This window comes from Eubacterium ramulus (genome assembly GCF_045002895.1).
Lineage (GTDB): Bacteria > Bacillota > Clostridia > Lachnospirales > Lachnospiraceae > Eubacterium_I > Eubacterium_I ramulus.
Genome location: NZ_CP173382.1, coordinates 1 through 57,671, shown reverse-complemented (window position 1 = coordinate 57,671; position 57,671 = coordinate 1). Strand labels below are relative to the sequence as shown.

General features: G+C 45.2%; 60 protein-coding genes and 2 pseudogenes (1 of these 62 running past the window's edge). 5 read left to right on the top strand and 57 right to left on the bottom strand.

The annotated features are described in order from the left end of the window. From secY to rpsJ, 22 genes are all read right to left on the bottom strand, one after another. A protein-coding gene (gene secY, locus ACIRUQ_RS00310) for a preprotein translocase subunit SecY (RefSeq protein ID WP_021739339.1) crosses the window boundary here: on the bottom strand, positions 1-508 show its start. 809 nt of this gene lie to the left of the window's left edge; the window shows 508 of its 1,317 coding nt (coding positions 1-508); the start codon lies at positions 506-508; the stop codon falls past the left edge of the window. Continuing rightward, positions 508-948 (bottom strand): 50S ribosomal protein L15, encoded by a 441-nt coding sequence (gene rplO / locus ACIRUQ_RS00305; RefSeq protein ID WP_021739340.1) that lies wholly within the window; start codon positions 946-948, stop codon positions 508-510. The genes secY and rplO overlap by 1 nt, the downstream gene beginning before the upstream one ends. Positions 949-966: 18 nt before the next feature. Further along, positions 967-1,149: a 50S ribosomal protein L30 gene (gene rpmD / locus ACIRUQ_RS00300; RefSeq protein WP_021739341.1), complete on the bottom strand. Its 183-nt coding sequence runs from the start codon at positions 1,147-1,149 to the stop codon at positions 967-969. A gap of 13 nt (positions 1,150-1,162) precedes the next feature. Beyond that, a complete protein-coding gene (rpsE, locus tag ACIRUQ_RS00295; protein WP_021739342.1) occupies positions 1,163-1,672 on the bottom strand; it encodes a 30S ribosomal protein S5 in 510 nt (169 codons plus the stop codon). A gap of 17 nt (positions 1,673-1,689) precedes the next feature. Next, positions 1,690-2,058 carry a 50S ribosomal protein L18 gene (rplR, locus tag ACIRUQ_RS00290; RefSeq protein WP_021739343.1) on the bottom strand — a complete coding sequence of 123 codons (369 nt, stop codon included), beginning with the start codon at positions 2,056-2,058 and terminating at the stop codon, positions 1,690-1,692. Between the two features lie 18 nt (positions 2,059-2,076). Next, positions 2,077-2,616 carry a 50S ribosomal protein L6 gene (gene rplF, locus ACIRUQ_RS00285; protein ID WP_022035231.1) on the bottom strand — a complete coding sequence of 180 codons (540 nt, stop codon included), beginning with the start codon at positions 2,614-2,616 and terminating at the stop codon, positions 2,077-2,079. A 330-nt stretch (positions 2,617-2,946) separates the two neighbouring features. Continuing rightward, on the bottom strand, positions 2,947-3,348 hold the full coding sequence (gene rpsH / locus ACIRUQ_RS00280) for a 30S ribosomal protein S8 (RefSeq protein WP_021739345.1): 402 nt from the start codon (positions 3,346-3,348) through the stop codon (positions 2,947-2,949). Positions 3,349-3,389: 41 nt separating this feature from the next. Continuing rightward, positions 3,390-3,575 (bottom strand): type Z 30S ribosomal protein S14, encoded by a 186-nt coding sequence (locus ACIRUQ_RS00275; RefSeq protein ID WP_021739346.1) that lies wholly within the window; start codon positions 3,573-3,575, stop codon positions 3,390-3,392. Between the two features lie 15 nt (positions 3,576-3,590). Next, positions 3,591-4,130 carry a 50S ribosomal protein L5 gene (rplE, locus tag ACIRUQ_RS00270; protein ID WP_021739347.1) on the bottom strand — a complete coding sequence of 180 codons (540 nt, stop codon included), beginning with the start codon at positions 4,128-4,130 and terminating at the stop codon, positions 3,591-3,593. A 23-nt stretch (positions 4,131-4,153) separates the two neighbouring features. Then, positions 4,154-4,459: a 50S ribosomal protein L24 gene (rplX, locus tag ACIRUQ_RS00265; protein WP_021739348.1), complete on the bottom strand. Its 306-nt coding sequence runs from the start codon at positions 4,457-4,459 to the stop codon at positions 4,154-4,156. A 13-nt stretch (positions 4,460-4,472) separates the two neighbouring features. After that, positions 4,473-4,841 carry a 50S ribosomal protein L14 gene (gene rplN / locus ACIRUQ_RS00260; RefSeq protein WP_021739349.1) on the bottom strand — a complete coding sequence of 123 codons (369 nt, stop codon included), beginning with the start codon at positions 4,839-4,841 and terminating at the stop codon, positions 4,473-4,475. A 16-nt stretch (positions 4,842-4,857) separates the two neighbouring features. Then, a complete protein-coding gene (gene rpsQ / locus ACIRUQ_RS00255) occupies positions 4,858-5,115 on the bottom strand; it encodes a 30S ribosomal protein S17 (RefSeq protein WP_081695246.1) in 258 nt (85 codons plus the stop codon). Between the two features lie 37 nt (positions 5,116-5,152). Further along, positions 5,153-5,353 (bottom strand): 50S ribosomal protein L29, encoded by a 201-nt coding sequence (gene rpmC, locus ACIRUQ_RS00250; protein WP_021739351.1) that lies wholly within the window; start codon positions 5,351-5,353, stop codon positions 5,153-5,155. Positions 5,354-5,355: 2 nt separating this feature from the next. Next, entirely contained in the window at positions 5,356-5,781 is a 426-nt protein-coding gene (gene rplP, locus ACIRUQ_RS00245) for a 50S ribosomal protein L16 (RefSeq protein WP_021739352.1), read from the bottom strand. Further along, positions 5,781-6,434: a 30S ribosomal protein S3 gene (gene rpsC, locus ACIRUQ_RS00240; RefSeq protein ID WP_021739353.1), complete on the bottom strand. Its 654-nt coding sequence runs from the start codon at positions 6,432-6,434 to the stop codon at positions 5,781-5,783. The genes rplP and rpsC overlap by 1 nt, the downstream gene beginning before the upstream one ends. Positions 6,435-6,444: 10 nt before the next feature. Then, positions 6,445-6,831, bottom strand: coding sequence for a 50S ribosomal protein L22 (gene rplV / locus ACIRUQ_RS00235; RefSeq protein ID WP_021739354.1), 387 nt, complete (start codon positions 6,829-6,831; stop codon positions 6,445-6,447). Positions 6,832-6,852: 21 nt separating this feature from the next. Further along, positions 6,853-7,134 (bottom strand): 30S ribosomal protein S19, encoded by a 282-nt coding sequence (gene rpsS, locus ACIRUQ_RS00230; RefSeq protein ID WP_021739355.1) that lies wholly within the window; start codon positions 7,132-7,134, stop codon positions 6,853-6,855. Between the two features lie 10 nt (positions 7,135-7,144). Next, positions 7,145-7,987 (bottom strand): 50S ribosomal protein L2, encoded by an 843-nt coding sequence (gene rplB / locus ACIRUQ_RS00225; protein WP_022035230.1) that lies wholly within the window; start codon positions 7,985-7,987, stop codon positions 7,145-7,147. Positions 7,988-8,062: 75 nt separating this feature from the next. After that, on the bottom strand, positions 8,063-8,362 hold the full coding sequence (gene rplW, locus ACIRUQ_RS00220) for a 50S ribosomal protein L23 (protein WP_021739357.1): 300 nt from the start codon (positions 8,360-8,362) through the stop codon (positions 8,063-8,065). Beyond that, positions 8,362-8,982 (bottom strand): 50S ribosomal protein L4, encoded by a 621-nt coding sequence (rplD, locus tag ACIRUQ_RS00215; RefSeq protein WP_021739358.1) that lies wholly within the window; start codon positions 8,980-8,982, stop codon positions 8,362-8,364. Before rplD ends, rplW begins: the two co-directional genes overlap by 1 nt. Before the next feature lie 32 nt (positions 8,983-9,014). Beyond that, complete coding sequence (gene rplC / locus ACIRUQ_RS00210) at positions 9,015-9,692, bottom strand: 50S ribosomal protein L3 (RefSeq protein ID WP_021739359.1); 678 nt, start codon at positions 9,690-9,692, stop codon at positions 9,015-9,017. A gap of 208 nt (positions 9,693-9,900) precedes the next feature. Next, positions 9,901-10,218 (bottom strand): 30S ribosomal protein S10, encoded by a 318-nt coding sequence (gene rpsJ / locus ACIRUQ_RS00205; RefSeq protein ID WP_022035229.1) that lies wholly within the window; start codon positions 10,216-10,218, stop codon positions 9,901-9,903. A gap of 953 nt (positions 10,219-11,171) precedes the next feature. Between rpsJ and ACIRUQ_RS00200 the strand changes: the two genes are divergently transcribed. After that, complete coding sequence (locus ACIRUQ_RS00200; protein WP_055290186.1) at positions 11,172-12,062, top strand: class I SAM-dependent methyltransferase; 891 nt, start codon at positions 11,172-11,174, stop codon at positions 12,060-12,062. Between the two features lie 296 nt (positions 12,063-12,358). Here the strand turns inward: ACIRUQ_RS00200 and ACIRUQ_RS00195 are convergent, their stop codons facing one another. From ACIRUQ_RS00195 to ACIRUQ_RS00080, 24 genes and pseudogenes are all read right to left on the bottom strand, one after another. Further along, on the bottom strand, positions 12,359-12,670 hold the full coding sequence (locus ACIRUQ_RS00195; protein ID WP_055290187.1) for an AraC family transcriptional regulator: 312 nt from the start codon (positions 12,668-12,670) through the stop codon (positions 12,359-12,361). A 48-nt stretch (positions 12,671-12,718) separates the two neighbouring features. Then, positions 12,719-13,933: a response regulator gene (locus ACIRUQ_RS00190; RefSeq protein WP_055290188.1), complete on the bottom strand. Its 1,215-nt coding sequence runs from the start codon at positions 13,931-13,933 to the stop codon at positions 12,719-12,721. Continuing rightward, positions 13,908-15,740, bottom strand: a complete 1,833-nt coding sequence (locus ACIRUQ_RS00185; RefSeq protein ID WP_055290189.1) for a sensor histidine kinase — start codon at positions 15,738-15,740, stop codon at positions 13,908-13,910. The genes ACIRUQ_RS00190 and ACIRUQ_RS00185 overlap by 26 nt, the downstream gene beginning before the upstream one ends. Next, positions 15,737-17,059, bottom strand: a complete 1,323-nt coding sequence (locus ACIRUQ_RS00180; RefSeq protein ID WP_055290190.1) for an ABC transporter substrate-binding protein — start codon at positions 17,057-17,059, stop codon at positions 15,737-15,739. The genes ACIRUQ_RS00185 and ACIRUQ_RS00180 overlap by 4 nt, the downstream gene beginning before the upstream one ends. Positions 17,060-17,219: 160 nt before the next feature. Then, positions 17,220-17,630, bottom strand: a complete 411-nt coding sequence (locus ACIRUQ_RS00175) for a VOC family protein (protein ID WP_022035224.1) — start codon at positions 17,628-17,630, stop codon at positions 17,220-17,222. Between the two features lie 172 nt (positions 17,631-17,802). Beyond that, the gene (locus tag ACIRUQ_RS00170; protein ID WP_055290191.1) at positions 17,803-19,209 is read right to left on the bottom strand and encodes a hypothetical protein; all 1,407 of its coding nucleotides are present in this window, start codon (positions 19,207-19,209) and stop codon (positions 17,803-17,805) included. 254 nt (positions 19,210-19,463) lie between these two features. Next, positions 19,464-20,750: an MFS transporter gene (locus ACIRUQ_RS00165; RefSeq protein WP_055290192.1), complete on the bottom strand. Its 1,287-nt coding sequence runs from the start codon at positions 20,748-20,750 to the stop codon at positions 19,464-19,466. Positions 20,751-20,904: 154 nt separating this feature from the next. Next, complete coding sequence (locus ACIRUQ_RS00160; RefSeq protein ID WP_022035221.1) at positions 20,905-21,957, bottom strand: zinc-binding alcohol dehydrogenase; 1,053 nt, start codon at positions 21,955-21,957, stop codon at positions 20,905-20,907. 216 nt (positions 21,958-22,173) lie between these two features. After that, on the bottom strand, positions 22,174-23,181 hold the full coding sequence (locus tag ACIRUQ_RS00155) for a magnesium transporter CorA family protein (RefSeq protein ID WP_022035220.1): 1,008 nt from the start codon (positions 23,179-23,181) through the stop codon (positions 22,174-22,176). Between the two features lie 201 nt (positions 23,182-23,382). Then, complete coding sequence (locus ACIRUQ_RS00150; RefSeq protein ID WP_022036448.1) at positions 23,383-25,659, bottom strand: xanthine dehydrogenase family protein molybdopterin-binding subunit; 2,277 nt, start codon at positions 25,657-25,659, stop codon at positions 23,383-23,385. After that, positions 25,656-26,123 carry a (2Fe-2S)-binding protein gene (locus ACIRUQ_RS00145; RefSeq protein ID WP_021738909.1) on the bottom strand — a complete coding sequence of 156 codons (468 nt, stop codon included), beginning with the start codon at positions 26,121-26,123 and terminating at the stop codon, positions 25,656-25,658. The genes ACIRUQ_RS00150 and ACIRUQ_RS00145 overlap by 4 nt, the downstream gene beginning before the upstream one ends. A gap of 1 nt (position 26,124) precedes the next feature. Next, complete coding sequence (locus tag ACIRUQ_RS00140; protein ID WP_055290193.1) at positions 26,125-26,925, bottom strand: xanthine dehydrogenase family protein subunit M; 801 nt, start codon at positions 26,923-26,925, stop codon at positions 26,125-26,127. Positions 26,926-27,242: 317 nt separating this feature from the next. After that, complete coding sequence (nth, locus tag ACIRUQ_RS00135) at positions 27,243-27,875, bottom strand: endonuclease III (protein ID WP_021738911.1); 633 nt, start codon at positions 27,873-27,875, stop codon at positions 27,243-27,245. A gap of 246 nt (positions 27,876-28,121) precedes the next feature. Further along, positions 28,122-29,207, bottom strand: a complete 1,086-nt coding sequence (locus ACIRUQ_RS00130; protein ID WP_022036449.1) for a phosphoribosyltransferase — start codon at positions 29,205-29,207, stop codon at positions 28,122-28,124. Positions 29,208-29,492: 285 nt separating this feature from the next. Then, positions 29,493-29,804: a heavy-metal-associated domain-containing protein gene (locus ACIRUQ_RS00125; protein WP_021738914.1), complete on the bottom strand. Its 312-nt coding sequence runs from the start codon at positions 29,802-29,804 to the stop codon at positions 29,493-29,495. Between the two features lie 147 nt (positions 29,805-29,951). After that, on the bottom strand, positions 29,952-31,505 hold the full coding sequence (locus ACIRUQ_RS00120; protein ID WP_055290194.1) for an ABC-F family ATP-binding cassette domain-containing protein: 1,554 nt from the start codon (positions 31,503-31,505) through the stop codon (positions 29,952-29,954). Positions 31,506-31,612: 107 nt separating this feature from the next. After that, positions 31,613-31,756, bottom strand: coding sequence for a hypothetical protein (locus ACIRUQ_RS00115; RefSeq protein ID WP_154301464.1), 144 nt, complete (start codon positions 31,754-31,756; stop codon positions 31,613-31,615). Between the two features lie 261 nt (positions 31,757-32,017). Then, entirely contained in the window at positions 32,018-32,314 is a 297-nt protein-coding gene (locus ACIRUQ_RS00110) for a helix-turn-helix transcriptional regulator (protein WP_055290196.1), read from the bottom strand. A 186-nt stretch (positions 32,315-32,500) separates the two neighbouring features. Continuing rightward, positions 32,501-33,097, bottom strand: a pseudogene (locus ACIRUQ_RS00105) (ABC transporter ATP-binding protein); the annotation flags it as partial. Between the two features lie 43 nt (positions 33,098-33,140). Then, a complete protein-coding gene (locus ACIRUQ_RS00100; RefSeq protein ID WP_055290197.1) occupies positions 33,141-34,040 on the bottom strand; it encodes a TPR end-of-group domain-containing protein in 900 nt (299 codons plus the stop codon). Positions 34,041-34,408: 368 nt separating this feature from the next. Further along, a complete protein-coding gene (locus ACIRUQ_RS00095; RefSeq protein ID WP_055290199.1) occupies positions 34,409-35,650 on the bottom strand; it encodes a site-specific integrase in 1,242 nt (413 codons plus the stop codon). Between the two features lie 149 nt (positions 35,651-35,799). Then, positions 35,800-37,020, bottom strand: a complete 1,221-nt coding sequence (locus tag ACIRUQ_RS00090; RefSeq protein WP_055290200.1) for a site-specific integrase — start codon at positions 37,018-37,020, stop codon at positions 35,800-35,802. Between the two features lie 84 nt (positions 37,021-37,104). Next, positions 37,105-37,335 (bottom strand): helix-turn-helix domain-containing protein, encoded by a 231-nt coding sequence (locus ACIRUQ_RS00085; protein WP_054330194.1) that lies wholly within the window; start codon positions 37,333-37,335, stop codon positions 37,105-37,107. 537 nt (positions 37,336-37,872) lie between these two features. Further along, a complete protein-coding gene (locus tag ACIRUQ_RS00080; RefSeq protein ID WP_055290201.1) occupies positions 37,873-38,286 on the bottom strand; it encodes a sigma-70 family RNA polymerase sigma factor in 414 nt (137 codons plus the stop codon). A gap of 218 nt (positions 38,287-38,504) precedes the next feature. On the opposite strand from ACIRUQ_RS00080, the gene ACIRUQ_RS00075 reads away from it, so the two are divergent. Continuing rightward, complete coding sequence (locus ACIRUQ_RS00075) at positions 38,505-38,660, top strand: hypothetical protein (protein ID WP_404856509.1); 156 nt, start codon at positions 38,505-38,507, stop codon at positions 38,658-38,660. A gap of 113 nt (positions 38,661-38,773) precedes the next feature. Here the strand turns inward: ACIRUQ_RS00075 and ACIRUQ_RS00070 are convergent, their stop codons facing one another. Genes ACIRUQ_RS00070 through ACIRUQ_RS00050 form a run of 5 tightly spaced genes read right to left on the bottom strand, consistent with a single transcriptional unit; the run spans position 38,774 to position 45,045 of the window. Continuing rightward, positions 38,774-40,483 carry an ABC transporter ATP-binding protein gene (locus tag ACIRUQ_RS00070; protein WP_055290202.1) on the bottom strand — a complete coding sequence of 570 codons (1,710 nt, stop codon included), beginning with the start codon at positions 40,481-40,483 and terminating at the stop codon, positions 38,774-38,776. Continuing rightward, positions 40,476-42,239, bottom strand: a complete 1,764-nt coding sequence (locus tag ACIRUQ_RS00065) for an ABC transporter ATP-binding protein (protein ID WP_055290203.1) — start codon at positions 42,237-42,239, stop codon at positions 40,476-40,478. Before ACIRUQ_RS00065 ends, ACIRUQ_RS00070 begins: the two co-directional genes overlap by 8 nt. Positions 42,240-42,242: 3 nt before the next feature. Continuing rightward, positions 42,243-43,715 carry an ABC transporter ATP-binding protein gene (locus tag ACIRUQ_RS00060; RefSeq protein ID WP_055290204.1) on the bottom strand — a complete coding sequence of 491 codons (1,473 nt, stop codon included), beginning with the start codon at positions 43,713-43,715 and terminating at the stop codon, positions 42,243-42,245. Next, a complete protein-coding gene (locus tag ACIRUQ_RS00055; protein ID WP_055290205.1) occupies positions 43,712-44,437 on the bottom strand; it encodes an energy-coupling factor transporter transmembrane component T in 726 nt (241 codons plus the stop codon). The genes ACIRUQ_RS00060 and ACIRUQ_RS00055 overlap by 4 nt, the downstream gene beginning before the upstream one ends. Beyond that, the gene (locus tag ACIRUQ_RS00050; protein ID WP_040410810.1) at positions 44,434-45,045 is read right to left on the bottom strand and encodes an MptD family putative ECF transporter S component; all 612 of its coding nucleotides are present in this window, start codon (positions 45,043-45,045) and stop codon (positions 44,434-44,436) included. Before ACIRUQ_RS00050 ends, ACIRUQ_RS00055 begins: the two co-directional genes overlap by 4 nt. A gap of 186 nt (positions 45,046-45,231) precedes the next feature. On the opposite strand from ACIRUQ_RS00050, the gene ACIRUQ_RS00045 reads away from it, so the two are divergent. Beyond that, positions 45,232-46,200 (top strand): AraC family transcriptional regulator, encoded by a 969-nt coding sequence (locus ACIRUQ_RS00045; protein WP_009272641.1) that lies wholly within the window; start codon positions 45,232-45,234, stop codon positions 46,198-46,200. A gap of 246 nt (positions 46,201-46,446) precedes the next feature. After that, positions 46,447-46,896 (top strand): annotated as a pseudogene (locus ACIRUQ_RS00040) (ATP-binding protein); the annotation flags it as partial. A 74-nt stretch (positions 46,897-46,970) separates the two neighbouring features. Here the strand turns inward: ACIRUQ_RS00040 and ACIRUQ_RS00035 are convergent. The 6 genes from ACIRUQ_RS00035 to ACIRUQ_RS00010 all read right to left on the bottom strand — a co-directional run bounded on the left by ACIRUQ_RS00035 (position 46,971) and on the right by ACIRUQ_RS00010 (position 56,899). Further along, on the bottom strand, positions 46,971-47,270 hold the full coding sequence (locus tag ACIRUQ_RS00035) for a CD1845 family protein (protein WP_015529856.1): 300 nt from the start codon (positions 47,268-47,270) through the stop codon (positions 46,971-46,973). Beyond that, positions 47,267-47,569: a hypothetical protein gene (locus ACIRUQ_RS00030; RefSeq protein ID WP_404856508.1), complete on the bottom strand. Its 303-nt coding sequence runs from the start codon at positions 47,567-47,569 to the stop codon at positions 47,267-47,269. The genes ACIRUQ_RS00035 and ACIRUQ_RS00030 overlap by 4 nt, the downstream gene beginning before the upstream one ends. A gap of 151 nt (positions 47,570-47,720) precedes the next feature. Next, positions 47,721-48,059 carry a plasmid mobilization protein gene (locus ACIRUQ_RS00025; protein ID WP_015529854.1) on the bottom strand — a complete coding sequence of 113 codons (339 nt, stop codon included), beginning with the start codon at positions 48,057-48,059 and terminating at the stop codon, positions 47,721-47,723. A 2-nt stretch (positions 48,060-48,061) separates the two neighbouring features. After that, positions 48,062-48,880: a DUF3849 domain-containing protein gene (locus ACIRUQ_RS00020; protein ID WP_055290207.1), complete on the bottom strand. Its 819-nt coding sequence runs from the start codon at positions 48,878-48,880 to the stop codon at positions 48,062-48,064. A 1-nt stretch (position 48,881) separates the two neighbouring features. Then, entirely contained in the window at positions 48,882-55,046 is a 6,165-nt protein-coding gene (locus ACIRUQ_RS00015) for an SNF2-related protein (RefSeq protein WP_341437820.1), read from the bottom strand. Positions 55,047-56,542: 1,496 nt separating this feature from the next. Next, positions 56,543-56,899, bottom strand: a complete 357-nt coding sequence (locus tag ACIRUQ_RS00010) for a TnpV protein (RefSeq protein ID WP_242853600.1) — start codon at positions 56,897-56,899, stop codon at positions 56,543-56,545. Between ACIRUQ_RS00010 and ACIRUQ_RS00005 the strand changes: the two genes are divergently transcribed. Then, positions 56,892-57,653, top strand: a complete 762-nt coding sequence (locus ACIRUQ_RS00005; protein WP_242853601.1) for a hypothetical protein — start codon at positions 56,892-56,894, stop codon at positions 57,651-57,653. The two genes, ACIRUQ_RS00010 and ACIRUQ_RS00005, sit on opposite strands and share 8 nt — an antisense overlap. Positions 57,654-57,671: the final 18 nt, after the last annotated feature.

Sequence of the window (57,671 nt, the reverse complement as noted above, 5' to 3'; positions counted from 1 at the left end):
TAATTCTCTCACCGATCCACATGATTACTGTGGAACCGGCTGTCAACGTTACGACTGCAGTAATAATATTTAATGCATTATACTCCAGAAGCAGTCCGCTTTTACCAAATCCGATAGCCATAGCCAGGGACTCCATTAAAGCAAGTGCAACTGTAAGATAACGTGTGATCGCAGTCATCTTTTTACGTCCTTCTTCACCATCTTTCTGGAGTTCTTCCAGTTTCGGAATTGCAATCGTCAGAAGCTGGATAATAATAGAAGACGTAATATATGGAGTGATATTTAATGCAAATACCGACATCTTCTCGAAAGAACCGCCGGTAATTGCATCAAAAAATCCGAAAGCGCTGCCTGAATTGCCTGAAAACCATTCCGAAAAATAGCTTCCATTTACTCCCGGAATCGGAAGCTGTGTACCGATTCGTACCACTACTAACATGAGCAGGGTATAAATAATACGGCTTCTGATTTCCTTGAGCTTAAATGCGTTACGGACTGTTTCGAACATTAGATCACCTCTGCATTTCCGCCAAGTGCCTCAATTTTCTCTTTTGCAGATGCACTGAAAGCGTTTGCCTGAACTGTAAGTTTCTTTGTCAGTTCACCGTTTCCAAGGATTTTAACACCATCTCTTGGGTTTTTAACGATTCCTGCCTCGATCAGAGTATCTACAGTAACAACTGTATCATTCTCAAATCTCTCAAGTGCAGAAACGTTTACAGAAACGATCTCTTTGGAGTTTCTGCAAGTGAATCCTCTTTTCGGGATTCGTCTGTATAATGGCATCTGACCACCTTCAAAGCCTGGTCTTGGAGCTCCGGAACGAGCTTTCTGTCCTTTATGGCCTTTACCTGCTGTCTTACCATTTCCTGAACCGTGTCCACGGCCTCTTCTGAAGTTATCGCTGTGTTTTGAACCTTCTGCCGGTCTTAAGTTTGATAAATCCATCGTGGCGCCTCCTTACTATTAGATTTCTTCTACTTTTACTAAATGTCTAACCTGCTGAATCATACCACGAACTGCTGCGTTATCCGGCATCTCTACAGTTTTGTTCACTTTCTTTAATCCTAAAGCTTCAACTGTTTTAACATGTTTCGGAACTGCACCGATTGTAGATTTCACAAGTGTGATTTTTAATTTATCTGCCATTTGATATCCCTCCTTAACCCAGGATCTCTTCTACGGATTTACCGCGAAGTCTAGCTACTTCTTCCGGGGATTTTAACTGGCTGAGCGCATTGATTGTAGCAAGTACAACGTTCTGCTTGTTATTGGATCCCAGAGATTTTGTACGGATGTTTTTGATACCAGCAAGCTCGCACACGTTACGTGCCGGGCCACCGGCGATAACTCCAGTACCTTCCGGAGATCTCTTTAATAATACAGATGCACCTGTATGTTTACCAGTTGTATCATGTGTAATACTGTTGTTCTCGTCTAATTTAACCTCAATGAGTTTCTTCATTGCATCTTCTTTTCCTTTGCGGATTGCTTCCGGAATTTCAGCTGCTTTTCCTAAACCTGCACCAACATGACCGTTGCCATCGCCAACTACGACTAAAGCTGTAAAACGCATGTTACGTCCACCTTTAACAACTTTGGTTACACGTTTAATTGATACCACTTTTTCATTTAATTCCAACTGGCTGGGATCAATGATTGTACGTTTCATGTATTGTTTCCTCCTTGTTAAAAGTTTAATCCAGCTTCACGTGCTGCGTCTGCTAATGCCTGAACTTTACCCTGATAAATGAAACCACCTCTGTCAAATACAACAGTTGTGATGCCTTTTTCCAGTGCCTTCTTAGCGATTGCTGTACCAACCTGAGCTGCTGCGTCTACATTGTTTGTTTTCTCACAAGCTGCTTTCACATCTTTGTCCATTGTAGAAGCTGCACACAGTGTGTTTCCAACTGTATCATCAATAATCTGGGCGTACATATGATTATTGCTTCTAAAAACAGCTAAACGTGGTCTTTCAGCAGTACCTGCTAAATGATTACGCACTCTTTTGTGCTTTTTAACGCGAACTTCTGTTCTTGATTTCTTACTAACCATTACCTGTCACACCTCCAATTATTTCTTACCAGTCTTACCAACTTTACGTCTGATAACTTCATCAGCATATTTGATACCTTTTCCTTTGTAAGGCTCAGGTCTTCTCTTATCTCTGATTTCTGCTGCGTACTGGCCAACTTTTTCTTTATCGATACCTTTTACAATGATTTTGTTTCCATCAACAACTGCCTCTAAGCCTTCCGGATCGCTCATCTCTACCGGATGAGAATATCCGAGGTTTAATGTCAGTTTGTTTCCAGATTTGGATGCTCTGTAACCAACACCGTTTACTTCCAGTGTTTTCTCGTAACCAGCTGTTACACCGACTACCATGTTGTGGATCAGAGTTCTTGTTAAACCATGTAAAGATTTCATTTTCTTTAAATCATTTGGTCTGGTTACAATGATCTCAGAACCTTCCTGTTTGATATCCATCTCTGCCGGTAACACTCTCTCAAGTGTTCCTTTAGGACCTTTTACAGTCACCTGATTATTTTCTGCGATTGTTACGGTTACTCCGTCCGGAATCGCGATTGGCATTCTTCCTATACGTGACATGCCCGTACCTCCTATATTCTGTATTGGTCGACATCTGCCGACATGCATTGTTACACAGTATGTTCCATCTTCTGATGGAATTATACTTTTGGATCGTTTTTATATCAGTACCACCTTACAGCATTGTCTGTAAAGCAGTCTCTTAGTTCCCCTTTCAGAGAGCTAAGGAAGTTCTGCAAGCCATTCTCTGGCTCCAGAACATTTCCACGGGTATCTTCTGTTCGCTAAGCTCAAGCGGTGCCTGTGGCTTGCTTTCGCCACTCTCACAGAAGGGCCTCGCACTAACCTCAATCTGCGCCTATGGCTTGATTTCGCTAAGTGGCTTCCGGCCTACCATACAAATGCTAATACTTCACCACCAACCTGAAGTTTTCTAGCTTCTTTGTCAGTGATAATGCCCCGGTTTGTAGAAAGGATCGCTGTTCCTAAACCACCCAGAACTTTCGGGATCTCGTTTTTGTTTGCATATACACGAAGACCCGGTTTGGAGATTCTCTTGATACCTGTGATGATTTTTTCATTTTTATCAGCACCGTATTTCAGTGTAACACGGATTGTTTTGAAATTACCATCTTCAATGATCTCGTATTTTGTAATATATCCTTCGTTGAATAAAATCTCAGCGATAGCATTTTTCATTTTGGATGAAGGAATATCTACTGTATCATGTTTAGCAGTATTTGCATTACGGATTCTTGTAAGCATATCTGCGATTGGATCACTCATTGTCATGTTGTGTTTCCTCCTGTATTTTTCACTCAGCTGCTTTCGGTCTACCAGCTTGCTTTCTTAACGCCCGGAATCTCACCTTTGTAAGCTAATTCACGGAAACATACTCTGCAGATACCATATTTCTTTAATACAGAATGCGGACGTCCACAGATTTTGCAGCGTGTATATGCTCTGGTAGAGAATTTCGGTGTACGCTGCTGTTTGATTTTCATTGATTTCTTAGCCATTAAAGTCTCCTCCTGTTATTTAGCGAATGGCATGTTGAACTGTGTCAGTAATTCGCGTGCTTCTTCATCTGTGTTAGCTGTTGTAACGAAGATGATATCCATACCTCTTACTTTGTCAACTTTATCATACTCAATTTCAGGGAAGATTAACTGCTCTTTGATACCAAGTGCATAGTTACCTCTGCCGTCAAATGCATTCGGGTTTACGCCACGGAAGTCACGTACACGCGGTAATGCAAGGTTTACCAGACGATCAAGGAACTCATACATTTTCTCGCCTCTTAAAGTAACTTTGCATCCAATCGGCATACCTTCTCTGATTTTGAAGTTAGCGATGGAATTTTTAGCTTTTGTTGTAATCGGTTTCTGTCCTGCAATGATCTCGAGATCTTTCATAGCAGATTCAAGAATCTTTGCGTTCTCTTTTGCCTCACCAACACCCATGTTGATAACAATTTTGTCAAGTTTCGGCACTTCCATGATATTTTTATATCCAAATTTTTTGATCATAGCGTCTACGATCTCATTCTGATATGTCTCTTTCAGTCTACTCAACTTGCTGGACCTCCTCTCTTTGATTAATCAATCACTTCGCCAGTAGATTTAGCGAAACGAACTTTTTTGTCGCCGTCCATTTTGAAGCCTACACGTGTAGCTGCTCCTTTATGAACATACATAACGTTAGAAACATCGATCGGTCCTTCCTGCTGAACGATACCGCCTGCCTGGTTAGCCATACTTGGTTTTGTATGTTTTGTAACCATGTTGATACCTTCAACAGTAACTGTGTTTTTCTTAGCGTTAACAGCGATTACTTTGCCTTCTTTGTCTTTATCTTTTCCAGCGATTACTTTAACTGTATCACCTTTTTTAATTTTCAGCATTAATCGGTACCTCCTATAATACTTCCGGAGCGAGGGAAACAATCTTCATGAACTGTTTCTCACGAAGTTCTCTTGCAACCGGTCCAAAAATACGAGTTCCTCTTGGAGTTTTGTCATCTTTGATGATAACAGCAGCGTTCTCATCAAATTTGATGTAGGAACCGTCTTTACGACGTGCGCCTCTTTTCGTACGAACAACTACAGCTTTTACAACGTCGCCTTTTTTAACAACTCCGCCTGGTGTTGCATCTTTAACTGTAGCTACAATAACATCACCAATGTTAGCATATCTTCTTGTAGAACCGCCCATAACACGGATGCAAAGTAACTCTTTTGCTCCAGTATTATCAGCTACTCTAAGTCTGCTTTCCTGTTGAATCATGCTGGCAGCCTCCTTCTTATTTTGCTTTCTCCATAATCTCTACAAGTCTCCATCTTTTATCTTTAGATAAAGGTCTTGTTTCCATAACTCTGACTGTATCACCGATACCACATTCATTGTTCTCGTCATGAGCTTTTAATTTATAAGTTTTTTTCACGATTTTGTTGTAAAGAGGATGTCTTACATTATCCTGGATAGCTACAACGATTGTTTTGTCCATCTTGTCGCTTACAACTTTACCAACACGTGTTTTTCTAAGATTTCTTTCTTCCACGATGCGTTCTCCTTTCATGGGTTACTCGCCAGGGGAATTACTCCGCTTTCTCAGTGATAACGGTCTGAATTCTGGCAATATTTTTTCTAACTTCTTTAATTCTTCCAGTATTGTCCAACTGATTTGTTGCGTTCTGGAATCTAAGATTGAAAAGTTCTTTTTTTGCAGCTACTAACTGTTCCTGTAACTGAGCAGCGCTCTGTGTTCTTAACTCTTTTAAATATTCACTAGATTTCATTCTTATTCACCGCCTTCTAAGTCTTCACGGGAAACGATTTTGCACTTGCATGGTAATTTGTGAGTTGCAAGTCTTAACGCTTCACGAGCGATTTCTTCAGACACACCGGAGATCTCGAATAATACACGACCCGGTTTAACTACAGCTACCCAATATTCCAAAGCACCTTTTCCGGAACCCATACGTGTCTCAGCCGGTTTAGCTGTTACTGGTTTGTCCGGGAAAATTTTGATCCAAACTTTACCACCACGTTTGATGTAACGTGTCATAGCAACACGGGCTGCCTCAATCTGGTTAGATTTGATCCAGCATGGCTCGAGAGCAACGATACCGTATTCACCGTTTGTAATCTTATTGCCTCTTAACGCTTTACCAGCCATTGTGCCACGGAACTGTTTACGTCTTTTAACTCTTTTTGGCATTAACATTATTTATCGCTCCCTTCCACTGCCTTTTTCGGAAGTACTTCACCTTTGTAGATCCATACTTTAACGCCTACTTTACCGTAGGTTGTATCTGCTTCTGCGAAACCGTAGTCGATATCAGCTCTCAGTGTCTGAAGCGGAATAGTACCTTCGCTGTAGAACTCTGTACGAGCCATATCTGCTCCACCAAGACGTCCGGAAACGGATGTTTTGATACCTTTAATGCCGGCTTTCATACTTCTTCCCATGCAGGATTTCATAGCACGACGGAAAGATACACGGTTCTCAAGCTGTGCTGCAATGTTCTCTGCAACGAGCTGAGCGTCTTTGTCCGGTCTCTTAACTTCTTTGATATCAACGATTAATTTTTTATCTGTATATTTCTGAAGCTCTTTTTTCACTTTCTCGATTTCAGCTCCGCCTTTACCGATTACAACACCCGGTTTAGCTGTGTAAACGATAACTTTTACGCGGTCAGAAGCTCTCTCGATCTCGATTTTAGCGATTCCTGCGCTGTATAATTTTTTCTTTAAAAATTTTCTGATATTGTAATCTTCAACTAAGAGATCTGCAAAATTGCCTTCTGCATACCATTTAGAACTCCAGTCTTTGATAACACCGACTCTCAAGCCATGAGGATTAACTTTCTGTCCCATGTTTTACCTCCTATCTTTCATTAAGCACGATTGTGATGTGGCTCATTCTCTTCTCGATTCTGTAAGCTCTACCCTGTGCTCTCGGATGAATTCTCTTCATTGTAGGTCCTTTATTTGCGTAGCACTCTTCTACATAAAGGTCATCAACTTTCATTCCGTTGTTGTTCTCAGCATTAGCAATTGCTGATTTTAATAATTTCTCAATAACACTTGATGCGTATCTCGGATTGTACATTACGATAGCTAAAGCTGTTTTTACATCTTTGCCACGGATTGCATCCAGTACGAAGCAAGCTTTCTGTACAGACATTCTAGCATATGATAATTTTGCTGAAGGTCTGGTATCTTTCTGTGCATTTCTCTCTCTTTTAATTTGGGATCTATGTCCTTTTGCCATGGATATAACCTCCTTCCAAAATTATCTTACTTTAGATTTCTTTTCGTCTTTTCCATGTCCTCTGTATGTTCTGGTTGCTACGAACTCACCGAGTTTGTGTCCAACCATATCTTCTGTAACATATACAGGTACATGTTTTCTTCCATCATGAACTGCGATTGTATGTCCAACCATCTGCGGGAAGATTGTGGAACGGCGGGACCAGGTTTTGATTACCTGTTTGTCACCTGCAGCGTTCATAGCATCAATCTTTTTCAGTAAGCTTTCATCAGCAAATGGTCCTTTTTTTAATGAACGAGCCATATTAAACCTCCTATTTGATTGCTTTACCGTCTCTTCTTCTTACGATAAGTTTATTAGACTGTTTGTTTTTCTTTCTTGTCTTTAAGCCAAGAGCAGGTTTGCCCCAAGGTGTACACGGACCTGGACGACCGATACCTGTCTTACCTTCACCACCACCGTGTGGATGGTCATTCGGGTTCATAACAGAACCACGTACAGTTGGGCGGATACCCATGTGACGTTTACGTCCTGCTTTACCGATGTTGATCAGGCTGTGGTCACCGTTTCCGATAACGCCTACGGTTGCACGGCAATTAATAGGAACCATTCTCATCTCTCCGGACGGAAGTCTTAAAGTAGCATATTTGCCCTCTTTAGCCATAAGCTGTGCGCTCATTCCTGCGGAACGAACCAGCTGTCCGCCTTTACCCGGATGTAACTCAATATTGTGAACCTGTGTACCAACTGGGATGTTTGCCAGCGGTAAGCAGTTACCTACGCGAACCTCAGCTTCCGGTCCGTTCATAACTTTCATACCATCTGTAAGTCCTGCCGGTGCAAGGATATATGCTTTCTGTCCATCAGCATAGCTGATCAGAGCGATATTAGCTGTTCTGTTCGGATCGTACTCAATACCGATAACAGTTGCCGGAATACCATCTTTATTTCTCTTGAAATCGATGATTCTGTATTTTTTCTTAGCTCCGCCTCCGCGGTGTCTAACAGTGATTTTACCCTGATTATTACGTCCAGAATTTTTGCTTAAGGAAACCAGTAAGGATTTCTCAGGAGTGCTCTTTGTGATCTCAGAGAAGTCAGAACCAGTCATGTTTCTTCTGGAAGGTGTATATGGGTTATATGTTTTGATTCCCATAATGAATCTCCTTTCAATACTGTGTTTTATTATCGCACTTTACTGTGCTTAACCAACTGCTAAGTTGCTTTCGGTCTACAGACCTGCGAAGATCTCGATATCTTTGCTATCCTCTGTTAACTGAACGATAGCTTTTTTTGTTTTAGCAGTTTTACCAAAAGTCATTCCACGTCTTTTTGTCTTGCCTTCGCAATTCATTGTGTTAACTTTTGCAACTTTAACGCCGTCGAACATTTTCTCAACAGCTTCTTTGATCATAGCTTTGTTTGCTTCCGGATGAACCAGGAAAGTATATTTTTTATCAGCCATGATATTCATGCTTTTCTCTGTAATAACCGGTTTGAGGATTACATCGTAGTACTGTACGTTTGCCATTATGCGTATACCTCCTCGATTTTCTCTACAGCTGCTTTTGTTGTGATCACGGTATCATATTTCAGGATATCGTATACATTTAACAGTGTAGCCTGTGTTGTTTTAACATCCGGTACGTTTGCTGCGGATTTCTCAATAACAACATCTTTGTCTCCCATAACAACCAGTGCTTTGGAAACGTTTAAGTTATTTAATACTTTAACAAAATCTTTTGTTTTGATTGCTTCTAATTTTAACTCATCTAAAACAACAAATTTCTGAGCCTCTACTCTGGATGTCAGAGCGGATTTTAAAGCTGCTCTTTTCTCTTTTTTGTTGATCTTGAAAGAGTAATCTCTCGGTACCGGAGCGAATACTACTCCACCACCTGTCCACTGCGGAGCTCTTGTTGAACCCTGTCTTGCATGACCGGTTCCTTTCTGTCTCCAAGGTTTTCTTCCACCGCCGCTAACTTCAGAACGTGTTTTTGCTTTCTGAGTTCCCTGACGATTATTTGCAAGCTGCTGTACAACTGCCATGTGTACTAAATGCTCGTTAACTTCTACACCGAAAACTGCGTCATTCAGTTCCATGGAGCCCACTTCGTTGCCTTCCATATTATAAACAGATACGTTAGCCATCTGTGTGTCCTCCTTTCCTAATCAAGTAAAACTTAAGCTTTTACTGTTTCCTTGATTGTTACTAAAGATTTCTTAGGTCCTGGTACGGAACCTTTCACTAAAAGTAAATTGTTCTCAGCATCTACACGAACAACTTCAAGGTTCTGAACTGTAACCTTTACGCTACCCATGTGTCCCGGCATTCCTTTTCCTTTGAATACTTTACTCGGAGAAGAACAAGCGCCGTTGGAACCCTGATGACGATGGAATTTAGAACCATGAGCCATAGGTCCTCTGTGCTGGCCAAATCTCTTAATTGCGCCCTGGAAACCTTTACCTTTGGAAATTGCTGTTGCATCGATCTTGTCGCCTTCTGCGAAGATATCAGCTTTAATTACATCTGCAAGGTTGTATTCCTCAGCATTGTCAAATTTGAACTCGCGAACGAATCTCTTACCGGATACGCCTGCTTTGTCAAAGTGACCTTTCTCTGCTTTGTTTACACCATGTCTGTTTCTGATTTCTTTTTTACCGTTGGCATCTTTGTTAACAACTTTCTCTTTTTTGTCAACGAAACCAACCTGTACAGCGCTGTATCCATCGTTATCAACAGTTTTGATCTGTGTAACGTAGCACGGACCAGCCTGTAATACAGTAACCGGAACTAAAACTCCGTCTGCGTTGAAGATTTGAGTCATTCCGACTTTTGTAGCTAAAATAGCTTTCTTCATCTCATTTACCTCCTGTTTACTCTACAGCGGAGCGCTTTATGCGCTCATCCTAGAACAGTGATATATAAGTGGAACATTGAATCCATTGTTGTTTTGCAACGTGGGTTAAAACGGATTCGAAGAATGCTGCTTCTATATATAACCCTTCAGGATTTTACCTTAATCATATTGCTTCCTATTATATAAGGAAGGCTTTTCATCAGATGAATTATTTGTTTTTCATCTTGATGTCGATGCTGACACCAGCCGGCATCTCTAATCTTGACAGTGCATCAACAGTTTTCTGTGTTGGTGCTACAATGTCGATCAGTCTTTTGTGTGTTCTCTGCTCGAACTGCTCTCTGGAATCTTTGTATTTGTGAACCGCTCTTAAGATTGTTACAACCTCTTTCTTAGTAGGAAGTGGTACCGGTCCGCTCACCTGTGATCCGTTTTTCTTTACAGTTTCGATAATTTTCTTTGCTGATGCATCCACCATCTCGTGGTCATAAGCCTTGAGAATGATTCTCATTACTTGACTTGCCATAAAAAAAGTCGCCTCCTTTTCGCACTTTTGATTAGTACGACAAGCGGTGACTGTACACTCTCCCGTGTGTATCATTCAATCTCACACACGTTGTTTTCAACCATTTCATGGTCTTCAGTTTCAGTACAGTGACTTGTCGTCAGTTTCCTAACTTGACATTCGCTCCACGGAAAACCTGCCACTCGGGCAGCAACCTCGCGCTTCATTGCTATCATGTCACAGCAGTTGTTAGTATAAGAGATTTTTTTCGGAATTGCAAGTAGTTTTTTCATTTTTTTTCAAAATATTCGTGTTTTTCTTGTACTTTTATAAATACATTGGATTTTTGGACTTTTTCAAGTGTTTTGATGACGGAAAGTTTGTTATATAGGCGGCAAGGAGAGAAACATGCGACCAGACACGGACAATTTTCTGTTTCCGCTACGCCGCTTATCTCCGCCTCCTCCCGCGAACTCGCCTCCAGCAAAACCAGCTATCGGCTCAGACACACTCCCGGAGGCGGGCTATGCTCGCTCCACCGACGAAAATTATCCTACCGTCTGTGTCGCATGTTTCTCTCCTTCGCCGCCATACTATTCTTCTCCCGCTGACATAAGCACCCCTCTTATCCACGCTTAGTGTTCTAGGCACTTGAACCTGAGAAATGTTTATTCTGCAGCAAAGCAAGTGATTACTAAATATGTTAAGCGCTATTCTCATTTATAGTTTCTTGACGAAAGACCAGGAAGCATCTATAATCATAGAGACATACCGTTATAAAAGAAAGTGTGCTATCACACACATACACGTTTAAAATTATCAATGGCACAGCTTTCTTGTTCGCGCCGAGCACCCTTGCAAAACAATAATTTCTTTTCGTGCGAATGCGCATCGTTTGCACAAAGCGCACAAGTATAACATTATAATAGGTAGAAACAGAATTCATATCATGCGAAAGTAGAGGAAAATAGACAATGTGGATAGCAAAAAACTGGAAAGATTATCAGGTTATTGATTGTTCTCAGGGCGAAAAGCTGGAGAGATGGGGGACGTATCTCCTGGTCCGTCCGGACCCGCAGGTAATCTGGGATACACCGAAAACAGAAAAAGGATGGCGCAAACACAATGCACATTATCACAGAAGTAAAAAAGGCGGCGGAGAATGGGAATTTTTTGATCTGCCGGAACAGTGGACCATTCATTATAATGATCTGACCTTCAACTTAAAACCATTTAGCTTCAAGCATACCGGATTATTTCCGGAGCAGGCTGCGAACTGGGACTGGTTCGGTGACAAGATCCGCAAAGCTGGCCGACCAATCAAAGTATTAAACCTGTTTGCCTATACCGGTGGTGCAACCCTTGCCGCTGCAGCTGCCGGCGCACAGGTCACACATGTGGATGCTTCCAAAGGAATGGTTCAGTGGGCAAAAGAAAATGCTGCATCTTCCGGACTCAGTGACAAGCCGATCCGCTGGCTGGTAGATGACTGCGTAAAATTCGTAGAGCGTGAAATCCGTCGTGGCAATCACTATGATGCCATTATCATGGACCCGCCATCCTACGGAAGAGGACCGAAAGGAGAAATCTGGAAAATTGAAGAATCCGTATACCCGTTAGTAAAACTGTGTACACAGATCCTTTCTGATGATCCACTGTTTTTCCTGATCAACTCCTATACAACAGGCCTTCAGCCTGCAGTGCTGGCTTACATGCTTGGTACTGTTATGAAAAAATATGACGGCATCGTAACTGCAGATGAAATCGGACTTCCTGTATCTTCCAACGGACTTGTACTTCCCTGCGGAGCCTCCGGCCGCTGGGAATCAAATTCAAGTCGAACGCACGTGAGACTTGGTGCGTGATTCTGGTCAGCGAAAGCTGACATATTCTTCTCAGAATCACTGCACATCCTCGCGGAGCGTTTATCTCAGTCGGAGATTGTACTCCCACTGAGAAAGACTTGTTATTACTCACCTTGCAGAAGTGGGAGTCCTCTCGACTGAGATAATTTTTTCATTCTGAGTTAATACGCTCACTTCTGCAAGACGAATAATAACAAATCATTCTTAAACAAAAAGATTTATCAATACCCATTTATTCTATAGGCCATTGATAAATCTTTTTTATCAAATATGCTTCTCTGCAATCCTGCCGGAAACTATATTAAACTTTTTCTATACTCCATCGGGCTCACATTATAAATCTGTTTAAATGCATCTACAAAACGACGAACATTATTATAACCAACCTTTTCTCCAATCTCATAGGTTTTGAGATCCGTGATCCGGAGCAGTTTGATAGCCTCTTCCATACGGATAGATGTCAGATATGCTTTATAATTCTGTCCGGTTTCCTTTTTAAACAATGCACTGAAATAATTCTGACTGACACAGGCTACATCCGCCAGTTCCTTAATGGACATATCCTCTGCATAATGTGCTTTGATATAATTTTTGACCTGTTCGATCATCACTTTATCCTTAGACTTTCCATTGTTATCCAATAAAATCCAGAGATTCTAATAGTAGTTCCGTATACATTCCCGCAACGCCCGGAAAGTCTTTCGTGATTCTGTGTCTTTCTGCAGTTTCTCCTGCATCTCATTATAATCACCTTCGATGAGCTGATACTGGAATAATTTCGTACCAATTTCAGCTACAAAATACAACACCCTGGAGAGTGCCGCATTTTTATTTCCATAATGAATTGCTTCTACCTTATCCATAATCTTGTCAATTTTTTCCAGATAAGATTCATCATGTGCAATGATTGCATGGTAAGCCTCATCCACACTCTTTGCATAGTCTTCAAAGGATACGGTGTAATCTTTATGGATATCTCTGAAATCAATCAGGTGTTTTTCCTCAAAATAATACAGTTCAAAAGCAAACTTTGCCGTTTTGTATGCATTTTTCAGTTGCTTTGCATCGGTAGAATACATACCGATCCCGACTGATAACTCTGTATGTACCTGCGCTGACACCTGCTGTACCACGGGCATGACGTAGGTTTCCACGAAAGTATCTTCCTCTCCACAGGGGAACACTCCCATAAGATGCAGTGCACAGTCGTCTTTGCGCAGGACAAAAGCTTTGCCACGCAGCTTTTGTGCAATCTGATTGTAAATAGAAAAACGAAGCAGATTGAACCGTTCAAAAGAATCCTTTATCATATCAGCTGCCAGATCCGGCCGGATGCCCACACAGATTCCCACAAAAAAATGACCTTCAAAATCGATTTCTTCTGCATCAAACAACTGATACAATTCATCATTTTCAAATCCCTGTCCATCATTAATTTCCCGGAATAGCTGATACATCTCATCATCTTCTTCTTTGAAGATTTCAATGGTATTCTGTTCTTCCAGTTTTTGAATTGCCTTGCGCACCGCATCCTCCAGATCCTTGCGCGCTACAGGTTTCAACAGATAATCAACGGCTCCGCTCTGCAGGGCTTCTTTTGCATAGGTAAATTCCTGATATCCACTGATAAAAATAAACTTTGCATGCATATCCGCTTCATTGCACCACCGAAGTATATCAAGTCCCGTTCGATAAGGCATCATAATATCGGTGATTACAATATCAGGATCAGTTTCTTCCATTACTTCTTTCAACTGTTGTCCATCCCGTGCTTCCCCCACAAGAAGGACATCCTTATTTGTCCAGTCTACCAGTTTCTTTAACCCCTGTAAAATAACTCCCTCGTCATCCGCGATCACTGCTTTCCACATTTTCAGGTTCCTCCCAGATCGGCAAACGATAGGTCACGATCGTTCCCACGCCCTGGAAACTCTCGATACCGAAACCATATTCTTTGCCGCAATTCAGCTTTATTCTGTCATAAACATTTTTCATTCCAACACTCAGGCGACCATTCGCATCTGTTTTTCCAATTTCCGGATTATCCAGTGTCTCCTGCATAATTCGGACCTGATCCTCCTCCATGCCGACACCGTCATCCATCACGACAATCTCCAGATAATCTTCTTTTCGTTCCACACGGATAGCAACCGTACCTTCTCCTTTTTTCTCCCGCAAACCATGACGGATCGCATTCTCTACCACCGGTTGAAGCAGCAGCTTTGGAATATACAGCTGTGCATCTTCATCAGACACCTGGATGCTTAGCCGAATCCTTCCTTCATAACGGACTTTCATAATAACGAAATATTCCCGCAGTGCCTGCAATTCATCCCGCAGCACGATACAGTCGGTATGTTCTCCCATCACATACCGAAGCTGATGTGCGAGACATTCCAGCAATTCTGCTGTCTTTTCATCATTTTTCTCCAGTGCTGTCATACGGATCACATCCAGCGTATTATATAGATAGTGTGGCTGGATCTGCATCTTCAAAGCATTCAGTTCTGCATCTTTCTGACAGATTCTTGCTACATATACCTGATTGATATAATCATTCAGACGTTCTACCATCTTGTTGAATCCGTCCGCAATAATCTCCATCTCATCATGGGTATTGATTTCCAGATGAACATCCATCCGGCCGCTCTCCACCTGCTTCATGGCCTCCTGCACTTTTTGGACAGGTTCACTCATCCTCTTTGAAAATATAATATATAAAAGAACCAGGAAGATACAGGAAAACAGTAAAATAACTGCCATCATGGTACGGTTGCTGAAATAATATCCCATAGCTTCCGCATCGTTCAATTTCAGTACCGCATACTCATCCGTATCCATGATTCTTGCATAAAAAATCCAGTTTCCATCAATCTTTTCATAACCCTCCGATCCTTTCAGCTGAGCCATCACCTTTTCTCCCAACGGATTTCTGCCATCCAGATAATCCTTTCGGTCCTGGCTGTATACATAATGTTTTTCTTTTGGATTACATATATAAAGACTTCCCTTTTCCAGACCAATCTTATCCACCAGATTCTCCAGCACATTCACATTGATATCCACGAACAATGTGCCAAGCGGGGTGTTATATGCACGGTTTATGGAGGTAGTATCCATATAATTGCGCACAAGTACAAAGATGAAATCATCCGAGTTGATACAGATATTACTTTCTTCCGTTGTCCTGAGTACACATAAATCGCGCATCTCATCCTGTGCGATAATTCTCATCTGCGTATAATATTGTGCGTCATTTCGTAATGTTTTTTCCTGATTATAATATACACTGTATATTTTACCATTGATATCAACAAAACGGGTAGATGCAATATGTTTACTCTTGGCCATTACTTCTTTTAAAGCTTCATCCACTTCTAAAGAACGTTCCCCGTCTGTGAGATTACTGTTTTTCAACACGGCTGCAAGACTTTCCCCATCATCCGTCTCATAATTATACAGTTCCGCCATGGCTGCGTCTGCAGATTCCATAATATCTTGCACATTTCTGGCAAAATATCCGTTGATCTGTGCATAATTTCGAATCATGGTTTCCCTGATATTATCTGTAAATCTGGAAAAAAACAGCAGACTGATCAGGAACAATGGAATCACACCAAATAACAGGTATGCCACCGTCATTTTTCCAAAGGTCGTATCCGTTATCCTTCTTCTCATTGATTCGCCTCCTGACTGGCCTCACAGGAGTTCCACAGCTGCTGGATGTGCTGTGCCGTATCAGTTACGGACACTTCACCGTTCCATTCACTGCGTAACAGAAGCAACATGCCTTTTTCAAAATCTACCGGTGTATCTTCATTACCAATATAGGTTGCAATCTGCTTGTCACTACTTCGGAACGCACGCTCCGTTTCTTCCTGAAAAGGAACTCCGGCAGTAGCAATCCATTCTTTTGTCAAGGGAAAACTACAGATTGCCTCACAGGTCAGTGTATAATTCTGCTCGGAATAAAAATATTTCAGAAATGTCATTGCTGCATCATACTTATCCGGATCTTCCTCACATTCCTTTGTCACAGACCAGAACGTATCCAGATTATCACCGGCATAGGTCACACCTTTTACATCCGGCACATAAAACCAGCCTAATTCCATGGAAGGATTCAATTTCTGAATGGCAAAAGAAGTCCATGGACCGGTATACATCATGGCGATTTCTCCCTCCGCCATTTTATATGGCAGATTTCCATCTCTTGTCGTCTGCCAGTCATCGTTGACATATCCCGCATCAAACAGATTTTTCAGATCAGCAAGCATCTGTATCGCTTCCGCATCTGTCCAGGAAACCACTCCCTCCGAGCACTGTCTGATCCAGTCCGGATTCTTTGACAGCACATCCGTACGAAAGAAATGATTTACCCAATATTCCATATGCCACAGATCACTGCCGCCCACACCAATGGGAGTAATCCCCTTGCTTTTCAGTGTTTTACAGATATTCAAAAAGTCCTGATACGTCTGCGGAACACTCAGACCACATCGTTCAAAAATTTCTTTGTTATAAATAATTCCGGAGGTAGATTCCACCGCACCTACTCCGTAAGTTTTTCCGCCTACATCATAGGTATACGTAACCAGATTTTTCACCTCATCTGAGATTTCTCCCAATGTATCACTGTTAGCATAAGACTCCGGCGTCTTCAGCTGCACAATGTCTCCCAGTTCATTCCGCGCAATTTTTTTGATCAGGATATCCTCATAAACCTTGTCCTCATAGTTTACTTCATAGTTAACCTTGATATTCGGATACTTTTTCTCAAAATTTCGCACTGTCGCCTCAATGGCTGAATTCCACTGTGCATTCTGATAGGCATAAACCAGTTCAATCTCAACCTGGTTTTCATCCTTTCCGGCGGATTTTGTCCTTTCCTTGTTGCGAATGTTGTCATAGAACAGAGATCCACACAGAATCACAAGCAATGATACCAAGATGATGATACTGATGATCAATAATCCTCGTTTGCGTCTATTTATCATTTCTTTTCCTCAATCTCAACCTGTCACTTTATCCCATTTTACCACTTTTTCAGTACCTACAATACTACTTTTTGCCGATACATACGATGAAAAGCGGTTCCCCGCAGATTGCGGGGCACCGCTTAAATTTTACAACTCTCAAAAAACAAACTTCTACTGATTATTTACCCTGGATAAACTCAAGTAGAACACCATTGCAGTCACGTACAAACATAACCGCCTCGCCATCCATACGAACCTCATGTGCGATATCAACACCGTTCTCTACAAAACCTGCTTTCAGTGCATCCATGTCATCTGTTGCAAATGCAATATGTTTTGTTCCAACAGTCTGAAGATCTGTATTCGGTGTCAGACGATCTTCCGGGATTTTTTTCGGCTCATCATACTCGAATAATTCAATCTGGAATCCATCTTTCTCGATGAACACGATTTTTGCTTTCAGCGGCGGTACATATCCGTCATTTTTTACTACCTCAAAACCAAGATTCTTTTTGTACCACGCAAGAGACTCTTCCATATTGTAAACACTGATTCCTGCATGCAATACTTTTTTTACGTTTGTTGTCATTTCATCCACCTCATATTTTTTTCTAATGCTTCCGTACCCTCCACAAAACTTATCGGAGTGCAAAGCACGGAGCAATCCACGCAATCAGGATTTGGTTGTTTTAAGACCCAAATCATATAATTTTAGTATACTATATCTCTACTGGTTTGACCAGTATAAACACTATATTTTCTTATGCTGTGACAACTAACGTTCCGCCACCTGCCAGTGCAAATTCACCTGCCTGAGCACCTTTTGCTGTAATTGTCACACCGGTCGGTGCATCAATCTGTGCAGGCTCTACATCTGTCACAAACACGACATCAGAATCTGCTGTTGCAACCCATTTACTTCCTTTGTCAAATGCGACATTCGCATGCTGGATTGCACCTGTCAGCTGTGTGCTGTTGAGCATTACCCACATTTCTCTCGTGGTATCTTCGTGGAGCAGATCACCTTTGACATCCATGTCTGTCATAACAACATTTACACCAAATACATCTTTCGTAACTTTTGTTGCACATGGATCATCATTTACAATGGTGTGAACCAGAATACCTTTGTCGGAAGAAATATTTACATCACAAAGATCCAGCATCATGTTGTGGCTCTTAACCAGTACACACTCTTTCTTCGTGTGGATGTCTCCGCCTGTAACTGTGATATCCGCAACTTCTTCCTGCCACCCATTTACACAGTGAGTCAGTGCAAAGTAAGATCCACACTCTGCGGTACAGTCATTAAATGTCATATCGGAATTTCCTGCAACAATGGCTGCCATACAGGACATATCAAAGTTACAGTCATTGAAGTAATCGTGGCATCCCGGATCGGAGTATGCACCGTAACCGCTCTTGGTACAAACAATATCACAGTCATTTGCTTCCAGGTATACATAGCCTTCGGAAGACTCTGTGGACAGAGCTGCCCATCCATCACAGATGATTTTTGAATTGTAGAAGTAACTGGAGGAATTGGACATCGTACAGTGAGTACGTGTATTTCCATCCATCTCCAGTGCTGGTGGCGGAGTAGACATTAACGCATCCGGTCTCTCGATATCGTCACCATACGGAATGCCGTGTGCACAGATTACAGAATCATATACTTTCAATACAGAACCTTCCTCTGCTGCTGTTGCATAACGGGTTCTTCCATTTGTATCAATCACTGCATTTTTGATGGTCAGTTTTGCATTGTATTTTGCTGATGCACCACTGGCCGGTCCACCGATCCCCTGTCCGTCTCCGGCAAGGCTGATGTATGCGGTATCTACAGTCACGTCTGTACCTGCGCCCTCTGCATAGATAGCACCTTCCGTTCCTTCATAGGCTACAACTTTCAGATTCTCCACCTTGTTATCAGATACTTTTCCGCCATATACTACGGATGGATTGGAAGTAGCCTCGTCATATTTTCCATCTTTAATATGTACGGCTGCTACTGCGTCATCTGCCGGTGCAAACCAGTTGATCTTCGGTTTACCCGGATTTAATACAGCATTGACGCCCTCAATAATATCTGCCATGGTCAGCATGTTTTTGCATTCTTCCCGTGCCGGTTTATTTTTCTGCACGCCTTTGATTTTTACCAGTTCCATACCATTTCTCCTTTTCTTCCACATGAGTGGATAGTCATTTTATTTTCTGTTTCTAACATCAACTTGTTTTTCTTATTACTCTTTCCGATTCACGCACATTCCCAGTATCTTACTAGGTTTTTCCTGTTTTTGAAAAATGACCCCTGCACATACATGCAGAAGTCATTTTTCCATAGGTTCATAGGTTTAGGCAATATAGGTAATCATATATATTATTCTGTATGTCTAATATGTATGATTATAAATCGTTTTTATTATTTTTTACCATAATCACGGTCAGCTGCGTTGGCATCTTTCATGCCAAGCATTGTAAGTAATGTTACGATACCAACTGCAAGAATGATCAGCAACATAATGTACGCAGAAGCTGCCTGACCTTTTCCGATAAATCCAACCATAATCTGTGCTGCAACTGCTGACGGAATTAACTGGATTGCCATGATAATACGGTTTGCTGACTGATACTCTCTACGTCCATAAGCAAAGGCCATAATACACGGATGAAGTGTTGGTACACCACCTGTCATACAAGCTACACCAAAGCCCCACATAAGCATCAGTGGAACGCTGCCGCCTTCCGGCTGAAGCATTAATCCAAGAATTGGAAGTAATTCACATAAGCCAAGTACGATTGCTGCTTTTACAGTTCCTACTTTATCATCGATCAGACCGAATACATAAGACATCGGAATACCAAGAATTGCGCCAATTGCAAGATATTTTGTAGCTGTCGGCCATACTCCATCACCCAGTGTAAGGTAACGCATTGCCATGGAACCCATACAAGCATTGATGATAAATGTAAGTGCTCCAAAAGAAATAATAACCTGCCATCCTTTCTTTGTTGTAAGAATGTCTTTGATAGTCAGTTTAACTTCTTCTCCACCTGCCTCTGATTTTGGTGCATGATCTGCGCCATCCGGATAAAGTCCAGCTTCTTCCGGTGTGTCTTTGATTAAAAATCCAACGACAATCGCTACAATTACCAGTAATACAGCAATTCCGATATAAAATGGTCTGTAATCTCCACCGAAGTTTCCTCTGATCAAACCTGTCATTCCTGCAGTACCGATAACTGAGAACAATGGGCTACCTACTGTAACAATACCCATAATCTGTCCTCTGAAACGAACAAACCAGCTTGCTACTAATTGGAATCCAGCCATCTGGAGCATCATACAAGTACATCTGGTAATAAACAGCGAAACAAAGTACAGTGTATAGTTTCCTGCTCCATCATTACAAGAGAGTCCATTTGCTGCTGCAATTCCAAGACAACCTACCGCACAGATAATCATTGTCGGAATCAGGGATTTCTTTACTCCAAATTTGATAAACATGGTTCCGTAAAGGAATGTTAATACGATACAAACAAAGTTACCAACAGTCATCGGTGCCATAGTAGCGTCACCACTCCATGCACTGAACTCCTGAATAATGTTGATCTGGTCATTCTGAAGTCCTGAATACAGGAACATGAAAACGATACCCAGTACGGAAAGTAAGATTCCATATCCCAAGAATTTTTTGTTTTTAGCCATTTTTCAATTTTCCTCCTTTTATCACGATAAGTCCCATTTGCCTGAGCCACTCTTGATGCTTGTATTTTGCCACATCTCTGACCTGTCTTAAAGGCAACTTTTTGTGAAAAAAGTGCTGTTTTTTTAGATTTTATTTATAAAGTTTATACTTTTTTTATTCTTCCCAGCAGATCAGTCCGCCTGTCATATCCGGATTTACATGTGGGAATACATAATCAGCATATGCTTCCGGAATCTGTTTGTATGAAAACTCGTGGCTGATCAACGGAGTGATATCGAGTTTGCCATATTTGATCAAATTTAAGAATACCTGAATATCCTCATCACTCGTCCAGCAGTCAGAGTTCACATAACGATTCAGTTTTTTGCCCATTACCGGCGGCCAAGCGCCCTCGATCAACAGATCTGCTCTTCTTAATTTATATGGTTTGGAGTTTACATATGTACCGATCAGGCTTGCACCTTTCTGCATGATCGGATCATCGATCGGCGGCATAGCCTCGCCGTGTACCTGTGAAATCATAACGACACGTCCACGCTCGGAAACAAGTTCAGCTGCCTGCATTAACGGTCCTCTTGCGCCGGTTGCCTCGAAAATAACCGGAAGTCCGCCGCGGTTTAATTTTGCAACTTCACGTTCCAGTCCATCCGGATCTTCTTTTGAGTTGATGACAACATCTGCTCCCATTTTCTTTGCTGCTTCCAGGCGGTTGTTATCCAAATCAGTTACGATAACCGGAACAGCACCTGCAATTCTTGCACACTGTGCTGTGATCGCTCCTACAAATCCCTGTCCGAGAACTGCACACGGCTCACCAAGCTGTAAATTAGAACGGCGGAGTGCATACATTCCTGTATGGCCAAGGTTCCAGAATGCTGCCTGTTTTAAGTCAACGCCTTCCGGACAAAGTGTACAGTTTAATTCAGATGTTACGACATACTGCGCATGCTCTACGGTTGCTACTACATGATCGCCAACTTTTAAGTCCTCCACACCTTCACCAACCTCAATAACTTCTGCTGCCATCGCATATCCGATACTTGTTGGAAGCGGTACGATATGTTCACCAAGAAGTCCGTTCTCTGTTCCCGGACTCATTGCGCTGTATTTTGCTTTCAGTAATACCTCTCCTTTACCCGGTGCCGGAATCTCTTTCTCCTTTAAGACTACTTTCCCCGGCTGAGCCTCTGCATAGATAGTTTTCATATTAATTTTCCCCTCCTGTTTTTATGCGGACTATTTTTATGCCAGAAACGATATTTTCTGCATAAAAAAAGCCGCTGCCTATGAAATTTATTATCTTGATGCGATAATTATTTCATAAGCAACGACTTATCTCAATGTCGTTTTCTGTGAAAAACAGGACGTTTTTTGTGATATTAATTTCCAGTTTAATGATAGGTAAAATAGTGGTTTCTGGTGTTACAACATATTTTTCTTTCTTAAGATCAGCAGGATCAAAATACAGATTACCAGAGTTCCGATACAGATAATTCCGAATCCATAAGGAGTATCAGACAATGGCATCCATTTCCCACTGACGTTCATTCCGTACAATCCGGAAATAATCGTCGGAATCGCCATAACCAGAGTGATTGACGTCAGATATTTCATGACATTATTCAAGCGGTTATTGATAACTGAGGATACCAGTTCACGGGTACCATTGATGATATCACGATAGATCATTGTCATCTCAATCGCCTGCTTGTTCTCGATAATGACATCATCCAGCAGTTCCGTATCTTCCGGATACTGTTCCAGTCGTTTATATCTGGACAGACGTTCCAGCACAACACCATTTGCTCTTAAGGATGTGGCAAAATATACCAGGGTCGATTCCAGTTCATGCAAGTTTACAAGATCTTCATCCTCGGTATTTCCGCCGATATTTTCCTCAATATCCGTTCTCTTTTTATCAATGATACGCAGTGTACTCTGATACATTGCTGAAGTACGGAACAGAATCTGATATACAAAACGCATTTTTTTCTTTGTGGAAAATTCACGCACTCTGCGTTCAATAAAATGCTGCAGGATCGGTGTCTCCTCGGTGCACACTGTGATAATACATTCCTGTGTCAGAAGGATACCCAGCGGGATTGTGGTATAGTTCTTGGATTCATGACGGATCTCCATCGCCGGAATATCCACCAGAATCAGTGTATAACCATCCTCAAGTTCAATACGGGAACTCTCTTCCTCATCCAGTGCGGCACGGACATCTACCATATCAATATCATATTTTTCCGCGACTTCCTGACTCTCCTCCATGGTTGGATTTGTCATCATAATCCAGACTCCCGGATCCATCTCTTCTACTTCATGAAGGACACGGTTGTCCGTTTTATACACGGTCATCATATGTGCCACACCTGCCTCTCTGATATATTCAAGATTTGTCTGCAAATCTTGCTGCGAACTGAACATCTGCAAAACTGATATTTTCCGCTGTTCAGTTCTGCAATCCTTACGGAGTATTCTTTTGCTTTGAAGAAGTAAAAGAATGCCTTAAAACTTATTGTACCAAGTTTTAAGGCATTTTGGTAGTGCTGAACGTAATTTTTACCAGTCTTTTTCACATTCTTTTCCTTTTTTATAAGGAAATGCACTGATTTTTACTTCTTTTTTCTATTCTTCCGGTGTACCCATTGCAATTTTCTCCGGTGTGATCGGAAGTTCACGCACCCAGATACCTGTTGCATTGGCAACCGCATGTGCCAATGCCGGAGATGGTGTATTGATAACAATCTCTCCGATGGATTTTGCGCCAAACGGGCCGGACTGTTCATAACTGCTCTCGAACTCAACCCGGAGTCTGCACACATCCACACGAGCTGGAATCTTATACTGCATCAGGGAATTGTTCATCATTCTTCCGTAGTCCGTATACTGTACATTCTCATACAATGCCATGCCGATACCCTGTCCGAGACCGCCTTCTACCTGAACTCTTGCCAGATTCGGGTTCAGCGGAGTACCGCAGTCAACTACAGCCACATAATCGATCAGTTCCAGTTCACCGGTTTCTTTATCAATTTCCACTTCTGCCATTCCGACCATAAACGGTGGCGGAGAAACCGGAGAATAATGGCTCTCCGTTACCTGAAGTGCATGGTTATTGGCACACATGGAATGCACACCGATTTCCGCTGTTGTCACGGTTTTTCCTGTGGAAATACAGCTTACACGGTCTCCTTCAAAACGGGTATCGTCCACGTTGCACTCCAACATCTGAGCAGCTGTCTGCTTCATCTCTTCGATCAGATGAAGTGCTGTCTTTTCCACGGCTTTACCGGTAACGTATGCCGTACTGGATGCGTAAGATCCGGAATCGTAAGGTGAGGTATCGGTATCTGCACCGGATACTGCGATCCTGTCCGTATCACATTCCAGACATTCCGCTGCCACCTGCGCCAGTGTCGTATCACATCCGGTTCCCATATCAGCAGCAGCGATAGAGAGCAGATATGTTCCATCTTCGTTCAGCTTAATGGTCGCAGATCCTACATCCACATTGGAAATACCGGATCCCTGCATGGACATGGCCATACCGACGCCTCGCACTTTTCCGTTGCCCATATCCCGGCAAGGGAACTTCTCTTTCCACCCGATCATCTCTGCCGCGCGTTCCAGACAACGATCCAGCGCACAACTGTTGTTTGGCTCACCATAATAAGCAGGCATGATATCGCCTTCCCGCACCATATTTATCTCACGCAGCTTCACCGGATCCATATGCAGTTTCTGCGCCAGTTCGTTCACCGCTGATTCGAGTGCAAACTGACCTTGTGTCGCACCATATCCACGATATGCTCCTGCAGACATTACATTGGTATACACAACATCATAATCAAAACGGAATGCCTCTGCTTTTGCATAAAGCGGAATGGATTTGTGTCCGCTTAATCCTACCGTTGTCGGTCCATGCTCACCGTAAGCACCGGTATTTGACAGTGTATACATATCAATCGCACGGATGGTTCCGTCCTTCATTGCACCTACTTTTACATGTACTTCCATCTCATGCCGGGGAGAGGATGCAATCTGGGATTCCTCTCTGGTAAAAATGATTTTGGACGGTTTCTTTGTCATCCAGGTTACAAATGCCGGATACACTTCAGAAACTGCGGTCTGTTTTGCTCCAAACCCACCGCCCACACGCGGTTTTGACACACGGATCTGAGACTTCGGAATACCAAGAGCATTTGATACAATTCTTCGCACATGGAATACAATCTGTGTGGAACTGAAAATATTCAGTCTGCCATAGGCATCCACAGAACAGTAAGTACGGAATGTCTCCATCATCGCCTGCTGATCTGCGACAGTATGATAAGTATGCTCCACAATGGTATCACATTCTGCCATCACACCGTCCACATCGCCTTCTTCCGATCTGGCTGTGGCGCAGAGATTCCGTTTATTGTCCGCGCCAACCGGACAGAGTGATCTCCAGTTATCCTCCGGATGAATCAGGATTTCATTATCTTTTGCCACATGAAAATCCAGAATTGCCGGAAGCACTTCATATTTCACTTTGATCAGACGCATGGCTTTTTCCACGCAGGCTTCATCCTCACCGGCAATGATCGCCACCGGATCACCCACAAAACGTACATGCCGGTCCAGGATCAGACGATCATAAGGTGTCGCTTCCGGATAGGTCTGTCCCGCTGTGGTAAAACGCTGCTGCGGAACATCTTCCCAGGTATAGATTGCTTCAATTCCCGGTACTTTTTCCGCTGCAGTCTTATTGATTTCTTTTATGATTGCATTGGCATGGGGACTGCGCAGTAATTTGACGATCAGACAGTCCTTCGGAACCAGATCGTCCATAAAAACCGGTTTTCCTGTCACCAGCGCCATGGCATCTTTTTTTCGAATTGGCTGATTTACTGCTTTCATCTGCTGCCTCCATTCTTTTTGTATTCCAGAAAAGCTTTGATTCCACGCATCTGTCCTTCATATCCGGAACATCTGCAAAGATTTCCTGCTAAATATTCTTTGATTTCTTCATCAGAAGGATCCGGATTTTCCCGGAATAATGCAATGGCATTCATGATCATTCCCGGATTGCAGAACCCACACTGCTCTGCCCCCTGATCTGCAATAAATGCACCAAATTCTTCGGCCTCTTTCTGAAGTCCTTCTAAAGTATCTACTTTACATCCGTTTACCCGTGCCACCAGCATGGAACAGGAAAGTACCGGTTTATCATTTACAAATACAGTACAAAGTCCACAGTTAGATGTCTCACAGCCACGCTTTACACTGTAACAACCATGGTCACGCACAAAGTCAATAAGTAATGTATCCGGTTTTACAAGTGCTTCCACTTTTTTTCCATTTAATGTAATTGTCACAACCATCTTACTGCACCTCCTCTGTCACGGTCAGCAGCGCACGACGGATCAGCACCTTGGCAAGATGTGTCCGATATGCAGCACTGGCACGCATGTTATCCTGCGTTGGAATCTGAGCCGCAAATTCGTCTGCGATTTTTGCAGCTGCATCTGCACGATTCTGTGCAAGATCTGCATTCTGTGTCTCTGATAACGTCAGCAGCATCGCTTTCTGTGGTCTCGCACCTACAGCGACTCTGATTCCTCTTTCATCCCGACAGACAGCACAGGTTAATACTGGAAAATCTGTTTTTGTATTTCTCTGGGACAGATAAACACATTTACCCGGTGTCTTTTTTACGATCAGGCGGATCAGTACATCATTATCTCTTGGAAGATTCACAAAATCTGCCAGAGACAGAATTCCACTGTGATGCAGTTCCACATAGGTATCCATTGCCAGGAAGCAGGTCAGTACATCCGAAAAACCAAATCTTCCGAAAATACTTCCTCCCACAGTGGCCAGATTTCGAAACTGTACACCTACAATATGACGTACACTCTCGCGCACTGCTCCGTCGCTCCACTGATTCAGTCCTTCATGTAACTCCAGCTGTCGTAAGGATGTCATACACCCGATAGAAAACTGTGTCTCATCTTCCTCGATCGTATCAAGACCAAGACCCGACAGATCTATCGCAGTCTGTATTCTGTGATCTCCCATTTTCATCCAGAGCATTCCACCAATGATCTGATTGGTGCGCTTCTGATTCAGTTCAAATGCCTGTTCCAGACTTTCTGCCTTCACATACTCTTTGATTTCCAGCATTCATGTTCTCCTTTTTTTACAATGATTTCAAAGTTTTCTTTCATACAAAGCTTTATTCATCCCCTATTTTGCTGCAAATATAATCTTCGCTTTTACACAGGGATTTTTATCTCAGTCGAGAAGACTCCCACTTCTGCAAGTGGTGAGTAAAAACAAGTCTTTCTCAGTGGGAGTACAATCTCCGACTGAGATAAACGCTCCGCGTGGATGTGCAGTGATTCTGAAAAGAATATGTCAGCTTTCGCTGACCAGAATCACGCACCAAGTCTCACGTGCGTTCGACTTGAATTTATCGCATCTTAACAATATCACTAACATCAGATGCGTTTTTTACAGATATCATTCAGACAGCATTTATCGCAATACGGCTGTGTCCGTGCAGTACAGACTTCTCGCCCGTGCAATACAAGACGATGGCAGAAATCGCTGCCTTCCTCCGGTGGAATGATCTTCCACAATTCCATCTCAACTTTTTTCGGCTCCTTAATGCCATCCACCAATCCCATACGGTTCACCAGACGGATGCAGTGGGTATCTGTCACGATGGCAGGTTGCCCAAACACATCTCCCATGATCAGATTGGCACTTTTTCGTCCCACACCCGGAAGTTTCAGCAAGGCGTTAAAATCCTTCGGCACTTTTCCATCAAACTCGTCCCGGAGCATCTTCATGCAGGCACTGATATCTCTGGCTTTGCTCTTGCCAAGTCCACAGGGACGGACAATCTCCTCGATATCTGCCACATCAGCATCCGCCAGTGCTTCCACGCCTGGGTATTTTTCAAATAACGTCGGAACGATCATATTGACTCTCGCATCCGTACATTGCGCCGCCAGCCGGACACTGACCAACAGTTTCCAGGCCTGATCATAATCCAATGTACAGTCTGCATCCGGATATTCTGTTTTCAGACGATTGATGATTTCAAGCGCCCGTTGCTTTTTGGTCATATTTTTCCTCGCAATCTTTTCTATTTATCCGTCAAATAGCTGCATGATACTGCCTGCAAGCAGTCGTATCTTTTTCTGTTTCTACTTCTATAATAAATGCGGCTTCTACGTTCTTCGAACTCTCGAATCCGCAACACACATTCGCATTCCAGGCTATCTCCCTACATGCTCATGTGTGTTTATCCGTCAAATAGCTGCATGATACTGCCTGCAAGCAGTCGTATCATGCAGCTATTGACAGATTTATTATAGCATATATTTTCTCAATGCTGTTGTAATCTCTTCGATTCTCTGTTCTGCGATCTCGCGCACAGTCATTCCTTTTAAACTCTCGATATAGCCAAGTTCCTGACGATACAGCCAGTTTTTCTGTGCGTCGTTCAACTCCTGATAATGGTTTGCTTCCACCCAGTCATTGTATGCCAAAGGAGCCGGATAACCAAGTTTCTCATCCAGCAATTCCTTCAGATCGATCTCATCTGCACGCTCCAGCATGCCGTTCCAGAATTCCAGCACTTCCTCTACATGCTCATGGATTTCGTAACGACGTGCGCCACCATCATAGATGATACATTTCTCAAATAACGGATTGCACATAGAAAGTGTCTGACGTCTGAATTCCGGCGCAATGATACCACCTTTCCAGTAGAAATCGACATCCGGAAGGTTGATGCCGGATACACCTTTATCCTGGTAAGTTGCAAAAATACCTTCATAAAATACTGTAATAAATCCCTCAAAATCCGGCCAGTATTCACGGATTTCCTCGGTCAGGCGTTCTAAAATCTCAATGCCTTTTGTCCCACCGATCGTAAAGATGATAATATTGCGCAGTTTTGCTCCGTGTGCGCGGTAAAAATCAGTCACATATCGCAGACAATGGATCAATGTCTCTCCGGTAGCAATGATATCACCGATCAACAAGGTACTTCCAGGCACCATCGTCAGCTTGCTGTATTTAATCTCAAGACCGGCAATCTCATCTTCATGGAACACACGCTCACTGGACAGAAAACTGATGTCATGCACACGGATATGCTCACGATAGCAGCTCTCCTCCAGCGGATAGTTTAACGCACCACGCAGAATAGACAGAATGTTGGCGGTTGTCACCTTCTTCTGTTCTTTGAAATAATACAACATCTGGGAAGTGGACGGAATCAGACAATAATAAGTCTCATATCCAACGATCTCCGGATTATTTAATAATTTCCGTGTCTCCGCTTCTGATACAATATAATATTCATTTTTAAAGTCTCCGCCCTCCAGTTGATAGCAGGATACGCCCTGATCTACAAATGTTGGGACAATCTGTACATTCTTCCAGTTCATCCTTCGTCTCTCCTGTTTTTTGCATATAGATTTATTATACAATGATTCGACAAATCCTGCCATGAAATTTTTTACAGAATCTCGGCTTTATTCATATACAAAATGCACAACGAAGCCACCGGTTGCTTCTTATTCCCAACTATGGTTCTTCGCCGTGCATTCTGCTTTTTCATAAAAGTATCTTCCATGGACTGCAACATCTGAATGCATAAAGAAAAAGCCGGCAACTACAACAGAATTTCCTCTGTCGTAATTGTCGGCTTTTCACTGCATATTCCCGGTTTCTTATTTCTTTCCAAAATGGAAGAAACCTTTCTTTTCTTTTTTCTCATAAGGTTTCGATTCATAAGATAATACTTTATATCCAATATCTTTTACCTGTTTTTTCACCCATGGAATATCAAGTTCTGCATCGCTGATGATGACGGTCTCTCCGGCACTTGCTGAAGAAGAGACTTTATTTACTTTAAAATTGTTGCGGATGACTTCATTCATATGAGCTTCACACATGCTGCATGACATACCATCAATTTTTAATACAGTTTTTACCATACTGATTCCTTCTTTCTCAAATGATGATTTTTCAATCAACATCATTGTATACCCCTGTGGGGTACTCTGTCAATCACTTCAGTTAGCATACACTACTGCACTATTGATGTTTTTTTCTCAATATATTCTGCAACCATTTCGTAACAGCCTGTATCCTCTTCCTTCATGTATATGCAATGCGCAATAGATTTTTTATAACTTGGTAGTCCACTGGCTCATATTCCAGATTTCGTCTACCACATCCTGATAAAATTCCGGCTCATGGCAAATCAGCAGGATACTTCCGCGATACTCCTGCAATGCAGTCTTTAACGCATCCTTTGCATCCACATCTAAATGGTTGGTCGGCTCATCCAGAAGCAGGAAATTCGTATCACGATTCAGCAATTTGCACAGACGCACTTTCGCCTGCTCACCACCGCTTAACACACGCACCTGGCTTTCAATATGCTTCGTTGTCAGTCCACATTTTGCCAAAGCGGAACGCACTTCATACTGGGAAAATGATGGAAACTCTTCCCAGATTTCTTCGATACAGCTGTTGCGGTTATCCGGGCTTACTTCCTGTTCAAAATAACCAAGCTGCAGTTTTTCGCCCAGTTCACATTCACCGGAAATAGATGGTATCAATCCCAAAATACTCTTCAACAACGTTGTTTTTCCGATTCCGTTTGTACCGACCAGCGCGATCTTCTGACCACGCTCCATGGAGAAATTCAGCGGTTTGGACAACGGCTCATCATAACCGATCACCAGATCCTGTGTCTCAAACAGCATTTTTCCCGGTGTCTGTCCATACTGAAAATGGAATTCCGGCTTCGGCCGCTCTGCCGCCAGTTCGATGACATCCATTTTATCCAGTTTTTTCTGACGGGACATTGCCATATTTCTGGTAGAAACTCTGGCTTTATTTCTTGCCACAAAATCCTTTAACTCGCTGATTTCCTGCTGCTGTCTGCGGTATGCTGCCTCAAGCTGCGCTTTTTTCATGGCGTACACTTCCTGGAAATGCTCATAATCACCAACATAACGGTTCAGTTCCTGATTTTCCATATGATAAATAATGTTTACTACTTCATTCAGAAACGGAATATCATGAGAGATCAGAATAAATGCATTTTCATAATCCAGCAGATAACGTTTCAGCCATGCGATATGCTCTTCATCCAGATAGTTCGTCGGCTCGTCCAGCAATAAAATATCCGGTTTTTCAAGCAGTAATTTTGCCAGTAAAACTTTTGTTCTCTGACCACCACTTAAGTCCGTTACATCGCGATCCAGTCCAAGATCCAGCAGGCCTAATGCACGGGCAACTTCATCTACTTTCGCATCGATCATATAAAAATCATGCTGATCCAGCAATTCCTGATAAGTACCCGTCTCTTCCAGCAGACGTTCCATCTCCTCCGGTGTGGCCTCCGCCATCTGCTCAAACATCTGGTTCATCTCTGTCTCCATCTCAAACAGCCAGGAAAATGCAGAGCGCAGTACATCTCCGATGGTCATTCCTTCTTCCAGCACCGCATGCTGATCCAGATACCCAGCACGGACATTTTTTGCCCATTCGACTTTTCCTTCATCCGGCATCAGGCGTCCGGTTACAATACTCATAAATGTGGATTTTCCCTCACCGTTTGCACCGATCAGACCGATATGCTCGCCCTTCAGCAAACGAAAGGATACATCTTCAAAAATCGCACGGTCACCAAACCCATGCGTCAGGTGCTCTACATTTAAAATACTCATTTATCTATGTGTTCTCCTTTGTTTTATGATTCACTCAGTTTTTTCTGATAGCAAAATTTTTACACCATGCTATCATACCAGAATCTTTTCAAAAGTAAAAGCGAAATTTAGCGCCAGATTCCCCGCCGCTTTCGGATTGTATAATACATACTGTTTTCCATTGCCATAACTTTTTCCAACGGAACACTCTTGAATTGACGATCCAGTTTTTCTTCATCTGCATTACATTTAAGAAATGTTCTAATTCTCAAATTTTCATTTTCCCGTTTTTGTGCGTAAAGCGGACATTCGCAATCCGCTTTCGCTACTTGCTCATGAACGCAGTCGCTTTGCGACCTGTCAGTGGGAGCTTTTAACTCCCACTGACATAAGCATCCCCCGTACCCACCGCTTAGTGCTCTACGCACTTGAAGCTGGGGAATGCTTATTCTGCGTTCAAATTGGACTTTTCGTGGTGGTAACATATACTTTTCCTGCCTCTCATTATATGCTTTCCTAAAAAATCAATATTTTTAATCATGCGTTTTAATATTTATAAAATTCAACAACAGTGTAATGATACAAAACATAATTACTACTGCTGATAGCACATTAATTGTATCATAGATTGCTGACCAATTACCAGTATACGCCAGATTTTTTATATCCAAGAACTGTATCCATACAGACAAAAATGCGAATCCAACACCACGCTCCCAGCGGGATACTGCTTTATCTGTCACATGGATTTTCTCTGCCAGATTTGCCTGAGTCATACCAAGTTCTTTTCGACGTGCTGCAATGTAGTTTCCCAATATTTTTGCATCCATATCTGTTCTACCTCTCTGTTACCTTTGATTTTTCCAAAACTTAATCCTTTTTATATTTATCTATTCCGATCTTTGTTTTTTCTAAAGTAACATTTCTATGTAAAAATGGCAATCGACGTTACGTTTACCTCCCAAAAACGTTGACGTTCTTTATCGTTTTACTCTTACAGTCCCGAAAAACGTTCAACACCTTTTTTTCGCCACTTCTAACACATGAGTCGAGAAAAAAATTGCACCGCCCGTATCACAAACCTGCCGCATCATCTCTTTCAGCAAATGGGATGCCTTAGGATCAAGTCCCACAAAAGGCTCATCCATAAGGATCAGCTTCGACTGGTGCAGCCATGCAGAAATAATCGCCAATTTCTGCTTCATGCCGTGGGAATAGGCGGCGATAGGCTGCGCCAGGTCACCGGTCAGTTCAAAAAGGTATCCGTATTTACGGATGCGTGTCTGTCGGTCTGTGGCACTGACGCCAAAAATATCCGCAATGAAATTCAGATATTTGATTCCTGTCATGTAATCGTACAGGTCGGGATTATCAGGGATGTAGGCAAAGCTGCGCTTACACTCCAGCGGCTGTGTCCGGATGGATTTGCCGTCAATATAAATTTCTCCGGCGTCAAACTGCAAAATTCCTGCCGCAGATTTCGGGGTTGTCGTCTTGCCTGCAGCGTTATGACCGATAAAGCCATAGATTTCACCGGGGACAATGTGCAGATTTAAATCGTCTACAGCCTTTTTGTCCCCATAATTTTTTGACAAATGTTCTATTTTTAGCATATTTTTCCTCACGAAGCCAATTCTTGAGTACTGAATAGTCATCCTACAAGTGGTACATCTTCTCTGGAAATTGATGCCGATTATTTGCCTGAATTGTAAATGTCACCTTTAAGCCTGCATTTTTCCCTTCGGCATATAGCTTTTTTGCCAGTGGAAGACAATCTTCATCCTCAGAACCACAATAAATCCGAAGTTCAATATTCTTTTGCGAAATGGCACGAACAAGAGCTTCTGTATGTTCCTGCAGAACCGGAATCCACGGACTTTGCAAAATCAATAAATCACAACTCGCTGATGTAAATGCAATAGCGCGCAAAAGCATATCACACCCGGCAGAAAAACCACCACAGGCAATTTTGTGATATCCCTCCTTCTGCACCTTTTCCATGGAATGTGCCACCGGCAAATAGGAAGTCATATCATAGCTCCACCGGTAGGTGCCATATCCGTCTGGCTCAGCGCTTTGTACCGTTTCAATCTGCCACTCGGCACTTTTTCCAACGATGGGTTCCCAATCAGTTCGCGCAATTTGACCATTCTGTGTGTTGCCATGAATAGCCAGAAAAAGGTTATCCGCCGTTTTCTTTTTCCATGAAAACAGCACTTTTGATTTGGACGCAGCTTGCACATAGCGCTCATTCGAAATTGTTTTCAGCAAAAGAAACTCCTTATCATTTTTCAGTTCCGTAAGATCATCATCATCCAACACTTCCGGTCGGTACCACCATTTGTTATCACGGATTGCCTTGCGCAGCCATCCCAAAGCCTCCTCTGGCATATTGGCTCCACCTGACAGACAAGCAAGGAAATATAATGTTTGTGGTCCGTAATTCTGCGGGTTTTCCTGATAAGCATTCTGCAAAAAATGATATGCTTCCAGATATTGCCTTTCGGCAATGGCTAATGTGGTTTCTAAAATATCGCTTTCTTTATTCATATTCATTTATTTTCCTCATATTTGGTTTTATGTTTTGATTTAATTTAAGTAGTATTTGGATTTCAGTCAATACTTTATAATTTTGCAATTGACTAAATTGGAACACTTTATAGAATTCAGTCAGTAATTATCAAATTCTAATTGACTGAATTATAAATGCAAGAACTTTCGGTCATGTTTTGACCAAATAGAAGAAAATCCCGGAAGCAAAATACTTCCGGGATATAAATTCTTTTGAAAAATCTCTTCCGAGAAAATTATCTCTTTGAGAACTGTGGTGCACGACGAGCAGATTTGAGACCGTATTAAACATCTCTATGGTGCGTTTTTCCTTGATATTACGGGCTTTTTCGCATTTTCTGTTGTTGGTTGTCCTATTCCTTAACCATAGAAATCGGTGATTTTTCATCGAAATTCTCCTGGTTCAAAGCATCATTCACTACCTCGAAAAGTTCCTCTGGTTTATTATACTTGACCCTCGCGTAAATGTCCATAGTTGTCTTACTATTCTCATGCCCTGCCAGATACTGAACTGTCTTAGGGTCAACGCCCGCATAGAGCAGATTCGTGATGTAGGTATGCCGCAACAAGTGCGGTGTTACATCGAAATTCAGGGTATAGCGAATCTTGGGATTGTTCCTCTGCCTTGTTCCTAATGTCGGCTTGACGGTATATTTAATGCTCTGTCCATTCACATATTTATAGTAGGTTCTCTCTTTTGCAGAACGAACAACTACATACTGCCAAACTCTCGTAAACTGAGAATAGGAAAGCGGCTGTCCTTCACTGTCGGCAATCACATACTCCGATATGGAATTTGCTTTTGCTTCCCGCAGACAGTCCACCAGACACTTCGGAATGGGAATATCCCTTTTAGCTGCCTTTGTCTTTAGGACGGTGGAGATCACCGGCCTGTTATGCTCCGCGCGCCATGCCCGCCGCACAGAAATGTATGGTGTGGATTCATCCAGGAATACACAGTCCCATTGCAATGCAAGAATTTCTTCCCGACGCAAGCCGGAATACAAACCAATCATAATAAAAAGATATGGCGGAAGCTCTTTCACCGTATCCAGCAGAATTGCAACCTGTTGATCTGTTAAGGCGTCTTTCTTTTTCGATGCTTTTCCGCCCTTTGCTGAAATTCCTACACACGGATTATCGGTTATCAGCTGACTGCGCTCTGCCGAATAAAACACACACTTAATCAGCATATTTACCGTATCATACAGTCCTTTCGATTTTTGAGACAGCGGAACAAGCGCCAGACGAATATCATCCGCAGTCACTTCCTCCATATACATATCTCCCAGAGAGTTGATGACATAATTCTTCATATTCTGTCTGTATCCTTTTATAGTGGCCGTAGACACCTTTGCTGACTGCATCAGCAGCCATTTCTCACAATACTCGGCAACCGTCGGATGCTTCCGGCGAAAGATGATTTCCTCCACCTGTCTCCGGCCTTCCAACTGCTTTTCATATAATTCTTCACAGGTGGTCGCATATAAGCTGACCTGCTTTCCATCGGCATCTGTAATTCTGGTTCTGTAATACAGTGTTCCTTTTCTTGTAACCGTTCCGTACTCTGGAACGCTTTGTTTTTTCTTAGCCATACAAATCTTCCTTTCCTGATAATGAGTGTTCTTAAATTCACACCTTCTTTTTATCAGAAAGCACTAACTTAATCAAAGATACGGATTATGAAAAACAAAGAGCGAGACATCCTTGCCTCGCTCCTGCGTTGTTTCCTGCTTTTATAATATTATGCCTGTGCTGCATCCCACTGGGCAAATGCACCACCCATTGTTCTTACCAGCTCATCCGGTCTGTTGTATTTGACCTTTGCGTAAATGTCCATCGTAATTTTACTGCTCTCATGTCCCGCCAGGTATTGAACCGTTTTCGGGTCTACGGACGAATGAATCAGATTCGTAATGTATGTATGCCGCAGCTGGTGCGGCGTCACTTCAAAATCTAAGCTGTAAATCACTTTTCCGTTATGTGCTGCCTTTTCACCGAGGACCGGCGTAACCGTGTGCTTTACACGCTTTCCATCCTCGTAGCGATAATAGAAACGCTCCTTGACAGTTCGGGTCACAATATACTGCCAGAGCCGCTTGAACTGCGTATAGGATAACGGATCACCGTCTCTGTTCGACACTACATATTCTGACTGTGAATTAGCTTTTGTCTCTTTCAGACAGTCCGCCAGGCAAACCGGCAACGGAATATTTCGATGCGCGGCTTTCGTTTTCAGCTCATCCAGAATCACCGGTCTGTTATTTTCCGTGTGCCATGCCCTGCGTACCGTTAAATAAGGGCAATCCACATCCAGATATACAGAATCCCATTTTAGGGCAAGAATTTCTTCTCGCCGCAATCCTGCATACAGCCCTAACATGACAAATACATACGGCGGAAGTCCCTGAATGGCATCCAGCAGTCTGGCGGCCTGTTCATCCGTCAATGCAGCTTTGTCCTTCTGCGGAACGCCTCCACCTTTGGCTGTAAGGTAAATCGTTGGGTTGTTATCAATAATCTTACTTTCCTTTGCTGCACGGAAAATGGATTTATACAGGATAACCACTGACTTATATACCGAAGCGGACTTCTCGGAAACAGGAACAAGTGCAAGCTGAATGTCATCCAGTGTCACATCTGCCATCCGCATCTGTCCCAGTTCTTTTATAATGTGCCGTCTGACCTTTGAGGTATAATCTATCAGCGTGGTTGCCCTCACATGAACCGACTGCATCAAAAGCCATTTTTCACAGTAGTCTGCAACCGTCGGGGATTTCCGACAGAATGTATCGTTGTCGATCTGCTCTAATGCTCCCAACTCTTTATCATATAATTCTTCCGGTGTTCTCGCATAAAGGGCCACCAGTTTTCCATCTGCGTTCTGAACCCGCGTTCTATAATAATCTATGCCGTTAAGCGTAACTGTACCGTATTGTGGAATTGCTCTTTTTCTTTTTGCCAATTCCGCCACCTCCTAAGAATATACTCCAGCGCTGTATCTATGTTTTATCAGACCATTCCGTTTCCAGCAAGGATACGGATCGACTCACACTCCAGCTCTGCGAGGTCTACGATAAGTTGCGTTCTTTTCTGCTGGCTTTGCTCTGTGGGTGCATTTTGCGATATACTCCTGAAGGCCCGCTGAAGTAAAATACACACAGCCATTCTGCACATATTGCACATAAGAAATAAGACCGTTGTTACGGGCCGCGTCCAGGGTTGCAATGCTGATACCTAAAATTTCTGCTGCTTCTTTTCGTGTAATAAGTTTTTCCATAAAGCATATTTCCTCCAATCTGTCAAGTCTGTCATCGTGTTTGTTCAAAGCCACATGAATACGCTGGCAGCCGAAACTGCCAGCGCATGGTATCTGATTTTGAACAGGAAACTGCAAACGCTTCCTATTTATAAAACTCAGCTTTCGTCACATTTGCCACGCCCCCTGACGATGGGAACACAACAGGTCTCCGCTGGCGCGGCTGTCATAACTCCGCAGCATCGTTCGTATCGTGTGCCGCAGGGTTCCCCCCAAGTCTTTGGCGGGCCGTGAGGAAGTATCTTTAAGCCCCCATGCAGTCATCGCGCCGAATCTGCCACAATCCGTTTTATGAAATCGTAGATCGCTCCGAAGCAGTTCTTTCATCACCTCCCTGACTGCTCCATCTTCGCGGCGTTTCACATTCGCTCGTACATGAGTTATGTACCTGTTGTGCTGTCTATTCGATTGTCAATGTACGAATGAAGGAGGAAAACTTGTCCTTCTTATTAACACTGACAAAAAAGACAAAAAACAGGCGCATCAAATGAAATTTTATCAAAAATATTTTACAAGCTGCTTTAATCCACGGCGGATACTGTCTCGGACACGGCTTGGGTCTACACCTTCTACTTCGGCAATTTCATTTACCGTCATTCCCAGATAGTATCGGGCATAAATTCGCTTTGCCTGTTTCTCCGGCAGCTTCATCACAGCGGCATAGACCTGCTCCTGAAACTGTTTTTCCTCCAGAACTATCTCCGGCGTTTGCGGCTTCAACAGCACTGCATTTTCAATGCCATTCTCGCAATCCAGAGAATACTGGGCCTTGTAGCGATACATCTTTCGCTCATACGCAGCCTCCGCACGTTCAGCTGCTCGAATAGTCTCCATTACTTCCTCTGTCACATCTATAAAAAAGTCTGTTGTATAAACATCAGGATAAAGTTCCCGAAGGTTAATTTTCTTCATTATGTACCTCCATTTCGATTCACGGGTGATTGACGGGTGAATCGAATGGAGGCGGGGACCGACACCGGCAGACAATCGGATCATCTCCGAAAAAAAGGCAACAAAAAACGCCAGATTTCCGTAATGGAAAACTGGCGCACCAAGAACAGCCACGATTGTACTTAATTACATAGAACGATAATGCCGATGCAATGCTAAACTTACCCGGAGGAGGAGCAATGCTTTTTTTAACTGATATAGATCATGTGAGCTTTGAAAAAGCAAACGGGACACGGCAAAATAACCTCCAATCGGCTACCGTGTCCCTGCAAGTCGTCATTGGTTTGTGTAAACGCAAAGAAACGGCGGCTCTGATTTCTCAAAACCGCCGTTAGGGTAATAACTTAAATTGAGCGTGCAAAATCACCTGCCCCAGCCAGCGGTTTTTTTCTTTCCCCGTAGTCGGGGCAGGTTCATGCGCTATGCAATTATTCTTCTTTAGCTTCTATCAAGCCGATATTTTTTGCTCTGCGTTCCACATGGCCGCATACTTTCCGCCTTTCGCCAGCAATTCATCGTGAGTACCGGCTTCAGCAATCTTTCCGTCAGATACCACAAGGATCTGATCTGCATTTTTGACGATGGAAAGGGTATGAGCAATCATTACCACAGTCTTTTTCTCTTTCAGCAGATTGGCGATGGCCTGCTTTACTGCCAGCTCGTTCTCGATGTCAAGGGACGCCGTTGCTTCATCCAAAAGCAGGATCGGGCTGTTTTTCAGGATAGCGCGGGCTATTGAAATTCGCTGACGCTCACCGCCAGAGAGAAGATTTCCATTCTCGCCAGTCGGCGTATCGTATCCCTTTTCCATCTTACGGATGAAGCTGTCACAGTTAGCCTCCCGGCAGGCAGCCTCGATTTCCGTGTCCGTAGCATTAGGGCGAGCGTGGCGGATATTATCCCGGATGGTATCATCAAAAAGAAATACGTCCTGGTCTACCATAGAAACTTGTTCCAGTACACGCTCTGCGGCAATATGGTTAATGGGTTTACCGCCAATCGAAATCGTCCCGCTCGTTGCTTCATAATATTTTGCAATCAGGTTCAAAATAGTAGATTTGCCGGAGCCAGAGTCCCCGACAATGGCCGTGAGCTTTTGATCCGGCACCGTAAAAGTAGCGTGTTTCAGTACCGGCTCACCGGGCACATACGAAAAATCTACATTGTCAAAGGTGATTTCATGGGTAGCTGTGTGAAGCGGCTCCATGCTGCCAGTTTCCTCCGGCTCATTCATTACACCCCCAATTTTGTTTTTTGAGATCATCAGGTTCTTATAACTGGTGAGATCTACAAAAATCGAGTTAGCCAACTTTGCACAAAACAGGGGTAACATACAAATCAAAAGGTAGTCTACTGTGTTCAGTGTCCCTGCAATCCAAGGTGCATAGGACAACCAGATAACCAGCGGACAGGACAGCCAACTTAAAATGCCAAAGCCCGCACCAATTGGAAGCACCTTTGCTTCGTATACAAAGCTGATCCGGCAAAACTCCCGCATGGCGTTGATAACGGTTTTGTTCTTCATACCGCCTACACCATAAGCTCGGAAAGTCTGAATACCAGAAACATATTCAACAATGCTGCTGACATTCTCCGCACAAATATCGTTCTTTTCTTTTCCATATTTCCGTACCATGCGGAAAGAAAGCCACAGGCCGGGGATTAAAAGAAGGTCTGCTATCAGCAGGATAATTCCAGCCGGAACATAAAGCGTCATAACAAAGACAATCAACATCAATGACAGGGCAAAATTCTTTGCCAAATCTCCGACTTTATGGGTCAGGATTTTTTCGTAGTTGTTTACATCGCTTGTGATGGTGTTGATATAATCGCCGGTCTGCCCCTGTGTAAATCGGGACAGTGGGATGCGCTTCAAATGGTCACCCATAAAAAGCCGAATATTCTTACTAACCTCCGCACCGCCAATCTGCGCTTTAGTATAACCGTAGCTGTAAATCAGGATACGGAGAAGAAAAACCACTGCAATAATACCGGTCAGAGCCAGAACGCGGTTCATGTCAAATTGACCCGACCACAAAAACTGCATAACAGAGTAAAGCAGCATAAACAGGCTGCCGGAGAGAAGTCCTTCCAGAACGGTTCCGCCGACACCAATATAGAAATTGCGGTTTTTTTTCAATACATCATGCTCATTCATGCTGCTCGCCTCCCTCCAACTGATAAGTGATATTCCGGGCTGTCTCGTAGTCTTTCCACGCATTTCGATAGTAGGCGTTGTTCTTCCGAACTTCCTCATGGGTGCCAACGCTGGTAATTGTATGATTTTCCACCACAGCAACCCGGTTGCACATTTTCAAAGCACTCAAACGGTGTGCTACTACAATGACTGTTTTGCCTTTGCATAGATTTTGAATAGCTTTATCAATCTCCATCTGATTTTCCGGGTCAGAGGCACTTGTGGCCTCGTCCAAAATTAAGATAGGTGCATTTTTCAGAATTGCGCGGGCAATCGCAATCCGCTGTTTTTCACCGCCGGAGAAGCGAGAGCCAAAGCTGCCTACTTTCGTGTCATATCCATCTGGCAAGGACATGATAAAATCGTCAATCTGCGCCTCTTTTGCAGCAGCCCGCACTTCTTCCAGAGTGGCGTTGCTGCCCATTCGGATATTTTCTAAAACGCTGTCACGGGTCAGGAATGTCTTTTGAAATACGATGGCTACATTTTTCAGAATGGTATCGTAGTCAAGCTCCTTGACATTTTTTCCACCAATCAGCACTTCGCCCTCCTGCACATCATAGAAGCGGGAGATCAGTTCAATCACAGTGCTTTTGCCGGCACCAGACTGTCCCACAAGAGCCACGCGTTCCCCGTCATTGATTTTGAGGTTGACGCCTTGCAGTACATCGGTCTTGCCGTCATAGGAAAATCGGACATTGCGAAGTTCAATATCGTGATTTTGGGGAAAGTCCGTTCCACCCTCATAAATCGGAATATCCAGGATTTCTTTGGTCTTGGTAACAGCGTTCAGTACATTAGCAAAATTAGTCCCCAGTTCTTGCAGGGGGCGGATTTCCGTCAGATACATGGAACCTACATAGACGAACAGCAAAAATGCGCTGGCCGCCAGTGAGCCTTTGAGGAAAAACATTCCGCCGATTGGAACCATCAGCAACATCCCACATTCGATGATAACAACAAAGGCCGCATAAGGTGGCCCCATGCGCCGGGAAGTTTCATTCCACATGGCGTTTTCTTCCTGGATAGCGTCTGAAAACTTTTGAAACGATTTGCTCCCCATGTTATAGGCTTTAATCAATTTCATACCGCTGATGTACTCAATCATAACCGAGTTCAGTGTGGTAATGGAGCGATTGGCCCGTTCCATCAGGTCATCCGTGTTGCGGAACATCATCCCCATTACAACAACAGCAAGGATCAGCGGAACCAGGGAAATCAATGCCAGAGGAATATTGACGGTCATCAGGTAAATAAAGATGACTACCGGCCCAACCAGATAGCACACAAGGTCAGGAAGGTTATGAGCCAGGAACAACTCCAGCTTTTCAATATCTTCATTCAGAACCGTTTTTATATCCCCGGTGCGCCGTTCATTCAAGGCCCCCAAAGGCGCTCTGGCCATGTGTTCCGCAACCATGCAGCGCACTTTAAACAGTGCGCCGTATGCGCCTTTATGGGCTGCCACGCCGGAACAGCCGAATAATGCAAAACGCAGGGTAACAGCGGCGGCAATCATTGCCACAGTCTGTACCACAAGTTCTTTTGTGCAGGCATTGTTAAATGTGGCATCCATCAGCCTGTAAATCCAAATATACGGAACAATAATGCAAAGCCCACTGCACATGGACAGCAGGATTGCCAGGAACAGCCAGATTTTCTGGCCTCCGGCCCAATGGAGCAGCAGTGCTACTCTGTTTTCTTTTTTCTGCTTCATAGACTACCTCTCCTTTCCATCTGAAACAGAGAACAGCTCTTTCAATTTCGGGAGGGCATCCATTGTAACTGGTACATCATCGGGCATTTCTCCCTCGTCAAAATGCAGGACACGTGAGCAGGTACGGCAGACAAATTCAAAATCGTGTGTGACAATGAAAATGACTTTTCCCATATTGGATAATCGCCGGATCAATCCTGCAACCTGCGTCATACTGTCAAAGTCAAGGCCGCTGGTCGGTTCATCAAATACAAGCAAGTCTTTCCCACAAATCATGCTGACAGCTACAGCTACTCGTTGCTTTTGACCGCCGGAAAGCGTGTTTGGATGTTGTTCTCGATATGGGGAAAGTCCCAGTTCTTCCAAAGTTGCATTTACCAGCGTTTGGTCTGGATTTCGGATGCCAAAGGAACATTCTGCTTCTACGCTGTCAGCGAAAAGCTCATAGTTCACATCCTGCATGACCATATAAGAGCGTTGCAGCCTTTCCTTACGCTCAATCGGCTTGCTTTCCCACAAAAATTGTCCATCGCAGTCTTTGTGAAGCCCACAGAGAGCGCGAGAAAATGTAGTCTTTCCGGCTCCATTGTGGCCGACCACGCCAATCACTTCACCCTTTCCTGCGGATAAGCCAATATCATGCAAAATGGTTCGCTTCTTGTAACGGAGCGTCACATTCCGTAGCTCTAATACCGGGATAGGGGCAATCGAGTGGGGTTTAGGTGGGAACACCGCCCGAAGATCAACTGCCCTCAGGCCCATGCGTTCACGCTCCTGTTCCGACAGCTGTCGAAATTCTTCCGGGGTATAAATCCCTTTGATTTCTCCTTTTTCCAGATAAACAATTCGGTCGGCCAGTTCCATCAGGTAGTACAGCCGGTGTTCTGCTATCAAAACCGTTTTGCCCTGCTTTTTTATCAGCCGCAAATGCTCTCTCAACTCCTGAATGGAAGCCATATCCAAATTGGAGGACGGTTCATCCAGCAAATAAATCTGTGGGTTCATGGCATAAACAGAAGCGAAGGCGATTTTCTGCTTTTCACCGCCGGACAACTCAAAAATATTCCGGTTCCGCAGCTTTTGAATACGCAGATCGTCGGCTGTCTGTTCCACTCGCTCTATCAGCTCTTGTGGAGGACGAGCCTCGTTCTCAATGCCAAAGGCGATCTCGCTGTCTGTGTCCACATTGAAAAACTGTGTCCGTGGATTTTGGAAAACGGAGCCGACCTTAGCGGCAATCTGATACATAGGGATATTGCTGATTTCCTGACCATCTACCAGCACACGGCCATGAAGTTCCCCTTGATAAAATTGAGGAATTAAGCCGTTCACCAGCCGTGTGATCGTTGTCTTTCCGCACCCACTGCGGCCACAGAACAGGACACATTCTCCGTCCGAAATTTTCAAATTGATGTCATGCAGCCCGCCATGTTCCTGTCCTGTATAGGAAAACGATACATTTTCAAACTCAATCAACCGATCACACCTCCCCGCACACATAATTCAAAAATCAGATAAGCTACGGCAACGGCCATGACGCCCCAATCGGCAGCTCCGCATTTTATCTGGACAAGGCAGGTGCGTGGATTGGGATTTTCAATTCCACGGGTGACAGAAGCAACAGAAAGATCATCCGCTGCTTTTGAAGCTGCCATCAACAAAGGCACATAAATACACTCAACTGTCATGCCCGGATGTGCTAAAAAGCTCGCCAGAGAAGGTGAAACATCTCTCATCCGCATAGCGTCCTTGATATAGCGCCAGTCCTCTTGAATAGTTGGAATGTACCGTAGCATAACTGCCATAGGAATTACTAACTTTTTGGGTGCGTGGACACGGTTCATAGCAGACAGGAACTCATTGACTTTTGTAGTAGTCAGAACAATCCCGGCCAAGGTTCCGCACGCATATACCTTATGAAACAATCCTAAAAAGGCAATAAACATTGTCCGCAGCGTGCCTGTCATTTCTGCCATGATCCAAACTGTCAGGGCACAGATGACCGCATAAAAGCATACAGCCTTAATGACATATTTCCACTTTCCAAAGAAAGCCCCCAATACCGCAATCAGCATAACAAGGACAAATTGATATGCAAGTGAAGGAGCAAACATGGACGATAAAACACACATAAGAATAAGAAAGAGCTTGGCCCGTGGGTCGAGCCAAAGCCCTTTCTTATGGCGTTCACCGCTCATGCCGTGATACCCGCCTTTTCAAACTGCTTTTTCAGCATTTTGCAGCCTACAAAGGCGCTGATCGCAGATGTAATGATAGCAGCGGCAAACATGGCAATCAGAATGCCGGTGTTAGCGGTTGCCTGCATGGTGTCGATGTAGCTCTGTTCGGTTCCATTACCCAGCATTGTCTGCGCCCAGCCGTTGGGGTCAGCAAAGAAAACGATATACGATCCAGTGCCGCCGAGAGAGAACAGGATATAAGACAGGCTGTTGAGTTTTTTGCTTTTGTACTGCCCTGCACCAGCAACAAAGTCCGCGACAATCGCCATGATCAGATAGCCCAATGCAAAAGCCCAGTGCATACCGGTCACGAACCAAATAATACCCATGATAACGCCCATTATAGAAAGGCTCCAACGCTTATGTACTTTTGCAATCAGCAAAAGATAAATGGGGCCAGCAAGCAGCCCACCTCCTGCCGGCATGAAAAAAGTAAGTACAGGATTCGTTGCAAAAAAGACACCGCCCACCAATACAAAAACAAATAACAGTGCAGTAAAAATACCTGTTGTTACAAGGTCTTTCACTGTCAGACCTTTGTTCATAGAATTTACTTGATTACTCATTTTGACCTCCTACCTTTCATTGTCTTGACTCGACAAGTGGTTTGTGATATTCTTCGGTTAGATAGTTCTAACCACTGTCTAATACAATACGCATTTATCGAACAACATTCAATAGGTCCCGGCGATGTTCGTCTGTTCCTTTCAAAAGTTCGTCTAATCGTTGCAAAAAGGAGGCGGTCTGTTTTCATGTCTGAAATTATTGACCAGTTTTATACACCGTTGCTGATTGAACACGGTTTTATCCATGACCCAGACAACCAGCAATATGGGGCATTAGGTGACTGCTGGAAACTTTCTCCCGAAGTTGGAGAAGGCTCCTACTGGACTTATGGACAGAAAGACCTATATGATATTAAAATCCACAACTTTTCCTTCCACGAAGATTTCATGTTGGAATGTTCCCTGCCGGAATGTCTGAGTATCACTCGGTATGACTCTATTTCCGGGGAGGAATTATCTCCATACCGTAGGCTGTCTGCCGGTTGTATCAAAACATTTATTGGAGGCTACGCTCCATACAAGGCTTTGATACATAAAAATATTCCAATCCGTTCGGTTGGGATTGAGATTGCACCGGCATATTATGAGGACTACCTGAAAAAACTGTACCCAGAGGCACAGATCAATCCTGTGGATGCATTTCGGAAGATCGACCAAACTTCCGACTTTCCAGAAATGTCACGGTTACTCACAGAAATCAAAGACTATCGCGGGGAAGGGATTGCCGCAAAACTTTTTTATGAGGGTAAAGTCGCAGAAGCTGTTTCAATGGTGGTGGAATATCAGAAGAAGCATCCTGATAAACCAGCCCATAAGCTCTCTCAACAGGATATTGAAAATCTCCAAATAGTTGCCGCTTATCTTAGCGATCACTATGCTTTTGATATTCCTCTGGAACGGCTAACACAGATTGCCTGCATGGGAACAACAAAGCTCAAAAGCTGTTTTAAGAAATACTACGACTGCACCATCACGGAATATGTTCAACAGCGGCGCATGAGCCAAGCAGAATATCTGCTGGCATATACAGAGCTGACAGTCGGGCAAGTTGCCCAAACAGTAGGCTATTCCACTTCAAGCCGATTTGCAGAATTATTCCGAAAAAGCACGGGATTGTTGCCATTAGAGTACAGAAAAAACGCACAGCGAAAATAAAATGAGCGCCAGAGGGAACTCTGGCGCTCGTAATTTTTTTCAGCCACATCCTCGCCACATTTGATTAGGTAAAACATCTACGGAATGCGCCATCAAATATCTCCCTGCACTTTGCGTTTGTCACTAAGATAGTGTAACTTCATCTGAACAGGAGTTTTTCATCCACATAATAAGCATAATCATACCTCTTATGTACCTGTTGTGCTGTCTATTCGATTGTCAATGTACGAATGAAGGAGGAAAACTTCCATGCGACGAAACCCTGTGATTGCTGACCTGTTCCACCGCATGAAGTATATGGAACGCCGTGGAAGTGGCCTACGCAAAATCGTCAGTGAAACTGAAAAGCTGCCTGGATACACAGCGGCATATAAGCCTGAATTTTCCTCAACAGCGACAGATTTCAGAGTCATCTTGAAAAATGTAAACTACAACTTAGAGGATGACACCCACCAAGTTATCCACCAAGTTACCCACCAAGTTATTGAACTATCAACGGTATCCAAACAGATTTTGGCTTTTTGCACAACACCAAAATCCAAGAAAGAGCTTGCAGTATTTTGCGGCTTCAAAGATTTAAGAAACTTCACTTTGAAACATATCAATCCGCTTTTAGAATCCGGGCAATTAGAAATGACTATTCCCGATAAACCTAAAAGTCGCAATCAAAAATATATTACAGTTCGTTCCGAATAAACAGAGAAGCAGGGCATTGGGTCTCATCTCCCATTGTCCTGCTTCTTTTTCATTCCAAATTATATTCACATCATTTACCCATACACCCAATCCTGTATCGCAAATTTCAAACTCTGCACCTTTCCCAGCAGCCAGATCGCAGCCAGCGGCAGCCCCATCGGGCTAATCAAAAATGCCATAACCAGCAAAATCACACCATTCTGCGGGGAATAGGTAATCAGCACAGCCACGCCAAGCAGAGCAATTACCGTGCTTAGTAGACCAAGCACCAGACCGGATATGTAGATCAGCCCCGTGCAGAGCCAGACAAAAAGCGTCAACACCAAAATGACCGGTGCAGTTACGATCATCAGCAGACATTTCAAAATCTTCATTTCTGTTCCTCCTTCCAACGCTCCAGATACTGTTTGCATAGGGCATCCGCTTCTCTCTCATCATCTTCCGTCACTTCCCGTTTTCCTTTGGTCAGTTCAATCTCCAGATAAGTCCGGTAATCATCGGCTAAGAGGTCGAACAGTTCCTTGGGAGTATAGCACACCTCGCCAGAGCGATAGTGAAAATCTTGGTCAAATTCAACTCTTACACATCCATGGCGGCTGATATAAACTTCTATGGTCTCGTCTGCGGTTAGGTAATCCGCAAAAATCTCCAGCACCTTTTCAAAGGTCAGCATCTGTTTTCACTCCTTTGCTACGCTTCTTATTCTACTCATATTATCCGGTACGGACAGGCAAAAGACAAGGATACAGACAAAAAGAAAAAGCGGAGGAAGGTGCGGCGAAGAAACGCCGTTCCTCCCTCCGCAAATGGAGTATCTATCCCTGTTATGAAAGTTTGGAGAGTTGGGTAAGGATTTCCTTCACACCCTCCCACAGTTGTTCCTGCCGCTGGGATATATCCTCCAAGTCAGCATTATAAACCCGCCCGGTCTCATGCACTTTGCGGGTCAGCTGGTTCAAGTTGTTGCTGCTTCGGCGCATCAGGGAGACCAACTCCTTCATCTCTGGCAGTTCCAGCTTGACTACATAACCATCCAGCGCCATTTTCCGCAGATAAGCGCTCAAATTCTCTGTCCCGTATTGCTGCATCTTTTGATGGATCAGTTCCAGTTCTTCTGCGGACACCCAAAACAAAACCGGCACATCCCGCTTGCGCTTTGCCATGGTTATCGCTCCGGCTCCCGTTTTTTCGGGGCGGCAGACTTATGGGCGGGCAGCTCCTGTTTGAGCTTATCCCGTACTGAGGGACGGGACGGTTCCAGTTTTTCTCTCTGGGTACGGCTGCGCTGCTGTTCCTCACGCACCAGATCAATAAAACCATCCAGCACAGCAGGGTGGCTGTTTAAGGCATAACCACAACGGACGGTTTCGGGATTATCGTTGGGAATGGTCTTGGCCCATTCTTTGTTGCGTCGGGAGTAACGCCCATCCCAGTCCTGAAGCTGGACCGTGTTAGACAGAACCATGGACACACGCTCCATGCCATAGGTCTCGATCACACCCTTTGCCGCATCGTGGCTGAGATACATTCCGTCGAAGTGCTCCCGCACCGCCGCTTCAATAGACTCCTTGCATTGGCGATTTACATTGTTGGAAGCTCGGTACTGCTCCAGCTCCCCATGTTCTCTCGCATAGGCAGCTGAATGGGGATAGATCGGTGTTGTTCGCAGTTCCTCTTTAGCTCTGCACACATCGTCGGCACGGTTCTCAATACTGTCCCGGATCACATCCATATAGCCGGTCTCCAGCTTTTCAAAATAGCGGTACACATCCGCCAATGGAGATGGAGATTCCAAAAGTGCCTTGGCCTGGACGTCGGTCAGCTCCAGCTCCTCCAGCGCCATCACAATATCCTCACGGACAGTATATTCATAGGTGTGGTGCAGGATTTCTTCCGGGGGCTGGCTTTTCAGCCAGTCCCGGAACTTATCCTGTTCGGCAGCCATCTTTTCATAAAGGGCTGCATTCAGATCGTTAGTATTCATGTTATCGCACCTCCTCATGCTGTTTTGGTTTCTTGTCTGTACTGTGGGGTTGCACCGGGCGTTTTAGGTTATCCAGCACCGAAGGCCGTGTGCTTTTGGCAACAACAGCCTCGGTGTGTGCCTGCCCCTTTCCGTCGATGTTGAGCAGGGTATCCAACTCCACCAGACGGGCATTTTTGCTTCGCAGTTCTTCTTCATAAAGGAATGGCTTTCCGGCTTCCTCCTTTGCCGCAGCCTGCTGCTGATAGAGGTTATCCAGCTGGGCCTTTGCCGCCTCCAGACGCTGGGACATCTGGGCGAGGGCATTGTCGATACGGGTAAGATTTCCGCGAGGGTCTGTACCAAGGGTTGCCCGGTGGGTCATCTGTCCTTTCAGCAGGAGCGTATATTCCTGTTTCCATGCGGAAAATTCCACGGACATGGCATAACCCCGGTAGCTGCCGATCTGCACCGGATCGGAGGTTTTGACCTCCTTGCAGGCATCCAAAAGGGCTGCACCGGCGTTCTCCTTATCGGTCAGCAGGTCTCCACGAATCTCCATACCAGCAAAACCGTCCTCTGGGTGCGGGTGAGCTGCCAAAACCTCCAGGTCAGATTCAAAGCCCTTGATAAAGCCCTTGTGCTTTTCAACCTCCTCCGGGAAGTATTTGAGCAGCTGGTCCTCCAGACGATATTGCTTGCTCTGGTGGTCGGCTTTCATCAGTTTCAGGCGGGATACCTCCACATCCAAATCCATACGCTCCTTGATACGGGGGTCTCCGGCACACAAAGCCTTGATCTCGGCAAAGGAAAGCGCCGTTTCATCCACATCATCGCAGGAGCGCACCGGCGATTTAGAAGTCATGATCTGGGAAATGAATTTCTGCTTATTCTCCACCGTCTGCCAAAGGTATGCGTCAAAGGTTCCTTCGGTCACATAGCGGTACACATGAACAAGGGGGTTCTGGTTGCCCTGACGCTCGATACGCCCCTTGCGCTGGGCGAGGTCTCCGGGTCTCCACGGACAATCCAGATCATGAAGTGCCACCAGACGGTCCTGCACATTGGTGCCTGCGCCCATCTTGGCGGTGCTGCCCAAAAGGACACGAACCTGACCGGTACGGACTTTAGAGAACAGCTCCTTTTTCCGCACTTCGGTATTGGCTTCATGGATAAAAGCGATCTGGTCGGCAGGCATTCCCTGAGCAATGAGTTTCTGACGAATATCGTCATATACCGTAAAGACCGGTTCCTGCTCCGGCAGAGGCACAGCGTCTTCCAATGCGTGAAGCAGTGGATTATCCAGCGTTTTCGCCGCCTTGCTTGCAGGAGCTTTGGCCTGTGGTGTAGAAATGTCGCAGAACACCAGCTGGGTCAGCTTGTCAGCTTTGCCGTCCCGCCAGATCTGCATGATGTTGTCCACACACTGATTGACCTTTGTTCCGGGTTCATCCGGTAGCATCTGGTTGACGATTCTCTGGTCAAGCCCCAGCTTACGGCCATCCGAGGTAATCTTGAGCATATTGTCCTGGGACGGGTCAACGGTTCCGCTGTGTACCAGCGATGCGCGCTCGGAAAGAGCCTTGACCATTTCCTTCTGATGTCCGGTAGGCTGCGCCACGATATTGTGGTACTCCACTTCCGGGGTAGGAAGATTCAACTGGTCGGCAGTCTTGATGTCCGCCACTTCTTTGAACAGGTTCATCAGCTCCGGCAGGTTAAAGAACTTGCTGAATCTCGTTCTTGCCCGGTATCCGGTGCCCTCCGGTGCCAGCTCCAACGCTGTGACGGTCTCCCCAAATCGGGAAGCCCAGCAGTCGAAGTGGGTCATGTTCAGTTCTTGCAGGCGTTCATACTGAAGATAACGCTGCATGGTGTAAAGCTCGGTCATGGAGTTGCTGACCGGGGTGCCGGTGGCAAAAATCACGCCACGGTTTCCGGTGATCTCATCCATATAGCGGCACTTGGCAAACATATCGGAGGATTTCTGCGCGTCCGATGTGGAAAGACCAGCCACATTCCGCATTTTTGTGTATAGAAACAGGTTTTTATAGTTGTGAGCCTCGTCCACAAACAAACGGTCCACACCCAGCTGCTCGAAGGTTACCACATCGTCTTTTCGCCCTTCGGCTTGCAGCTTTTCCAGTCTGGCTTCTAGAGACTTTCTGGTACGCTCCAGCTGCTTGACGGTAAAACGCTCGCCGCCGCTGGCCTGTACCTCTGTAATCCCCTCGGTGATCTCGTCGATCTGCTCATAGAGAAGCCGTTCCTGACGCTCCCGGCTGATGGGGATACGCTCAAACTGACTGTGTCCCATGATAATGGCATCATAATCACCCGTCGCAATACGAGCGCAGAACTTTTTGCGGTTATGGGTCTCAAAGTCCTTTTTTGTGGTGACTAAGATATTGGCGGAGGGATAGAGACGCAGAAACTCCGATGCCCACTGCTCGGTCAGGTGATTTGGAACCACAAAGAGAGACTTCTGGCACAGTCCCAGGCGTTTGGCTTCCATCGAAGCAGCTACCATTTCAAAAGTTTTGCCTGCGCCTACTTCATGTGCCAACAGAGTATTTCCTCCATACAGCACATGGGCAATGGCGCTTTTCTGGTGTTCTCGCAGGGTAATGGCCGGGTTCATCCCTCCAAAAGTGATGTGGCTGCCATCATACTCGCGGGGACGGGCAGAGTTCATTTCTTCGTTGTACTGGCGCACCAAAGTCTGGCGGCGCTCCGGGTCTCTCCAGATCCAGTCCCTAAAGGCTTCCCGGATAGCTTGCTGTTTTTGGGCAGCCAGGGTGGTCTCCTTGGCGTTCAGCACGCGGCGCTCTTTTCCGTCTGCGTCCTCTATGGTGTCGTAGATACGGACATCCCGCAGGTTCAGGCTGTCCTCCAAAATCTTGTAGGCATTGGCACGGCTGGTTCCGTAGGTGGTGTAGGCTGCCACATCGTTGTAGGATACGGAAGATTTCCCCTTGATCTGCCATTCAGCGGTAAAGGACGAATAGTTGACCTCGATACTGCGTTGGAGATAAAACGGGGTATTAAAGGTCTCATACATAAACTGCTGGATATATTCCTTGTCAATCCAGGTAGCGCCCAGACGCACCTCGATCTCCGACGCATCTAGGTCTTTGGGCTGGGCGGCGGTAAGAGCTTCCACATTGACTGCATAAACCGGGTCCTGCTGTGCGGCCCGCTGCGCCTGACGCAGTTTGCGGCGTACATTGCCAGAGAGGTATTCATCAGCAGTCACATAATGGGGCGTTCCGTCCTGCTCCAACTGTCCCGGTACACGGAAAATTACGCCTTGCAGCTCTCCGGCCAGTTCTTCTTTTGTTTTTCCGGTAAGCTGGCTCATATAGTCCATATCCACGCAGGCTTTTTCCGAGATAGACACCGCCAGTGCTTCACTTGCCGTATCCACCACAGCCACCGCCTGATGGGGCTTGATGGTCCGTTTGGTGAACATATCTGCCTTACGTTCCAGTTTCCCATCCTCGTCGATGACTTCCAGCGCACAGAGCAGGTAATAGGAAGAATCGTCTGCATAGGCCAGTCGGTTTGCACGGTCATTGATGAGACCGTATTTTGCAGAAAAGCTGTCATAGAGGCTGTTCAGTTCCGCCTGCTTTTGGGTAATGGTGCTGTCCGGAACCGCTGCATCCATCTGAAGGTCGATCAGTTCCTGCACACAATCACGCAGTCCCACAAGACCTTTTACGCGGGCTTCGGCGGTGGCGTTGAGGTCAGGGCGCACCATACGGCTGTTTTCCCGGTAGTACACCTGCCCGTCTACAATGGCATAGGAATAGTTCTTCACATTGGGGTCGGCAGGAATGGAGGTGTCAATAGCTTCGCCTTCGCCCAGCTCCGGCAGCTCTGCCTCCTGATAAGTGCCATGAATATACTTCACCGCATCATGCAGCTGGTCGGAAAGCTCCAGTCCCTCGATAGGGTTCACGGTGTAGTCCATACCATGAGCAGTGCTTACCGGCTCCTGTCTGCCCAGCACCATTTCCGGGTGGTCGATAAAATACCGGTTGATGGCAAATCCGTCCTCCGTCTGTCCGGTTTGAGTCCATTCCGGCACGATGTCCAGCGGGCGGTCCCGCTTTTGGAGGAAGATGATGTCCGATACCACCTCGGCACCGGCATTTTTTTTGAACGCCTCATTAGGCAGACGGATAGCTCCCAGCAGCTCGGCACGCTGGGCAAGATAGCGGCGCACGGTGGAATCCTTGGCGTCCATCGTATAGCGGGAGGTTACAAAAGCCACCACGCCGCCGGGACGCACCTGGTCCAGTGCTTTGGCGAAAAAGTAGTTGTGAATACTGAAATTCAGCTTGTTGTAGGCTTTGTCATTGACCTGATACTGACCGAAAGGCACATTGCCGATGGCAAGGTCAAAAAAGTCACGCCTGTCGGTGGTCTCAAAGCCGCCTACTGTGATGTCCGCCTTGGGATAGAGCTGCTTTGCGATACGCCCGGAAACCGGGTCCAGCTCCACACCGTACAGACGGCTGTTTCTCATTTCCTCCGGCAGCATCCCGAAGAAGTTGCCCACACCCATAGACGGTTCCAGAATATTTCCGGTCTCAAAGCCCATGCGCCCCACCGCTTCATAGATGGCCTGGATAACCGTAGGGCTGGTGTAGTGGGCGTTCAGGGTGGAGCTTCTGGCGGCTGCATACTCCTCCGGGGTCAGCAGCTCTTTCAGCTGGGCATACTCGGAAGCCCATGCTGATTTCTCCGGGTCAAAGGCATCGGCAAGACCGCCCCAGCTCACATAGCGGGATAGGACTTCCTGCTGTTCAGGGCTTGCCTGCTGTCCGGCAGCTTCCAGATTTTTCAGCAAACGAATGGCATTGACATTTGCCTGGAACTTGGCTTTCGGACCGCCTTCACCCAAATGCTCATCGGTAATGCGGAAGTTTTTTGCATTGCGGCGCAGGTTAGCCTTGTATTCCTCATAGGAGGCTTCCTCGGCAGCTTTGGCATTGGGGAAGGTCTGCCACTGGCCATTAACCTGGATGGAAACCGGGTGTTCGTCCAGCACTTCCTCAAAGGTTTTCTCCGGCTCTGTCACAGGGGCTGGCGGCTCCGGCTCATTGGTTCGCAGGGTCTGGACAACCACATCATAGGGCAGATTGTTCTTATCGCCCGGATAAACGGCTACGGTCTCGGAATGGAAGGCCGGGGCTTCGGCAGCCGGTTCGGGCTGTTCCTGTCCAAAGCCATCCAGCTGACGGGCATACATCCCGCGCAGCAAAGGCGCAACCTCATCCCAGCGGAAATACAGCATAGCCAGACGCTTTTCCTCTGCATCCATGACTTCCAGTTCTATGCCCTGTGCCGTGGTACGGTAATCGGCAATATCGCCGGTCTCCAGATTCAGTGTCTCAATCTCACTGGAATAGGCTCTGCTCAGCCAGTAGGCGATCTCGCTGTTGCTCCTGCCGGATTGCAGCAGCGTGAAAATCTGCTTTTTATCCGCTTCATCCATCAGTCCATGAGCCAATACATCCCGCAAGTCCTGATCTGCCTTGTCCGGGTCAGTAGGAAGAAACTCGGTATAGTAAGCATTGCGGCGGTCTGCCCGAAGCAGCTGCTCGAACTGTTCTTTGCGCTCTGCCCGGTAGATGGGATATACCATCCCGGTGGGCAGAAGCTGTACGGTGTCCTCCCGCAGCTCGGTGATCTGATAGGCGTCATCCTCGATATACACGGTATCGCCCACGGCATAGACCGGGGCGGCAGGGTCATAAGAAGTTCTTTGCGGAGTTGGGCGGCGAACTGCATCATATTCCTCATCGGAAATGGAAACTTCGGAAGTCTGCTCTGTCTCGGCATCTGCGATCTGCTCTGCATCTGACATCACCTGTTGGATAAACGGGGCATTGTCCAGTTTTTCCGGGTCTGTCACCTGTCCGTTGACGATCCCTCTTTCTTCCAGAGCTTCCCGGATGGCGATTGGGTCGATGTCGTCAAAACGGTTCTGTTCTTCTTCGGTATAGAACCGGTCCTCCTGAATGAGCTGGGCAATCCGGCGCTGTACCTTCGGCCAGGGCAGCTGCGTTTCCTCCGGGCTGCCGGCACGGACAACAAACAGGCTGTTGCTGTTACTGCCGCCGTATTCCTGAGCCAGCCATGCGGCGGTATCTTTTTCTCTTGCATGGTCTTTCATATAGCGGATAACAGCGTGTTTACTCTCGATATTGCCGTTCCATGCACAAAGGGCAGTATCAATATCTTCCTGAGAAAGAGGGCGCAGAAGTTCATGGAGCTTTGGATAGGTCTCGTCGATCACTTCCCGGTGTAAACGCTGACGGAACTCCGGCACATCCGAATAGAGTCGGATCAGCTCCATATCCTTAGAACCAAGGACTGCACGGCGCACAGCGGCATTACCCTCGATGACAGCATTTTCACGGTCAGAATGCCCGCAGGCATTGCGGTATGCGGTATCCTCGGAAATGGCGGCAGTCACCACAGGCTTATACTGCTCAAACTGCTCCCCAAGGGTAGGCTTTGGTGTTTCTTCATCCACCTCCGGCTGCTGGGCTTGAATGGCATCTTCTTCGGCCAGTTCCTGTTCAGACTGGATTTTGTCATACTGCGCCTGTTCCTGTTCGGTAAGATAGCGGTCTTTCTGGACAAGTGAGGTAATGCGCTTGGCAACCTTTTCCCAGTTCAAATGAACATCCGGGCAGTCCTGCTTTTTATAGTGCAGTCCTTTCCCATCGTGATCTTCGCCGCTGTGTGTTGCGCCGGACAAGGCATGAGAGCGTCCGCCAATGCCATACTCGTCTTTGAGGAATCTTACTTTCTCCTTATCCGTATGGTTTTCCATGAAGAACGCATAGATACGACCTTTTCCTCCGGCGAAACTGCTTCCGCCGGTCATGGCGGCGTCGATCTCATCCTCGGTAATAAAGTGCTGGACGGTTGGCACTTGGGAAAGCTCTGAAGAAAAGGTCCTGCGGGGCAGGTCAAGGTCCTTCAGGTTCTCCCAGATTTCCCTCGGTCTATGATAGCGAAAACGCAACAGGTCACGGTCCTGCTGATAGGCAGTCCAGAAGGCGGCGTATTCTTCCTTGAGGGTCTGGCGGAAAGCCGGGTCACTCAGCTGCTCCGTCAGGCGGCGGGTCTCCTCTGGGAAACCATTGCCTTTGATCTCTGACAGGCAGGACAAATATCCGGCTTCTCTGGCTTCCTCGCTGAAATCGTGGTACAGATACCAGAGCTTTTCTGAAAGGAGGAAGCGTTCATAGCCTGCCGCTTCTGCAAGCTCCACATTGGAGGCAAACTGGCCGCTCTCCAAAAGCTCCCCGATACGCTCTGCGGCGCTCTCCCAGGAAATGACCTGGGCAGACCTGTCATAACGGACAGGCTTCCCGTGGGAAAGATGGATACCATCCTCGGCATACCATGCACTCACACTGCCAAGGCCGTTGCCACCGTGGTACAGCGTTTTCAGTATCTCGGCAATCTCAGCGGTGGTTTTCTGCTTTTCAAAGGCTGCAACCACACGCTCCCTTTGACGGTCTGTATTGCCGCCCAAACGCAGCACATGGTCGATGTCATTTTGGGCAAAAGAAAAAGCAGAGGATGTATGCGCTACATTCTCTGCCTCATCTATGGATTGGATCTGTTCCGCTTCGGAGAGGAACAGGTTTAGAGTCAGCTGTTGATAAGCTCCGCCATCAGGATTTCCTCGGCCTGGGCTTTGCAGGTGTTCATCAGCCCCACCCACTTCATGGGATCGCTGGCTTTCAGTTCCTCGGTGGCTCCCGCTTCCTTCGCCAGCTGGGGCATCATCTGCTCCAGTCTGCTCTGGGCGGTCTCGTCGATCTCCAGAAGGTGCGGGTACAACTTCTCGTTCAGCAACATCTGGTTGTAGAGGATGGGACGGTGTTCCTTCAGGTAGGTTTTCCTCATCCTTCCGTACTTGCCCAGGGGTTTCTCCGGCTGCTGGCTCAGCTTCAGGTCGGGAATCAGATAGTCTCCGTTCTGGATATAGGTCATTGGATTGTTCATCTTGTTTGCTCCTTTCTTGGTTGGCTTCGCGCTCTGCATTTCGGACGGTAACGCCGATCTGCCGCAGCACCTGCTGGTTGATCTGGCTGACCGCTGTTCCCAGCGCCCCGATGGTGGACGGGGTGTTGAAATCAAAGATTGCCATGAAATCTTCGTGGTCGAAGTAGCGTTCCGGCTCCAGTCCGCAGCGGGACATCAAAGCGTAAGTGATACTGACGGTGGCTGCTGCCTTGAACTGTACTCCGATGTTAAACTCATCATATTCCTCCAAAAAGGAACCGTCAACGATATAGAAGAAGTCCTGCTGATGCTCCGTCCAGTATTCCTCAGCCAGTTTTCCGGCTACCTCGGTGAGCTGTCCGGCAAGGTCATCACCGGAAACATCATAGGTGCGCTCAAGCATGGCCTGCACCGAATCCAAATGGCGCTCCTCCAGCTGCCACAGCCAGGGAGTGCGGGAATGTTCACGGGTTCCGGTGTCGGAAATATCAAAAACATAGCGCAGGCGAGGCCTGTCCCCGGAATCGTCCACCAGAGCAATCCCTTTGGACCCGCGCCTTACATACCGGCCCATCTTTTCATTCCACAAATCGTACTCCGCACAGGCGGTGGCGTCCGGTCGCTGGGCATAGATCATCAGCTGCTCATGGAACGGGTACTTGTAAAGGCGGGCTGCCGTAGTAAGGAACCCTGCCCATTCCTGCCAGCTTCCAGTGAGTTGCGTTGCCACTTTCTCCGCCATCTGTGCATATAGTTCAGCTTTGGTTGGCAT

Excerpts from the sequence above, each read along its gene's own strand:
- rplO (WP_021739340.1), bottom strand. The coding sequence starts at position 948 with ATGGATTTATCAAACTTAAGACCGGCAGAAGGTTCAAAACACAGCGAT.
- rpmD (WP_021739341.1), bottom strand. The coding sequence starts at position 1,149 with ATGGCAGATAAATTAAAAATCACACTTGTGAAATCTACAATCGGTGCA.
- rpsE (WP_021739342.1), bottom strand. The coding sequence starts at position 1,672 with ATGAAACGTACAATCATTGATCCCAGCCAGTTGGAATTAAATGAAAAA.
- rplR (WP_021739343.1), bottom strand. The coding sequence starts at position 2,058 with ATGGTTAGTAAGAAATCAAGAACAGAAGTTCGCGTTAAAAAGCACAAA.
- rplF (WP_022035231.1), bottom strand. The coding sequence starts at position 2,616 with ATGTCACGTATAGGAAGAATGCCAATCGCGATTCCGGACGGAGTAACC.
- rpsH (WP_021739345.1), bottom strand. The coding sequence starts at position 3,348 with ATGACAATGAGTGATCCAATCGCAGATATGCTTACAAGAATCCGTAAT.
- ACIRUQ_RS00275 (WP_021739346.1), bottom strand. The coding sequence starts at position 3,575 with ATGGCTAAGAAATCAATGAAAATCAAACAGCAGCGTACACCGAAATTC.
- rplX (WP_021739348.1), bottom strand. The coding sequence starts at position 4,459 with ATGCTGAAAATTAAAAAAGGTGATACAGTTAAAGTAATCGCTGGAAAA.
- rplN (WP_021739349.1), bottom strand. The coding sequence starts at position 4,841 with ATGATTCAACAGGAAAGCAGACTTAGAGTAGCTGATAATACTGGAGCA.
- rpmC (WP_021739351.1), bottom strand. The coding sequence starts at position 5,353 with ATGAAATCTAGTGAATATTTAAAAGAGTTAAGAACACAGAGCGCTGCT.
- rplP (WP_021739352.1), bottom strand. The coding sequence starts at position 5,781 with ATGTTAATGCCAAAAAGAGTTAAAAGACGTAAACAGTTCCGTGGCACA.
- rpsC (WP_021739353.1), bottom strand. The coding sequence starts at position 6,434 with ATGGGACAGAAAGTTAATCCTCATGGCTTGAGAGTCGGTGTTATCAAA.
- rplV (WP_021739354.1), bottom strand. The coding sequence starts at position 6,831 with ATGGCAAAAGGACATAGATCCCAAATTAAAAGAGAGAGAAATGCACAG.
- rpsS (WP_021739355.1), bottom strand. The coding sequence starts at position 7,134 with ATGGCTCGTTCATTAAAAAAAGGACCATTTGCTGATGAAAGCTTACTG.
- rplB (WP_022035230.1), bottom strand. The coding sequence starts at position 7,987 with ATGGGAATCAAAACATATAACCCATATACACCTTCCAGAAGAAACATG.
- rplW (WP_021739357.1), bottom strand. The coding sequence starts at position 8,362 with ATGGCAAACGTACAGTACTACGATGTAATCCTCAAACCGGTTATTACA.
- rplD (WP_021739358.1), bottom strand. The coding sequence starts at position 8,982 with ATGGCTAACGTATCTGTTTATAATATGGAAGGCAACGAAGTGGGCTCC.
- rplC (WP_021739359.1), bottom strand. The coding sequence starts at position 9,692 with ATGAAGAAAGCTATTTTAGCTACAAAAGTCGGAATGACTCAAATCTTC.
- rpsJ (WP_022035229.1), bottom strand. The coding sequence starts at position 10,218 with ATGGCAAGTCAAGTAATGAGAATCATTCTCAAGGCTTATGACCACGAG.
- ACIRUQ_RS00200 (WP_055290186.1), top strand. The coding sequence starts at position 11,172 with ATGTGGATAGCAAAAAACTGGAAAGATTATCAGGTTATTGATTGTTCT.
- ACIRUQ_RS00195 (WP_055290187.1), bottom strand. The coding sequence starts at position 12,670 with ATGATCGAACAGGTCAAAAATTATATCAAAGCACATTATGCAGAGGAT.
- ACIRUQ_RS00190 (WP_055290188.1), bottom strand. The coding sequence starts at position 13,933 with ATGTGGAAAGCAGTGATCGCGGATGACGAGGGAGTTATTTTACAGGGG.
- ACIRUQ_RS00185 (WP_055290189.1), bottom strand. The coding sequence starts at position 15,740 with ATGAGAAGAAGGATAACGGATACGACCTTTGGAAAAATGACGGTGGCA.
- ACIRUQ_RS00180 (WP_055290190.1), bottom strand. The coding sequence starts at position 17,059 with ATGATAAATAGACGCAAACGAGGATTATTGATCATCAGTATCATCATC.
- ACIRUQ_RS00175 (WP_022035224.1), bottom strand. The coding sequence starts at position 17,630 with ATGACAACAAACGTAAAAAAAGTATTGCATGCAGGAATCAGTGTTTAC.
- ACIRUQ_RS00170 (WP_055290191.1), bottom strand. The coding sequence starts at position 19,209 with ATGGAACTGGTAAAAATCAAAGGCGTGCAGAAAAATAAACCGGCACGG.
- ACIRUQ_RS00165 (WP_055290192.1), bottom strand. The coding sequence starts at position 20,750 with ATGGCTAAAAACAAAAAATTCTTGGGATATGGAATCTTACTTTCCGTA.
- ACIRUQ_RS00160 (WP_022035221.1), bottom strand. The coding sequence starts at position 21,957 with ATGAAAACTATCTATGCAGAGGCTCAGCCGGGGAAAGTAGTCTTAAAG.
- ACIRUQ_RS00155 (WP_022035220.1), bottom strand. The coding sequence starts at position 23,181 with ATGTTCAGTTCGCAGCAAGATTTGCAGACAAATCTTGAATATATCAGA.
- ACIRUQ_RS00150 (WP_022036448.1), bottom strand. The coding sequence starts at position 25,659 with ATGAAAGCAGTAAATCAGCCAATTCGAAAAAAAGATGCCATGGCGCTG.
- ACIRUQ_RS00145 (WP_021738909.1), bottom strand. The coding sequence starts at position 26,123 with ATGGTTGTGACAATTACATTAAATGGAAAAAAAGTGGAAGCACTTGTA.
- ACIRUQ_RS00140 (WP_055290193.1), bottom strand. The coding sequence starts at position 26,925 with ATGCTGGAAATCAAAGAGTATGTGAAGGCAGAAAGTCTGGAACAGGCA.
- nth (WP_021738911.1), bottom strand. The coding sequence starts at position 27,875 with ATGACCAAAAAGCAACGGGCGCTTGAAATCATCAATCGTCTGAAAACA.
- ACIRUQ_RS00130 (WP_022036449.1), bottom strand. The coding sequence starts at position 29,207 with ATGAACTGGAAGAATGTACAGATTGTCCCAACATTTGTAGATCAGGGC.
- ACIRUQ_RS00125 (WP_021738914.1), bottom strand. The coding sequence starts at position 29,804 with ATGATGTTGATTGAAAAATCATCATTTGAGAAAGAAGGAATCAGTATG.
- ACIRUQ_RS00120 (WP_055290194.1), bottom strand. The coding sequence starts at position 31,505 with ATGAGTATTTTAAATGTAGAGCACCTGACGCATGGGTTTGGTGACCGT.
- ACIRUQ_RS00110 (WP_055290196.1), bottom strand. The coding sequence starts at position 32,314 with ATGGATGCAAAAATATTGGGAAACTACATTGCAGCACGTCGAAAAGAA.
- ACIRUQ_RS00100 (WP_055290197.1), bottom strand. The coding sequence starts at position 34,040 with ATGAATATGAATAAAGAAAGCGATATTTTAGAAACCACATTAGCCATT.
- ACIRUQ_RS00095 (WP_055290199.1), bottom strand. The coding sequence starts at position 35,650 with ATGGCTAAGAAAAAACAAAGCGTTCCAGAGTACGGAACGGTTACAAGA.
- ACIRUQ_RS00085 (WP_054330194.1), bottom strand. The coding sequence starts at position 37,335 with ATGGAAAAACTTATTACACGAAAAGAAGCAGCAGAAATTTTAGGTATC.
- ACIRUQ_RS00080 (WP_055290201.1), bottom strand. The coding sequence starts at position 38,286 with ATGAAGAAAATTAACCTTCGGGAACTTTATCCTGATGTTTATACAACA.
- ACIRUQ_RS00075 (WP_404856509.1), top strand. The coding sequence starts at position 38,505 with ATGCTTTTTTTAACTGATATAGATCATGTGAGCTTTGAAAAAGCAAAC.
- ACIRUQ_RS00070 (WP_055290202.1), bottom strand. The coding sequence starts at position 40,483 with ATGAATGAGCATGATGTATTGAAAAAAAACCGCAATTTCTATATTGGT.
- ACIRUQ_RS00065 (WP_055290203.1), bottom strand. The coding sequence starts at position 42,239 with ATGAAGCAGAAAAAAGAAAACAGAGTAGCACTGCTGCTCCATTGGGCC.
- ACIRUQ_RS00055 (WP_055290205.1), bottom strand. The coding sequence starts at position 44,437 with ATGAGCGGTGAACGCCATAAGAAAGGGCTTTGGCTCGACCCACGGGCC.
- ACIRUQ_RS00050 (WP_040410810.1), bottom strand. The coding sequence starts at position 45,045 with ATGAGTAATCAAGTAAATTCTATGAACAAAGGTCTGACAGTGAAAGAC.
- ACIRUQ_RS00045 (WP_009272641.1), top strand. The coding sequence starts at position 45,232 with ATGTCTGAAATTATTGACCAGTTTTATACACCGTTGCTGATTGAACAC.
- ACIRUQ_RS00035 (WP_015529856.1), bottom strand. The coding sequence starts at position 47,270 with ATGAAGATTTTGAAATGTCTGCTGATGATCGTAACTGCACCGGTCATT.
- ACIRUQ_RS00030 (WP_404856508.1), bottom strand. The coding sequence starts at position 47,569 with ATGCTGACCTTTGAAAAGGTGCTGGAGATTTTTGCGGATTACCTAACC.
- ACIRUQ_RS00025 (WP_015529854.1), bottom strand. The coding sequence starts at position 48,059 with ATGGCAAAGCGCAAGCGGGATGTGCCGGTTTTGTTTTGGGTGTCCGCA.
- ACIRUQ_RS00020 (WP_055290207.1), bottom strand. The coding sequence starts at position 48,880 with ATGAATACTAACGATCTGAATGCAGCCCTTTATGAAAAGATGGCTGCC.
- ACIRUQ_RS00015 (WP_341437820.1), bottom strand. The coding sequence starts at position 55,046 with ATGAAAGACCATGCAAGAGAAAAAGATACCGCCGCATGGCTGGCTCAG.
- ACIRUQ_RS00010 (WP_242853600.1), bottom strand. The coding sequence starts at position 56,899 with ATGAACAATCCAATGACCTATATCCAGAACGGAGACTATCTGATTCCC.